The 57671-nt window shown below is 40.0% G+C and carries 43 protein-coding genes (1 of these 43 running past the window's edge); 28 read left to right on the top strand and 15 right to left on the bottom strand.

What is annotated here, in order from left to right; all coding sequences use genetic code 11:
• The 13 genes from ACYVHJ_RS14995 to ACYVHJ_RS14935 all read right to left on the bottom strand — a co-directional run.
• Nucleotides 1–378, bottom strand: partial view of a Crp/Fnr family transcriptional regulator gene (locus ACYVHJ_RS14995; protein ID WP_460516085.1) — the 5' portion only. The gene continues 207 nt to the left of window position 1, outside the view; the window shows 378 of its 585 coding nt (coding positions 1–378); its start codon is at nt 376–378; its stop codon lies off the left edge, out of view.
• 374 nt (nt 379–752) lie between these two features.
• On the bottom strand, nt 753–1706 hold the full coding sequence (locus ACYVHJ_RS14990; RefSeq protein ID WP_460516083.1) for a hypothetical protein: 954 nt from the start codon (nt 1704–1706) through the stop codon (nt 753–755).
• Nucleotides 1703–2500: a Rossmann-fold NAD(P)-binding domain-containing protein gene (locus tag ACYVHJ_RS14985; RefSeq protein ID WP_460516081.1), complete on the bottom strand. Its 798-nt coding sequence runs from the start codon at nt 2498–2500 to the stop codon at nt 1703–1705. Before ACYVHJ_RS14985 ends, ACYVHJ_RS14990 begins: the two co-directional genes overlap by 4 nt.
• Before the next feature lie 2 nt (nt 2501–2502).
• On the bottom strand, nt 2503–3366 hold the full coding sequence (locus ACYVHJ_RS14980; RefSeq protein WP_460516079.1) for a DUF4437 domain-containing protein: 864 nt from the start codon (nt 3364–3366) through the stop codon (nt 2503–2505).
• Between the two features lie 12 nt (nt 3367–3378).
• A complete protein-coding gene (locus tag ACYVHJ_RS14975) occupies nt 3379–4365 on the bottom strand; it encodes a zinc-dependent alcohol dehydrogenase family protein (protein ID WP_460516077.1) in 987 nt (328 codons plus the stop codon).
• Between the two features lie 229 nt (nt 4366–4594).
• On the bottom strand, nt 4595–5476 hold the full coding sequence (locus ACYVHJ_RS14970) for an AraC family transcriptional regulator (RefSeq protein WP_460516075.1): 882 nt from the start codon (nt 5474–5476) through the stop codon (nt 4595–4597).
• Between the two features lie 274 nt (nt 5477–5750).
• Nucleotides 5751–6458, bottom strand: coding sequence for a DUF4386 domain-containing protein (locus tag ACYVHJ_RS14965; protein ID WP_460516073.1), 708 nt, complete (start codon nt 6456–6458; stop codon nt 5751–5753).
• A gap of 10 nt (nt 6459–6468) precedes the next feature.
• A complete protein-coding gene (locus ACYVHJ_RS14960) occupies nt 6469–7101 on the bottom strand; it encodes an NAD(P)H-dependent oxidoreductase (protein ID WP_460516071.1) in 633 nt (210 codons plus the stop codon).
• Nucleotides 7098–7826, bottom strand: coding sequence for a GNAT family N-acetyltransferase (locus ACYVHJ_RS14955; protein ID WP_460516069.1), 729 nt, complete (start codon nt 7824–7826; stop codon nt 7098–7100). Before ACYVHJ_RS14955 ends, ACYVHJ_RS14960 begins: the two co-directional genes overlap by 4 nt.
• Nucleotides 7813–8274, bottom strand: a complete 462-nt coding sequence (locus tag ACYVHJ_RS14950) for a DMT family transporter (RefSeq protein ID WP_460516067.1) — start codon at nt 8272–8274, stop codon at nt 7813–7815. Before ACYVHJ_RS14950 ends, ACYVHJ_RS14955 begins: the two co-directional genes overlap by 14 nt.
• 7 nt (nt 8275–8281) lie before the next feature.
• Nucleotides 8282–9259 carry a cyclase family protein gene (locus ACYVHJ_RS14945; protein WP_460516065.1) on the bottom strand — a complete coding sequence of 326 codons (978 nt, stop codon included), beginning with the start codon at nt 9257–9259 and terminating at the stop codon, nt 8282–8284.
• Nucleotides 9260–9320: 61 nt separating this feature from the next.
• Nucleotides 9321–9905, bottom strand: coding sequence for a Crp/Fnr family transcriptional regulator (locus tag ACYVHJ_RS14940; RefSeq protein ID WP_460516063.1), 585 nt, complete (start codon nt 9903–9905; stop codon nt 9321–9323).
• 67 nt (nt 9906–9972) lie between these two features.
• Nucleotides 9973–10809: a sterol desaturase family protein gene (locus ACYVHJ_RS14935; protein WP_460516061.1), complete on the bottom strand. Its 837-nt coding sequence runs from the start codon at nt 10807–10809 to the stop codon at nt 9973–9975.
• 831 nt (nt 10810–11640) lie between these two features.
• On the opposite strand from ACYVHJ_RS14935, the gene ACYVHJ_RS14930 reads away from it, so the two are divergent.
• From ACYVHJ_RS14930 to ACYVHJ_RS14905, 6 genes are all read left to right on the top strand, one after another.
• Nucleotides 11641–11727, top strand: a complete 87-nt coding sequence (locus ACYVHJ_RS14930; protein WP_460516323.1) for a RagB/SusD family nutrient uptake outer membrane protein — start codon at nt 11641–11643, stop codon at nt 11725–11727.
• 92 nt (nt 11728–11819) lie between these two features.
• Complete coding sequence (locus tag ACYVHJ_RS14925; protein ID WP_460516059.1) at nt 11820–13250, top strand: Gfo/Idh/MocA family protein; 1431 nt, start codon at nt 11820–11822, stop codon at nt 13248–13250.
• A gap of 31 nt (nt 13251–13281) precedes the next feature.
• Nucleotides 13282–15354 (top strand): alpha/beta hydrolase family protein, encoded by a 2073-nt coding sequence (locus ACYVHJ_RS14920; protein WP_460516057.1) that lies wholly within the window; start codon nt 13282–13284, stop codon nt 15352–15354.
• Nucleotides 15355–15393: 39 nt separating this feature from the next.
• Entirely contained in the window at nt 15394–16737 is a 1344-nt protein-coding gene (locus ACYVHJ_RS14915) for a Gfo/Idh/MocA family protein (RefSeq protein ID WP_303613800.1), read from the top strand.
• 79 nt (nt 16738–16816) lie between these two features.
• On the top strand, nt 16817–18166 hold the full coding sequence (locus ACYVHJ_RS14910) for a dipeptidase (RefSeq protein ID WP_460516054.1): 1350 nt from the start codon (nt 16817–16819) through the stop codon (nt 18164–18166).
• 148 nt (nt 18167–18314) lie between these two features.
• The gene (locus tag ACYVHJ_RS14905; protein WP_339903180.1) at nt 18315–19061 is read left to right on the top strand and encodes a glucosamine-6-phosphate deaminase; all 747 of its coding nucleotides are present in this window, start codon (nt 18315–18317) and stop codon (nt 19059–19061) included.
• A gap of 145 nt (nt 19062–19206) precedes the next feature.
• On the opposite strand, the gene ACYVHJ_RS14900 is transcribed toward ACYVHJ_RS14905, so the two are convergent.
• The gene (locus ACYVHJ_RS14900; protein ID WP_460516051.1) at nt 19207–20226 is read right to left on the bottom strand and encodes a LacI family DNA-binding transcriptional regulator; all 1020 of its coding nucleotides are present in this window, start codon (nt 20224–20226) and stop codon (nt 19207–19209) included.
• A gap of 729 nt (nt 20227–20955) precedes the next feature.
• On the opposite strand from ACYVHJ_RS14900, the gene ACYVHJ_RS14895 reads away from it, so the two are divergent.
• The 22 genes from ACYVHJ_RS14895 (at nt 20956) to ACYVHJ_RS14790 (ending at nt 56318) form a co-directional block, all read left to right on the top strand.
• The gene (locus ACYVHJ_RS14895) at nt 20956–21651 is read left to right on the top strand and encodes an RNA polymerase sigma factor (protein WP_460516049.1); all 696 of its coding nucleotides are present in this window, start codon (nt 20956–20958) and stop codon (nt 21649–21651) included.
• Nucleotides 21652–21796: 145 nt separating this feature from the next.
• Nucleotides 21797–22831: a FecR family protein gene (locus ACYVHJ_RS14890; protein WP_460516047.1), complete on the top strand. Its 1035-nt coding sequence runs from the start codon at nt 21797–21799 to the stop codon at nt 22829–22831.
• A gap of 233 nt (nt 22832–23064) precedes the next feature.
• Nucleotides 23065–26499 carry a SusC/RagA family TonB-linked outer membrane protein gene (locus ACYVHJ_RS14885; protein ID WP_460516045.1) on the top strand — a complete coding sequence of 1145 codons (3435 nt, stop codon included), beginning with the start codon at nt 23065–23067 and terminating at the stop codon, nt 26497–26499.
• 50 nt (nt 26500–26549) lie between these two features.
• Complete coding sequence (locus ACYVHJ_RS14880) at nt 26550–28127, top strand: SusD/RagB family nutrient-binding outer membrane lipoprotein (protein ID WP_460516043.1); 1578 nt, start codon at nt 26550–26552, stop codon at nt 28125–28127.
• 110 nt (nt 28128–28237) lie between these two features.
• Nucleotides 28238–30085, top strand: a complete 1848-nt coding sequence (locus ACYVHJ_RS14875; RefSeq protein ID WP_460516041.1) for a CocE/NonD family hydrolase — start codon at nt 28238–28240, stop codon at nt 30083–30085.
• Nucleotides 30086–30331: 246 nt separating this feature from the next.
• Nucleotides 30332–30883 (top strand): RidA family protein, encoded by a 552-nt coding sequence (locus ACYVHJ_RS14870; protein WP_460516039.1) that lies wholly within the window; start codon nt 30332–30334, stop codon nt 30881–30883.
• 97 nt (nt 30884–30980) lie between these two features.
• Nucleotides 30981–32072 (top strand): bile acid:sodium symporter family protein, encoded by a 1092-nt coding sequence (locus tag ACYVHJ_RS14865; protein ID WP_460516037.1) that lies wholly within the window; start codon nt 30981–30983, stop codon nt 32070–32072.
• 108 nt (nt 32073–32180) lie between these two features.
• Nucleotides 32181–33980: a gamma-glutamyltransferase gene (gene ggt, locus ACYVHJ_RS14860; protein WP_339904223.1), complete on the top strand. Its 1800-nt coding sequence runs from the start codon at nt 32181–32183 to the stop codon at nt 33978–33980.
• Between the two features lie 154 nt (nt 33981–34134).
• A complete protein-coding gene (locus ACYVHJ_RS14855; protein WP_460516035.1) occupies nt 34135–35496 on the top strand; it encodes a hypothetical protein in 1362 nt (453 codons plus the stop codon).
• An 827-nt stretch (nt 35497–36323) separates the two neighbouring features.
• Nucleotides 36324–38021, top strand: a complete 1698-nt coding sequence (locus tag ACYVHJ_RS14850; protein WP_460516033.1) for a sulfatase family protein — start codon at nt 36324–36326, stop codon at nt 38019–38021.
• A 404-nt stretch (nt 38022–38425) separates the two neighbouring features.
• Nucleotides 38426–38941 (top strand): type II RES/Xre toxin-antitoxin system antitoxin, encoded by a 516-nt coding sequence (parS, locus tag ACYVHJ_RS14845; RefSeq protein WP_339905528.1) that lies wholly within the window; start codon nt 38426–38428, stop codon nt 38939–38941.
• A complete protein-coding gene (locus ACYVHJ_RS14840; protein WP_339905529.1) occupies nt 38941–39399 on the top strand; it encodes an RES family NAD+ phosphorylase in 459 nt (152 codons plus the stop codon). Before parS ends, ACYVHJ_RS14840 begins: the two co-directional genes overlap by 1 nt.
• Nucleotides 39400–39604: 205 nt before the next feature.
• Nucleotides 39605–39985, top strand: coding sequence for a PH domain-containing protein (locus tag ACYVHJ_RS14835; RefSeq protein WP_460516031.1), 381 nt, complete (start codon nt 39605–39607; stop codon nt 39983–39985).
• Between the two features lie 101 nt (nt 39986–40086).
• Nucleotides 40087–41538 carry a sulfatase gene (locus ACYVHJ_RS14830; protein ID WP_460516029.1) on the top strand — a complete coding sequence of 484 codons (1452 nt, stop codon included), beginning with the start codon at nt 40087–40089 and terminating at the stop codon, nt 41536–41538.
• Nucleotides 41539–42149: 611 nt separating this feature from the next.
• Nucleotides 42150–44249, top strand: coding sequence for an alpha/beta hydrolase-fold protein (locus ACYVHJ_RS14825; RefSeq protein ID WP_460516027.1), 2100 nt, complete (start codon nt 42150–42152; stop codon nt 44247–44249).
• A 263-nt stretch (nt 44250–44512) separates the two neighbouring features.
• Nucleotides 44513–47947, top strand: coding sequence for an RHS repeat domain-containing protein (locus tag ACYVHJ_RS14820; protein ID WP_460516025.1), 3435 nt, complete (start codon nt 44513–44515; stop codon nt 47945–47947).
• A gap of 12 nt (nt 47948–47959) precedes the next feature.
• Entirely contained in the window at nt 47960–48418 is a 459-nt protein-coding gene (locus tag ACYVHJ_RS14815; RefSeq protein ID WP_460516023.1) for a hypothetical protein, read from the top strand.
• Complete coding sequence (locus ACYVHJ_RS14810) at nt 48415–52980, top strand: DUF6443 domain-containing protein (protein WP_460516021.1); 4566 nt, start codon at nt 48415–48417, stop codon at nt 52978–52980. Before ACYVHJ_RS14815 ends, ACYVHJ_RS14810 begins: the two co-directional genes overlap by 4 nt.
• Nucleotides 52973–53677, top strand: coding sequence for a hypothetical protein (locus ACYVHJ_RS14805; protein ID WP_460516019.1), 705 nt, complete (start codon nt 52973–52975; stop codon nt 53675–53677). Before ACYVHJ_RS14810 ends, ACYVHJ_RS14805 begins: the two co-directional genes overlap by 8 nt.
• A 423-nt stretch (nt 53678–54100) precedes the next feature.
• Nucleotides 54101–54721: a hypothetical protein gene (locus ACYVHJ_RS14800; protein WP_460516017.1), complete on the top strand. Its 621-nt coding sequence runs from the start codon at nt 54101–54103 to the stop codon at nt 54719–54721.
• Nucleotides 54693–55436, top strand: coding sequence for a toxin-antitoxin system YwqK family antitoxin (locus ACYVHJ_RS14795; RefSeq protein WP_460516015.1), 744 nt, complete (start codon nt 54693–54695; stop codon nt 55434–55436). The genes ACYVHJ_RS14800 and ACYVHJ_RS14795 overlap by 29 nt, the downstream gene beginning before the upstream one ends.
• A 198-nt stretch (nt 55437–55634) precedes the next feature.
• Nucleotides 55635–56318, top strand: coding sequence for a hypothetical protein (locus ACYVHJ_RS14790; RefSeq protein ID WP_460516013.1), 684 nt, complete (start codon nt 55635–55637; stop codon nt 56316–56318).
• Between the two features lie 157 nt (nt 56319–56475).
• Here ACYVHJ_RS14790 and ACYVHJ_RS14785 read toward each other — a convergent pair whose 3' ends face one another.
• Nucleotides 56476–57081 (bottom strand): transposase family protein, encoded by a 606-nt coding sequence (locus ACYVHJ_RS14785; protein ID WP_460516011.1) that lies wholly within the window; start codon nt 57079–57081, stop codon nt 56476–56478.
• Nucleotides 57082–57671 lie beyond the last annotated feature (590 nt).

Raw genomic sequence — 57671 nt, 5'->3', positions numbered from 1 at the left:
GGTCCTTGAAATTGTTTCGAACCTTGGAAATTCTTTAAAAAGTTCTTGAGCTTGTTGTTCATTGCCCACCACAACTGTAGTATCTTCAATACAAACCCAATTGTGCGTCGCGGGTTTATTTGTAGATAAACTACTTAGCGAAATAGCCCATTGTTCTTCAAAAAAGAAATTCGTAGTCTTCTCCTCTCCATCAGATAAGATAAATTCTCTTATACAGCCTTCAAGTACAAAGTAGGTGTTTTCAGAAACTTGACCTTCTTTCAATAAATATTCTCCCTTTGCCATTGCTTTCGTTTGCATGCTTTTAGCTATTGCGGCTGATTCTTCCTTTGAAAGAGAGGATATTTTGGAGAAGTAATTGATGAATTTTTCGTGCATTATAGCCTGCTTAAAATATCCTATAACGTTATGCGCATATCCCGGAAGGTATGCTATAATCACCCGGAGGGTATCCTGAGAGGTGAATATAGGTTAAAAAGTTGACCGCTCCAAGTAAGAGGTTTGCCTTAAGCATACCGCCAAGTAAATCTCTTGGCGAAATTTTTGTCTATGAACGATAATCGTAAATTGAAGTCAATGGATCAAAAAATACTAGGACAAGGACAGCTCACCAAATAAAGCGCAAACTTCTGGCTTTATGAATTGAAGATAGGGGCGAATCCCATGTGGCTGTGACGACCCTGCTTGAAAAGTCAAGCAAGGCCGTCGAAAAACACACCAATTGGAAAACCTTGGTTTAGAACTCCTCTTTTTTAAAATGGAGCATAAGTATCTTTGGGCGCATTTGGTACAGTCCATCGCTGTAGCGGGCTGGTGTTTTCTATTGTCTCAATTTTAGTAGCGGAATGATTAAGATCACCATAGCTACTTGTCCCAGTTCTTGATATTTGCATGCGGTCTCCATATAGCCACACCACTAAATTGTTTCGTTGTCCACTAGTGATAGGATGGGTTGCGTGCGGAACACTGCCACTGTGAAGGATTGCTTTCCCCGGTTCAAAAACAGTTTGTATCGTTTTGCCTGTGGTCTTGTCATGGAAATCAACTTGCGAACCGGTGAATTTTTCTTCAGGTAAGTTAATATTGATATTCAAGGTAGCCGCTGAAGCATCCGTGTGTGCATGCAAATCCTTGTCTTTATCCGGGTTGTACTGAATAGAAAAACCAAATGTTTGATTATCGTAGCCATAGGTCCCCAATAGTAAACGGGCAATCGGACGCATATAGCGATCCATCATCGCATTGTAAAATGCTTGAAAATTTGGAGCGGCAAGATGTCCTTCTGAGCGTGGGTCAAGCATCATTCCGTACCGATTCAATTGGATGCCATAGGGAGCACGCCTGGGAATTTGTGAATTGGCTACAGCTTCCAAGTATTGACGAAAATCAGCTAAGCGGTCAACATCAAAAAATTGTGCGACATAAACTCCAGAAATAATTTCTTCCCACAAATCAGCAACGGCTTGTTCTTTTTTCGGATCTTCCCATGCTTCATTGACAGCTTTTCGCAAGCGAGGATCAAGTAGGGATTCATCAGGAATTAATAAATTGTTTTTATTTTCGATTTCCCATGCTGCCCATGCATCTTCAAGCATTTCCCGGTGGTTATCCCAAAAAAGAGAAACAGATGCTTCACGTTGTAGGGCTGCTTTACGAGGAGGTAAGCTAAGGGCACGGGCTTGTGCAAGTGCATTATTATTTGTCATTTTTTTAATATTTTGCTTGTTTCAGAAATCAATTGATCGATTTTTTCTTCATTGTAGGCGTCACTATGTGCATGAGAAAAAGATCCGATATCATTGTCAAAGTATTTGCCATTGCTATCAGCATATTGATCAGACATAGCCAACTCGCATAAAACATTTGCCCCTTTATCTGCTGAGGACCAATGCTGACCATACGCTTCCAGGGCCATTTTGGTATTCAATAAGGATCCGGGATTAACAGCTATGGTTACTATTTCGGGATTTGCTTTCGCTAGAGCAAAGCTCCACATGGTTAAGGCTAATTTACTTTGGGCATAAGCTGCATTACTTGAAATTTGTACCTTTCCTGCCAAAGCATCCATTGAAACTGTGGATTGTGCGGCCGAACTTAAATTGATAATTCTCGGGGAATTACTGTTTTTAAGTAGCGGCAATAATCCCTTGGTCAATAGATAAGGCGCTAAATAATTGACTGCAAATCGTATATCTAACTTGTCTTGATTCTGTTCGATCCGGCTTATTAAGACGCCTGCATTATTGATCAACACATCGATGGAAGTAAATTCACTTGATATAGCGACAACCATCTTCTCAATACTGGGAAAGTCAGATAAATCAGATACAAAACCGCTTATTTTAGCATTTCCTGTTTGGTCTTTAATTGCTAAAATGGTGTCTGCTAATTTTTCAGAATCTCTTCCGTGGAGGAGCATTTGATGACCTTGTTTAGCCAATTTTAATGCTGTCAACTTACCAATTCCATCTGTACTTCCCGTGATTAATATTGTTCTCATCTTTAATCCATTTTAATGCTTCCATTTGTCCTGATATAAAGCAGAACCTCATTATTTTCATTTGCAAGGGTATGAATGGCTTTGCTTGTAGCACTAAAAGAACTTCCGGCATCTAACACTTTTGTTTCGTGATTTTGAGGGAGCGTATAATTCAACTCCCCTTGAATGACAACCGCATGTAAAACTGTACCATCTGTTTTTATACTTCCATTATACCCTTTTGGAAGTTTTACAAACAGTCCTTTAGCCCCATTGGCCTCCCATAAAAAGCTTATTTTAGCTTTACTTTTGGCATTCATCCAATTGCTTTTTTTACTGTCTAACCAAACTATGTTGGAAACATCTATATTGATTGGTCGCTCTCCATTATCATAGGCTTCCTCAATGGGTTGAACCAGGTAAGGACCTTTGTCTATCTCTACCAGAGCTATATTTTCTTCCCCTTTGGCAGAAGTTATATGTGATTCTCCTTTGGGTTGGGTCCAGAAACTGCCGGGTTTCATCCACATATTTGCAGCATTCGGGTCATCATTGTGAATGCTTCCTTTGATCACCACAGCTCTATAGGTTGCATTGTGAATATGTGGTGGAGAGGAAAATCCATCAGTAAATTTTGCAAGAAATCCAGTAGGTACCTCTCCTTTCCTATCCCCCCAAATCGTACCTGCCTGAGGACTTTGGTCGCCTCTTGCTGGATTTAATTTTTCCCATTTAACTTCAGAGCTCAACAGCACTTTATTTGTTGGGTGTTCGATCTCTTCCGAACCAATGTTCTCTTTTTCGCTTTTGGTCTGACTTTCATTTTGACAAGAGACTAATGTCAATGTCGAAAGGATTAACCACAGGTATGCCTTTTTAAAATCCATGATGTTTTTTTTTTAATTTTCTACAACCACTTTCCCAATTGCTTTTCCGCTTTCCAATCTCGAATAAGCTTCTCCAACATTTTCTAAGGAAAACTCTTGCTCATCAAGTAGTGGTTTTAAATTTCCAGCTTCAACAATTTTGGTAATGTTACGTAAAATTTCTCCGTGTTTCTCCCTATTAAAGTTGTGAAGCATAGGGATTAACATAAATACAACGTGTAGGGATAGACCTTTAAAATGTACCGGATTTAAATCTAACTTTAACAGTGAAACGGTTGTGGAGACCTGACCATTTAAGGCTGCAGCTTCAAATGAGTTTAATAAATTTTTTCCACCTACCGTATCAAAAACTATGTCAAAACCTGATCCCCCAGTATGCTTTTTTGTATAGGTTTCAACATCTTCTTTCATAAAATCTATAAATGTTGCTCCAAAACTATTGACCACTTCGTTTTGAATTTCTCCTGTTCCGGTTGAAAAAACATTTGCTCCAAAATATTTAGCCAGTTGTACTGCCAAGTGTCCAACGCCTCCGGCCCCACCGTGTACCAATACATTGAGACCGCTTTTTATTCCGGCTCTGGTTAATCCCTCATAAGCTGTAATTCCCACTAAGGGTAGGGCAGCTGCTTCTCGCATGGTAAGATTTTTAGGTTTGTGTGCGATTAATTGGCTATCAGCAGCAATGTAATCTGCTAAAGTCCCTTGTAAATCTGCCAATCCACCAGCACATCCATAAACTTCATCTCCAATTGAAAATTCAGTAATTCCTTCACCGACTTTTTCAATTGTCCCTGCGAAATCCATTCCCAATATGGCCGGATTTTCAGGCGAGAAAGGTAAATCTTTTCCCATATTTCGAATCATCGTATCTACAGTATTTATACTTGATGCGGAAATTTTTACCAATACTTCCCCATTCTTTACTATTGGCATTTCTACTTCTTTAGGTGCAAACTTTGCGTTTTCACCATATTCATTGAGAACCATTGCTTTCATAACTTGTTGATATTTAAATACTATAATAATTATAGTTGCAAACTTAAGTATAGTAATGAGCAATTGCAATAACGGTCAAAAAGGATAGTCTAAAAATTATGGTAAAAAAAGCGTGATAATTCATAGTTTCAGAGGTGCGCGGGAAATTATATCAGGACAATTTAATGAACCAGCTATACAACTGGTAGAAAAGATGAAAACGGATATTGAAATGGTTAAAGTTAAACCATTAGTCCTTTTCTAGAGATTGAATAAATGATTTTGGGGTTAACCCTGTATTCTTCTTGAAGTACTTAGTAAAGTTGGTAGGGTCTTCAAAACCCAATTTGTAAGCCAGTTCAGAACTGTTTGTCGTTGAATTGATTAGGTTTCTTTTTGCTTGTAGTATGATAAAGTCGTCAATTACGTTTTTGGCGGTTTTATTTATCAATTCCTTGCAAACGGTGTTGAGGTGTTTGTAGCTTACTGCCAGTTCTTTGGCGTAAAAATTGGCACTTCTACTTTGGGTTAGGTTTTTCTCTAGAAGGGAAACAAAATTCTGGTAAAGAACAAGTTTAGCGGAATCAGAAATGTGAAAAGTTAAATTTTGTTTTAAGTTTTCTGCTTTTGAAATTAAGATTGTTAAAAGTGAATTGATAATGGTTTTGTGATTAAATGAATGAGGGTTTCCATATTCTTTAAGCAGTAAATTAAAATAGGTCAAAAAATCAGAGTTTTTAGCAATTTGAAGAATAGGCGAAAACAATTCCGGGTTAAAAAGTCTAAATACAAAGTCATTTGTCAAATTAGAGAAGCTATTTACGAAATACTCTTCGGTGAATATTATGCAATATCCTTTTAATTTTTCCGAAAACTCAAAAGCACTGATTTGGTCTTTGGTCAGGTAGACCAAACTGTTTTCTTGCACAGGAAACCATTTAAAATCGATAAAATGTCTCCCTGAACCTTGGGTGAAAAAAATTAGATTATAGAATTTTAGCTGATGGGGTAATTCAGGATCGTGGGTATGTCTATTCTTATTATTAGCGATATGTTCAATGGAAATAATTTCAAAACCATAGCTGTCAGTAGATACGGGATTAAAAGTTATATGAGGAATGTCTTTTTTCATCTTATCTACAACCAGCAGTATAGGTGTAAAGCCGAGGTAATTGGTACCGAAGATACCAAATTATTCCAACGGGTGAAAACCCTAGGTCGATTTCTACGGGTACCTTTTGGGTTTAAAGGGAAGTCGAAAGTGTTGAAAGCTGTACCATTTTTACACTTTGGGAACCGTCGTAAATTGGAGTTCTAATCCACTAGACTTCTTGGAAAAGGGTAAACCGGTAGTAGCCCAACCTAAGTTCTTTGGTTTAGGTTGGCCACTACTTGGGTACCGGTTTTTAATGTTCTATTATTGACTCCTTGGTTTTTCTACTGCCTTTGAACAACAAGTATAAAGTAAAAGATACTTCCCCAATTGCTGCAGAAAAGCCAACAATGGTGGCCAAGACAAGTTGATTGCCAGGAAAAATAAAATTTCCAAAGGTTTCTATCAAATAGCCTCCGGCTGCTATAACCATTAAAATGCCAAACACTTTCGGGAACAATGGAGAACGATAGAGCAATATTCCCAGCAACAAGCAATGAATACCAAAGAAGGCTCCTGCCAATAGGTATCCTGCATTGTGTGCATTCATAAATATTATTGCCCATACTTCCTGTTGTGCTGTGCCCAACGCGGACATAGGACCACTTGGATCGGCAGCAACTAAGGCCAAATAATGGTTCAAGAGATTTAAGCTTGCTATGGCCGGATGTGCCAAAAGACGGAAAACTGAAGCAATTGCAGCCAATGTTGAATTGACAGGCTTTAATAATTGATAGAGTAATATCGAAATAACAGCATCTATCATAAAAGCCAATAAATCGCTTACCAAGCCAAGGCGGAAAAGCCCTTCAGATGAATTTATATTCGTCAAGGTTGCCAGAGGGTCATCCGGAATAAAAATCATTCCACGAACATAACCTTGGCTAAATCCTGCCAAAATGATCACCAGCAAATAGAATATACCGGTTAGCCTTGCTTTTTTGTTTAAGTTGTAGTTCATTTTTTCTTATTTATGTGGATAGAAATAATTCATCTATTGGTTTACGCACCTTTTTTCTTCTCTGTGTCTCGTCACTACTTGATCTATACCCCACCGGTGCGATCACAGAAGCATTGAGCCCCATTTCATCGAGGCCGAGGAGTCGGTTATAGGCTTGTTTATCAAACCCCTCCATTGGGCAGGCATCTATCTGCCGGTCAGCACATGCTATTATCAGGCTGTTTAGCGCCAGATAAGTTTGTTTTTCTGCCCAGCTTTTTCGATCTCCGGCGGACATATGCGCAAGGCTTGATTTAATGGATTGGCCATACTTTTTCAGCCCTTGAATATCTCCGGTCTTCTGAATATCAATGACCTGCTGAATGTATTTGTCCACTTGTTGGTCTTGGTTTTCAGTGTAGTTGCAGAAAACAAACAGATGAGACGAGTCCGTGATTTGAGCTTGATCCCATGAGGCTTTACGCAGTTCCTTTCGGATTTCCTGATTTTCCACAATCAATACTTTATACATTTGCAAGCCATAGGAAGAGACCGAAAGCCTGATCGCTTCTTTTAGGAAGTTTAAATCTTCATTTGACACCTTCAAGGAAGAATCAAATACTTTGGTGGCGTATCGCCAATTGAGTTTATCTAGTAAATTCATTTTTTCTTTTTTATAAATGTTTTGATGACAAAGTCTTGTTGAAAGCCGGTTTTGAGATAGAGCCCTTTTCCCATTTCAGAAGCCTGAAGAGTGGCATATGTGGCTCCTTTTTTTTTGGCTATTTTCATTATTTGGATGAGTAATTCTTCCGCAAAACCTTTTCTACGTTGTGAAGGAATGATGCCCATTGAGTGTATCCCGGCGATCCCTTGCTGATCCATAAAGAGTACTGCAGTACCTACCGGATTTCCGTTGTTTTTGCCAATGTAGTACCCAATAGATCCCATGGTTTGGCTCACTGTTATGGCACTTATCTTATACCCAAAGGCTTGCTCAAATAGTTGCGACCAAATTTCAGCCAAGGGTTTATTGCTTACTTTCTGAATAAGGACTCGCTCTTTAGGGGCTGGAGCATGGCTCAAATCCATAAACATGGCTATTTGTTTGTGTTTTTCCTCAAATCCACAAGATTTAAGGATCAACTCTTGCCTATGAAGCGCATCACCCCATACAGGAAGAGATAGTTTGTCCAGCTTCCATTTGAGCTGTATATCCAGAATAGCCTGCCTTTCCATTGGTTGGGTAAACCAAAGTTTGTTTGGCCATTCACCATTTCCTGAAATGCTCATGCCGTAACCGGGTTCTTCCATGTATAGCCCCGTTAGCTGACCTCCAATCTTCCAGAGGGAGGTCAGGTTGTCTGTATTTGCCTTAATTAAGTTCATTTTGGGATTTGATTAGAATGACACCTGTGATCATCACTAATAGACCGGCGATTTTTTTTATTGTAATCGGTTCTAGAGGCATATTAAACCAGCCAAAATGTCCGGCAATGGCAGCGAAAATAAGCTGTCCGGCCAGGCCAAAGGTCACGGCTGTGGAGATACCTGTTTTTGGAATGATATAGTAGAAAAGCGTAACAGCAAAAAAGCTCAATACCCCTCCGGTGACCCACATATACAAGGGAATTTCCCTGACCTGATGCATGCTTGGAAACTGTCGAACAGTGATTAACACGGTGATAAGGGTAAGGCTTGCACCCATGGTCAATGCTGTGGAGGTGGCCAGCAATGAATTGTTTAGCAAAATGCCTAGGCGGGCATTGATCCCACCTTGGATCACCACCATAATTCCAACCAGAAAGGAAAGCAGAAACAATGTTAGGTTATTCATATTCGGCTTAATTGGAGTGGAAAGGAATAGCCATTGGTCGCATTGGTGCAGCACTTGCACCCTTCAGCTTTAGGGAGGCTGCGATAAAGGCAAATTGGTACACTTTGTCGCCGGCCAGCTCTTCCAGAAACATCTGCTCGATAAACATCACCCCTTTTTCTGCCAATAAGTAGGTGTGTACCGGCACCCAATTGTCTTCTCTCTCTGGAGGAAAGGCTTCAAAGCTGAGATTGTCTGCACCAAGCAGCATAATGTCTTGGTCTTCGATAAGCCATTTAACTGCATCTAGACTAATTCCCGGATAGTTGTCGAGGTAGTGATCGGCATCCTGATAGAATTCAGCCTGACCTGTTCGAATAAGGACAACATCTCCAGGCGCTAGACTTAGGTCTTGCTTATCTAGCGCATCTTGAAGATCATTGGCGGTAATCCTATAGTTTTTTGGAAGTGTTCCTTTTGATAATTTAACATCTATCAATACACCACGGGCAATAATAGGAGGAATGGTTTCAGCTCCGGTCTTTTTCCAGCCCTTGTCTCCCAAGTGCTCTTCAGGGGTAAAACCATTCCATATCTTCCCATTCAGACCAAAATGGTTGAGCGCATCGATATGTGTCCCCATATGGGTATACATAGATATGGCATCTCCGGTATAGCTCACCTTGTGATTCATCTTTTCGCCCAATCCATTGGGATTGTCTACCACGGTGCCTTCTGGGGTATGGGTCAGCCAGTATTGATAAGGGGGATCTCCCAGTGCATGGAAACTTGGCATGCCCACGAAATACTCAACGCTTAAATCATAGGTCTTACCGGATTTGATCTGAGACAATACCTCAAGACGAGAGGAATTTGACATAAGGTTCAGTGAGCCTATTTCGTCATCCGGTCCCCAGGGGCTTTTGCCCACGGTTTCATTTTGTTGGCCCAGTACGCTTAAGGGGCCTGCCAGCAGCAAGGCTACGATAAAATTTGTCTTTTTCATGATTTGAATAATTTGTTTGAGCAAATTTCTAAACCATGCAGTCCAAATTAATTAAGGTATCTTAAGAAAGCCTTTTGGTGAAGTTTTTCCGAAGGGCACTGAGGTGTTCCGGGGTTATCCCCAAAAAGGAGGCAATCATATATTGAGGAATCTGCTGCTCCATGTCCCTATATCTACTTATAAAGTCATTATAGCGTTCATCAGCAGTTTGGCTCATGGAGTTAATGGTTCGTTCTTGAAGGGCTACATATCCATTTTGCGTTTTAATTCTGAAAAACCGATCCATCATATGTATCCGGTCATAAAGTTTATTGAGTTGGTCTCTGTGAACCTGCAAAACCGTGCAATCGGTAATGGCTTGAATAAAAAATGTGGCCGGTTTTTGAGTGAGAAAGGCATATAGGTCATTTACCCACCATCCTTTAATCCCGAATTGAAGAATATGCTCTTTGCCGGTATCATCAATACGATATAGCTTCAGGCAACCATCGGCTACAAATCGCATATGATGAGACGATTGCCCTTTTTGGAGTAAAAACTGTTTTTTCTTTAGGTGGATGGGTTTGAATGCAGCATTGATAAGCAAAATTTCCTCTTCCTTTAGAGGGACAATTTCTTCAATATTATGAATTAAGGTGGTATGCATTTTTACTTCGGTTAATCCTCACTATTTGTGCACAATACAGCAGTTCCACAAGCTGTTTTTAGCGAGATTAGCTTTGATTATTCCTTTTTCCTTTATTAGTAGATTTGTTTCTTTTTATTTGAATAAAGGGGCTTTTAATTAGGTAAAGAAAGGACTGTTTTTCTTCGGTATCAAATTCTAGCAATCCGTATTTCATTTTTTCTAAAGGCATCATTTTGAAGGTGCCAAATAAGCGGTCCCAAATAATCAATATGTCCGCATAGTTTGAATCCGTATAGAACTGCTCTTGTTGATGATGCACTCGGTGATGGTCCGGCATTACAAATAATAAGCCTAAAGTCGAATTCAGCCATTTCGGATAATTTAGATTGGCATGTTCAAAAAAGAAGAATAAGTAAAGGAGGAAATAATACAAAGCCATAGAAAAGACATCTGTTCCAAAAAGAGCAGCTGTGATTATATTTCCCGTTCCAAATACTAGAATCAGCTCTATTGGGTGAAAGCGAAAAACCGTTGAAGCATCCATTGTGGTATCGCTATGATGAACCCTATGAAATCTCCAGAGAAGAGGGATTTTATGCGTTCCCCTATGGATCCAATAGGCAGTGAGGTCATATAGGGCCACCGAAATACAGAGCTTAACCCAAACAGGTAATGTTATCAGGTATAAAAGACCAATATTGTTTTCATTTAACCAATCAATGGAAAAAACTTGAAATGTGACAAAAAAGATATTCAAAATCACAAGAATTATTTGGAACAGTACATTCTGAAATAGATGATAAACCCTTTTATTGAAAGTAAAAGGGGTAAGCATAATTTGCTCCAAGGAAAAGAAAAGGGCAATTAATCCAATCACTATATAATTGGGATCGATTCCCAATAATTGGTTGAGTAAATCCATGGGCTATAATATTCGATGAATGGCCTTTCAAGTTTATTTAGCTTATAGCTAACAGGCTGTGTATCTGTTTTGTCACTCGGGCTTTGGCAAATACATAAAGAAGTTACTTAGCCGAGCCCTTTGATACCGAAGATACCAAATTATTCCAAAGGGTAAAACCCTGTGCCAACAATTCCCTTTCTTGCTCCAATTAAATGGGCAGGTCAGTACGAAATATTGATGCTTACATTCCTCTCCCTACGACCTACATTTGCATTTCTACTGCCTACATCTCTGTTCCTACTGCTTACAATTGCATTCCTTCAACCTACATTAGGATTCCTACGGCTTACAAATGCATTTATTTGCCTTACATCTCTACTCCTTCAGCTTACAATAGGATTTTTCCGATTTTATTATGGCTGAGAAATGGTGTAGGATGGATCAAAGGTTTATTTCAAACTCAAAATGCAACTAATACAAGGAGGAGTCCCCCTTTTTTTGTGCGTTTTCAAATAACCGAAGCTAAATAGTTCTATCTAATTTTTAAACATCCATTAAACTAAATATGTATGATAAAAAGTTTGTTCAAGCACTTATAACACATATACAGCCTGTCGGTACATAGCTAGCCCTTCAAGCAAACTTCTGTTGGTCAGATTGTTCCCTAAGAATTTTGGAATTGATTATGTTTTAACATTTAAGTTGTAGGTTTTTTCTATACGGTTTTTCCTTTCGTATTTCGATAACGTTATCGCAAATAAATTTTATGGTTTTAATTAATTTATATGCTTTATGGGGTAAATTGGATTACCTTAATAAAGTTTGATTTATGGTGACGTGCTAAAGTAAATACTTACTTTTCTCCCTATTCCACAGTCTGAAATAAATAAAAATGGCCTGTTGGAACAGAATCCGGGTTATAATGTGGCCCCTTAAATTGCTTTTTCGATGAAAAAAGTGATGTATGTATTTTATTTTAGGGTACGTACATCATTTTTTTATATATTGAGTGTTAAATATTTTGTTCTATGAAAAATAAGCGAAGAGATTTTCTAAAATTATCCGGTATTTCGAGTCTTGGTGTGGCGGGTTCGGCTCTATTTCCGGGGTCTAGCTTTGGGGCCGATGAAAGCAAAGGCTACGAACAAATTAAAAAACTGGCGCATAAACAGCACAAACAGGTTTTCAATATGTCCGGATATGCTGCTCCAAAAATTGAAACCGTAAGGATAGGTGTAATTGGATTGGGAAGCAGGGGGTCTGCAGCTGTTAGGAGATTGAGCAAAATTGATGGTGTGGACATCAAGGCCTTGTGTGACCTAAGACCAAAGCAAGCGGAGCAGGCCAAGGAAAAGCTTTCTGAAACCTCTCACAATCCGGAACTGTATTCCGGAGATGCAGAAATATGGCAAAAATTAGTCGAGCGAAAAGATCTTGACTTGATTTATATTACTACCCCCTGGGAATTGCATACCCCCATAGCTCTTTATGCCATGGAAACCGACAAACATGCGGCAGTGGAAGTTCCGGCAGCAATCACCATGGAGGAGTGTTGGGCCTTGGTGGAAACTTCTGAGCGAACCAGAAAGCATTGCATGATGCTAGAAAATACCTGTTATGATTTTTTCGAATTAATGACCTTAAATATGGTCCGCCAAGGGTTTTTTGGAGACATTGTGCATGCTGAAGGGGCTTATATACATGATTTTATCCCCAGTATATTCAGCAAGAAAAAATGGAACATGTGGAGATACCGGCACAATGCCAGTAGAAATGGGAATCTTTACCCTACTCATGGACTAGGCCCCATATGCCAAGCCATGAATGTCAATAGAGGAGATAGGCTTGATTATTTGGTTTCTGTATCAAGCAAAGATTTTGTCTTGGGCGAAATGACCGCAAAATTGGCAGAAGAAGACGATACCTACAAAGAGTTTGTAGGAAAGCCTTTCCGGGGAAACATGAATGTGACGACCATAAAAACAAAAAATGGAAGTACCATAATGCTTCAGCATGATGTTTCTTCACCAAGGGTATATTCCAGGATTCACTTGGTAAGTGGCACCAAGGGAGTGGCCATGAAGTATCCCTTGCCGGGAAGAATCGCCACCAGCCATGAGGGATGGCTTTCGGAAAAAGAAATGAAAGTGATTGAAGAAAAATACCAACCTGAAATTGTCAAAAGAATTGGTGAAATGGCCAAGGAGGTTGGAGGCCATGGGGGAATGGACTTTTTGATGGACTGGAGACTTATTGACTGCTTAAGAAATGGTTTACCACTAGAACAGGATGTTTATGACGCAGCGCTATGGAGTTCGATTTTCCCATTAAGTGAGTGGTCTGTAGCCAACCGATCTTCCGCCATAGATGTACCTGATTTCACCGGTGGTTCCTGGCAAAACAATGCACCTGTAGACATTAATTTAACCCATGGTGGCAACACCGGTATCAAACTTTAATCCGGCTAATCACATTTAATACTTTCCATTTATGAAAAAGATCCTTCTCTTAAGTCTGTTTGTGATTGCCCGGTCATTTCTTGCCAGTTCTGCAGAGCTAAAGCATGAAATGGGTTTTTCCATTGTTCCGCCGGATAGTTTGCCCCAAGTCTTGGCTCCCCACAGTGCCGATATCCTAAATAGCACAATGAAGCAAAAAGCCCAAATAAAATTTGCAAGCCATTTGTTGCCGGAGAGCCTGCCAGATTGGGAAAAGATGAAAGAAGAAATAAGAGAGGAGATTTTAGCCAATAGTGGATTGAAAGTGGATCATGAGCTGGATTTGGACATGAAAGAAACAGCTACCATTCAAATGGAGGGCTATGCGATCAAAAATATTTATTTTCAAACCCAGCCCGGTGTTTATGCCACAGCCAATCTTTTTATTCCTGATGGAGAAGGGCCTTTTCCTGCAGTGGTCAATATGCATGGCCATTGGAAGGAAGCAAAAGGTGCGGAGAGCATCCAATCAGTAGCCCATAGTCTGGCAAAAAATGGATATGTATGTTTGAGTATGGATGCTTTTGGAGCGGGAGAAAGGGGTACAACCCATATGGATTTTGAATACCATGGATCCAATTTGGGTGCCTCCCTGATGAACATAGGAGAAACGCTTCTTGGGGTCCAGGTTATAGACAATATGCGAGCGGTGGACCTTTTAAGTTCATTGCCTTATGTGGATGCAGAGAATATTGGTGCCACAGGAGCGAGCGGGGGAGGTAATCAGACCATGTGGTTTGCGGCCATGGATGAAAGGGTAAAAGCAGCAATGCCCGTGGTGAGCGTCGGCACCTTTGAATCTGCGGTAATGGGATCCAACTGCGTATGTGAACTGCTTCCCGGTGGATTATCTTTTACCGAGACTTCAGGAGTATTGGCTCTTTATGCACCTAGGGCTTTGAAAATGTGCAACCACAATAAAGACAGCAATGTTACTTTTTATCCCTCAGAAATGCTTCGTAGCTATCACAATGCCAAACCGATTTTTGAGCAGTATGAGGTTGAAGAGAAGATCGCCTATGAATTGTTTGATTTAGAACATGGCTATTGGCCTGAAGACAGAGAGGCCATGTTGGGTTGGTTTGACTTACACCTCAAGGGAATAGGGGATGGAAGTGCCCGAGAAGAAATCCCTTTTAAAGTGCTTCCTTTTGAAGAATTAATGGTTTTCCCTAAAGGGCAGCGAGACCCCAAGGTAGTAGGGGTGGCGGAATATGCCAGGAAAAAAGGCCAACAATTGAGAAAAAATTACTTAGAAAAAACCTCCTTGGATAAGGAACAAGTGGTTGAAGATTTAGCAAGCCTCTTAAAAATACAAGCTTCTCCAGTGGTTAAAAATGTTCATCGATTTTCGCCTGATGGGACTTGGCAAAGACTAGCTTTGGAAAGTTCTGAAAATTTATTGACTCCTCTATTGATCAAGAAGCCCAGCCATTCAGGACTTGGTTATGTTTTACTAGCAACAGCCGCCGGCAAACAGCAAATACCCCAAGCACGAGTAGATGCCTGGACACAAAAAGGATATGGGATAGTCATTGCCGAATTGAGCGGTACAGGTGAAGCGGCCTCAGCTGAGGATCAAAAGGTAGATTATTTAACTCCTTTCCATACCTTGGCCAGGGCAAGACTTTGGCTCGGAGAAACCATGCTTGGCCAATGGGTAGGTGAATTGGCTATGGTTTCCGAATTTATAAAAGCAGAATATGCTGCGGAGAATTTGATCTTCGATGGGGAAAAAGAAGCCGGTTTAGCCGGCCTGTTTCTCGCCGCACTAGAGGAAGATGTTTACGACTCCCTTACTTTAAGAAGTGCCCCAATTAGTTATCTTTTCGATAATCGTGAGGGTGTTGATTATTTTTCCTTGGCCATTCACCTACCAAAATTCCTCCAATGGGGAGATGTTTCCTTAGCTGCCGGCTTGACAGGATTGCCCATTACTTTTGCCCAGCCAGTGAGCATGTCCGGGGAGCCCATTTTATCCAATAAGGAGAAAGCATGGCAAACTGAGTTTGCGGCCGCCAGAAGCTTATTGAAAACAAATGGAAGCGTAAAATTTGAATTTTAATACCCACCAATAAATATAGAAGCATAAAACCAATAGATTATGAAAACAATAAACAGAAGGAAATTCATCCAAAATACAGGTTTGCTTACTGCCTCAGGCTTGTTGGCTCCTTCATTTGGTTATGGGCATAAAAAACAAAAAAGCCGTGTGGTGTTGGTAGGAACAGGGGGTAGAGGAATAGGAATGTGGGGAGCGCCTGTACAGGAAGAATACAATGATATACTGGAGTTTGTTGGCCTTTGTGATATCAATCCGGGAAGAGTCGCTTATGCCAAAAAGAAAATGAAAGTCGATTGTCCTGTGTATACAGACTTTGACAAGATGATGAAAGAGACCAAACCCGATACCTTGATTGTAACCACAACGGATGCCACACATCATGAATACATCGTCAAAGGGTTGGAAGCAGGTTTGAGGGTGATCTCAGAAAAGCCAATGACTACCGATGAATTTAAGTGTCAGGAGATTTTTGATGCTGAAAAAAGAACCGGCAATAAGGTGATCGTTACTTTTAATATGCGGTATTCCTCTTATGTACAACAAATCTGGGAGCTACTTAGGAATGGAGAAGTGGGAGACATTAAATCCGTAGACCTCAACTGGTATTTGGATACCAGTCATGGAGCAAGTTATTTCAGACGTTGGCATGGGGAGAAGGAGCATGGAGGGACTTTACTTGTACACAAAGCAACCCATCATTATGATGTGTTGAATTATTGGATGGATTCAGAACCTGAGGAAGTTTTTGCTTACGGTTCATTGGATTATTACGGGCAGAAAAACAGCAAGTTCAATAGTACCAACTGTAGGCCCTGCCCTCATAAATCCAAGTGCAACTTTTATTGGGACATTACCGAGAGCCAAAGTTCAATGGATTTATACGTGGCCAATGAGAAACATGATGGCTATCTCCGGGATGGATGTATCTATAGGAAAGAAATTGATATCTATGATACCATGGCTGTTCAATACAAATATGCCAATGGTGTAAAAGTAAATTATTCGCTGACAGCCTGTTCTCCTTATGAGGGCTATAGACTAGCCGTTAATGGGACAAAGGGCAGATTGGATGCCTGGATAAAATCTTCTATGCCGACCGGGGTGCCACCTTACCAAGAAATTACGATTAGAAATCTTTTCGGGAATGTAAAAAATATCAAGGTGATGCCGGAGTCTGGTGGACATGGCGGATCAGACCCCAGATTAAAGGATAAGATATTCAGGTATCCTGATGCGCCTGATCTTTACAAGCAATCTGCCGGTTCCAGAGATGGTGCCATGTCTGCATTGATTGGTATCGCAGCGAGGAATAGCATTGAAACCGGAAAAATTGTGCGGATTGAAGACCTTACTTCTTTGGTTCCGGTAGCAAAGAAATCATAAAAGAGTTTCTGGGGAAATACATTAGTAGGGTTTCTCGGCATTATGGAAAATATGAAAGCATTGCATTAACGGTATTTATATGGATCATCAGAGAAGGAAGTTTTTAAAAGTTTCCGGGTTGGCAGTGTCTGGTTTGGGAGTAATGGAAAGCTTTGCAGCAGGCCAATCCGGCGAGCAGGCGGCAGGTCCTCTACATGAGGATCCTACTCGCTTTCAAATCACCAAGGGGATGGAAGAGGCCTATCAGGTAGCACTTAATGTACTAAAACCAAGCAAAAGTCAATTGGAACATGGGCTTGAACTGCATCGGGACGCTGTGGTGGTGGATTGTTATGGTTTTATGCCTCGTGCGGCAGTAGATGGGGACAGGATGAAGAAAGCAGTGGAGGAAAATGCTTCTCCATTGGAGCTTCAGGACATGCGGGAAGACATGAGCATGACTCGGTTTGTGGAAATCCAACGGGAAACAGAAGAGTTTATCAATGCTTGGAAAGCTTCCGGAGTCACCTGTGTGATTCAAAATTCAGGAGAGGAAGGGAGTGCCATAGAAAAACTGCTGAAACGTTTGTCGCGTTTTACTTACGCCACAGATTGGATGAAGGATGTTTTAATAAAAGCGGTTACCCCTGAAGACATTTTGTTGGCCAAAGAACAAAATAAGCACTCACTTTATTTTACCGGAAACGGTGTGCCCCTTCCTCAGGGTTGGGTTTCTGTAGAAGAGGAGCTTCGCTATATCAGGGTGTTTTTTCAATTGGGAATTCGGATGATGCACCTCACCTATAACAGGAGGAACATGATAGGGGATGGTTGTGGAGAGCCCAATGATGCCGGGTTGAGTGATTTTGGAAGGGCAGTGGTTAAAGAAATGAATAGGGTTGGTGTCATTGTGGATATTTCACATTCCGGATGGCAAACCAGCTTGGATGCAGCCAAATTTTCTGACAAACCTATGGTGGCCAGCCACAGCACAGTTAATTCATTGTATCCACATTTTCGTGCCAAGCCGGACAATGTAATCAAGGCCATAGCAGATACTGATGGGTATATGGGGATTTGTTGTATTCCTTGGTATCTGGGAGGTTCAGGAGATATCGCCTCCTTGATGCAACACATAGATTATATGGTCAAGAAGTTTGGGCCTGACCGAGTGGCCATAGGTACGGATGTCGCCCATAATTCCCAGTATGCTTCAAAGGAAAATAAGAAAATACCTGCTTATCGAAAACCTAGAAACCGATGGGAAGCTTTATGGCCCGATCCCGAAAAAGAGTTTACTACCAGCAAAGCAATGACCCAAAGCTTGGCTTGGACAAATTGGCCTTTATTTACTGTAGGCATGGTTCAAATGGGCTATTCGGAGGAGACCATCCGGAAAATATTAAGTGGCAATGTATTGCGAGTGGCCAGGGCTGCTTTAAAACAATAGGTATTCTAAGACTGGGATTTCCCCGGTCTTATTTAATGGTTTCCGGCCTATGTATTGTAGGGTACGGTACCGAATATATTTAGATGATTAACCTTAGCCTAGGCTGACCAAATGTTAGTGTTTTTTTATTTACCTTAATTTAAATTATATGATAATATTTCAATCTGAGAATCCGAAAGCGCTTGGAAACTTAGCAGGAGAGGAAGCAGCTCCTCTGATCAGAGAAGCGATTGCAAAGAAAGGCAAAGCAAATTTAATATTAGCCACCGGTACCAGCCAATTTGAAACCATTTCCAGGCTTTTGGATGAAGAAATTGATTGGAGCAAAGTGACGGTTTTTCATTTGGATGAATACATAGGAATTCCGATTAGCCATCCGGCAAGCTTTAGGAAATACCTGAAGGAAAGATTTGTAGATAAGGTAGGAAACCTGGGAGCCATACACTATATCAATGGAGAAAATGATCCTGAAGAAGAATGCAAAAGGCTGGCGTCCTTAATCTCAGATAAGGACATAGATGTGGCCTTTGTAGGCATAGGTGAAAATGGCCACTTGGCTTTCAATGATCCCCCTGCAGACTTTGATACCCAAACACCCTATCTTGTGGTAGACCTGGATGAGCCATGCAGAAAACAACAAATGAATGAGGGATGGTTTGAAAAGATGGAGGATGTTCCGGCCCAAGCCATTAGCATGTCCATTCAACAGATCATGAAATCCAAACACATCATATGCTCAGTACCCGATGAGCGGAAAGCTAAAGCCGTTCAAGCTTGCCTGGAAGGTGAAGTGAGTAATTTAAACCCCTCAAGTATTTTGCAAGAGCATGCGTCCTGCAGCATTTTCTTGGATGATGCATCGGCCTCCTTATTATCCAAGCCAATACAGAAATAAACCACTAACCCCAAACCGTGTCCAAAGATCGATTAAAGATCTTGGGATGCGGTTTTGTTTAGGTGTCTCTAGCATTTCTTTATCAAGCTATTTTTTCTTTTGATGATTAAGCCCTATCGTTTTAGCTTCTAAGCAAATTACCTTTTTAAATTTTGGGGAATGAACGCATAGTGGATTCTCGAATAATTAATTTCCCCGGTAAAATAACCTCCTTGGGGGCTAAATTTTCTTTCTGTATATGTTTGAGGAGCAATTCACAAGCCATGCTTCCTATTTCAAAGGCAGATTCAGATACTGTGGTTAGGGTAGGGGTAATTAGGGTGCAGATGGGGTCGTTGGTAAAGCCAACCACACCAAAGCCCTTTCCTATTTGAATGTTTTGCTTTTTAAGTTCAACCATGGCCCCTATGGCTTTTCGGTCATTTACCGCAAAAATGGCATCCGGCTTTTTGGACTTGGCCATGAGCTTTTGAAGGTCCTTAGCACCACATTCTTGTGAAAACCCGTTGTGAATAATCCATTTTTTTTTGACCGGTAGGTTGTGGTGTTCCAGGGCATTTAGGTATCCATTGAGCCTGTTTTGGGTAAACATCTGGTCTTTTGGCCCGGTGATATGGGCTATTTTGCTAAACCCTTGAGAGATCAGATGAGATGTGGCCTCAAAAGCCCCATTATAATCGTCCTGCTTTACTTTCGAAGCATCAAGACTGTTGGTCCGGTCAAAGAATACCACTGGCACCCCTTTGTCCATAATTTTATGAATAGGATCGTAATTACTAGCGCAGGTAGAGATAAGTATTCCATCTAGTCCGGATAGGATAAGGTTGTTCAGGATCTGGTATTCCCTTTCCTCGGAGTCATTGGTTAGGTAGAGGACAATATTGTAATTGTAATCATAAGCAATTTTCTGTATACCGGTAATGACCGTTGAAAAATAATAGTTGGTGATGAAGGGAATGATAACCCCGATATTGTTGGTTTTTCCCTGAGAAAGCCCTCTGGCATTGTAGTTTGGTTTATAATTAAGCTCCCTGGCTTTTTCAAGGACCAACTGTTTGGTTTCTAGGCTCACATCATAAGCGTCCCGTAAAGCTCTGGATACTGTGGAAACTGAAATATTCAGTTCGCGTGCAATGTCTTTTATAGTTATCGTATGGCGTAACATTCACTTTTAATCAATAGGACCTATAATATGCTGTTTATTTTATAAATATAAAATACCATTTGTAGGGAATGGTAGTATAATGTAGAGGTAGTCCATTGAATTCATAAAGATTTGATATAAAATATTAACGAAATAAGCCGTTGTTTTAGTGGTGGAATTGTGATTTGGCCTCGCCATTCAACACCCGAATCAGCTATATTATACTTAGAAAAGGAAAAAATCAGGCGCAAAACTTTTATTTAACAGAATAACAACCTAAATTTTACTAAGCTTGAAAAATGGGATGATTTAAAGATAAAAAATCACCTTAACAATTGGGCGTTTAGTAAATCAATGCTTGAGATTTTTGGAGAATTAAGGATCCTCGGAAAATTTCTAAAGCATTCAATTTTGTCTTTTCAAAAAGAAATAGGTTGTGAAGGACAAGTCTTATTCATAGGGTAAGATTAATTTGTCGGTTCACCTTCAGCCTATTTCTGGTTCAGTTTACAATGCCCAAGTCCTAATTGATTTAAAACAACATTAAATTCGATAAATGTATGTGCACATGCATTGCCTGATAAGAAATATAGCCAACAGAAATCTTGAAACAGGGAGCCATCTTAATTCCTACGATCAATGTTAGTGGTTTATTAAAACTCTTGTCAATTTTGTATGCATCTGATACGTTTTTAGAGCTAAACTATAAATGTTATCCTGCTGCTTTATAGTGGTAGGGTTATTATTCATATGGAGTTATCCGGTGGGGAAAATAGAGACTTTCAATTGACACTTGCTCATGGAGAAAAGAACACAAAAGTAAAGGGTTCTTTTGCTAAAGATGCCGGGCAGTGCAAGGAAGATGCTATACTATGGGCTGAATTTAAGTCAGGGAATGAAATGGCCTTTTCTGCTCTTTATGAACGCTATATTGTGGCATTGTTTAATTATGGAGAGATCATAACAGCCGACAAAGAATTGATTGAAGACAGCATTCATGATTTATTTGTGGAGCTTTGGAAAAACAGAAAATCTATTGCGCAAGCGGAATCTGTTCGCTACTATTTATACAAATCCCTCAAAAGAAAAATTGTTAGAAACCTGGAGAAAAAACGTAAATCTCCATTAAAAGAAAGTTTCAAAGACCATGATTTTGAAATTGTTTTGCCTCATGATTTGGGAATTATATCCGGAGAAATTACCGCTATACAGAAAGAAAATATTCTAAAAGCCCTCAATCAACTATCTAGAAAACAGAAAGAAGTAATCATATTGCGATTTTATGATGGCCTTTCATTTGCTGAAATTTCCGGTTTACTCGGCATAAGCCAAAAGTCTACCTATACCTTGGTTTATAGGGCACTTGCTTCCATGAAAGGGAGTATGGATAATAAGCTCTTGTATTTGCTTGCATTGAAGGTATATTGTGCAAGTGATTGCCTATAAATCGACCTACTTTTTCTTCTTTAATATTTTTTTTAAAATTTTATCAATTTTTTTGAGGTAATTTCCGGAACAGCCTCCCCTTATATATATACACCGGAAAATGAGAAGAATTTTCTTAGTCTTATTTTTCCTTAAAGCAATCTAGATGAAGTCAGATATTCATTCTGTTTATGACCTATTGGTAGACATTTCCTTTCTTGACTGGGTCAAAAGCCCCACTGAAGAAACGAACAGGTATTGGGAGGAATGGCAAGGAAGTAGCCCTGAAAGGAAACTTATGCTGCGAGAAGCAAAGGTGATTGCCAATGGAATAGATTTCAAAAAAACCAGCCCTGAAAATATTCGTAAAGAATTGATTTTTAAAAAGATACAAGATTCTATTCATGAGGATAAAGAAGAGCCTGCTCCAGAAAACATAAAAATGAAAGCTAAGCCGAATCGGGTAATGGCTAACAACGGCTGGCTGAAATGGGCTGCGGTATTTATCGGTCTCTTGGTAATGAGTGGCATTTACTACTTTGCCTTAAACGAAAGTATGACCACGCATACGACTGCTTACGGGGAAACCAAAAGCATTGTCCTTCCTGACGGGTCTGAGATAAAACTCAATGGCAATTCTTCACTGAGCTATTCCAATAGCTGGGAGATGGGTGAGGCAAGGGATGTTTGGTTAGTAGGGGAAGCCTACTTTACCGTAAAGCATTTAGGCGTGCAAGAGAAGTTTGTTGTCCATGCCACCACCGACTTTAATGTGGAAGTTTTGGGAACGGAATTTAACGTGCTTAACCGAAAAGGAAAAACCAAGGTGGTCTTGTCTTCCGGAAAGGTCATGCTTAACCTCCAAAAAGATAGCAGCGAGGAGCGTTTGCAGATGGCTCCAGGAGAAATGGCTGAATACATTCACAATGACAAGGTTTTAACAAAAAAGGAAGTAGATCCTATGGTATATACCTCATGGAGAAACAACCGCTTGCTCTTTGAGGATACTTCTTTGAAAGAAATAAAAGCCATTCTTGAATCTACTTATGGCCTCAAGGTAATTGTAGCGGACAGCAATTTACTTGAAAAACGCTTGTATGGATCCGCGCCTAGCAATGATGTTACCTTATTGCTGGAAGGCCTGGAGAGGAGTCTGGGAAATGAGATATCGATAGAAGGAAAACTGGTCACAATCAAATAAAACAAATATAAAGGAATACCAAAGTCATTAGCTTAATTCAATACCATAGAATTTATCAAACCACTATATAGTACTGCCGAATAATTTTTTCATCGGAGCTTAATAACAAGGACATAAGCCTACCGAAGAAATTGTAAAATTACTTTAACCAAAATGATCATTATCAGGGCGTTATTCTATTTAACTCCAGGGTTTGGTCAGTCACTATAACTAACAACCTAACAATTTCGAATATGAAAAAACTTAACAAAATTAAATTTTCATTGCTCGTCTTTATGATCGGGGTAATGAGTATTCAAGCCCAGGAACTCGCGCTGGGAGACGGGAATCGGGTAGTTCACGTTGGAAAGAAAGCTTCAACAAATAACTTAAAGGCTTTAATTAAAAAGCTGGAACCGATGTATGAGGTTTCTATTGTCTGCAATAGTGAATTGATCCATACCAAAATTGCTTATGAGGTTACTGATCAATCAAAATCAGTAGAGGAACATCTGTCCAAATTAACGGCAATCAGCAACCTGAGTTACCACAAATTGGATGAAGGCTTCTACGTAATTGCCAACAAGGAAGAAAAAGGTGCTATCAAAAATGATGCTTTACCCGTGAATTTGCCCAATAGCGATGCCAAGCAAACTGCAAAAAAGGAGGCAGAGAGAAAAGCAAAAGCTGAGGAAGAAAATATCTCAGGTACTGTGTCTTCAGAAAATGGAGAAACCCTTCCCGGTGTTAACGTTCTTCTTAAAGGAACCAATATTGGTACCGTTACAGACATGGATGGTAAATATTCCATCACGGTCCCAAACAGTACAGGAACATTGATCTTCTCTTTCATTGGCTTTTCTTCTCAGGAAATCCCAATTTCCGGAAGAAGCATGATAGATGTGACCATGGTGGATGAATCACAAGCTCTTGGAGAAGTTGTGGTAACGGCCTTCGGTTTGGAGAGAAAAAAGGAATCATTGGTTTATTCCGTTACAGAAGTGAGAGGAGAGGAGTTTACCAAATCCAGAGAAACCAACTTAGCGAACTCCTTGACAGGAAAGATTGCCGGTGTGAATGCCACAAGTATGGCTAGTGGACCGGGTAGTTCTAGTCGGGTGGTCATCAGAGGAAACGGCTCCTTAAACGGTAATAACCAGCCCCTCTATGTGATCAATGGTATGCCCATATCCAACAGTCCTGCCACTGTAAGAGATCAAGCCAACGGAGCCACTACTGATTTGGGGGATGGGATTTCCAGTATCAACCCGGATGACATCGAATCCATAAGTGTGCTTAAGGGGGGGGCTGCAGCGGCCTTATATGGCAGTCAGGCAGCAAATGGCGTAATCCTAATAACCACCAAAAAAGGAACAAGGCAAGCAAAAGGGATTGGTATAGAGCTTAACTCCAATTTCACTTTGGGTACTATTAATATTTTCCCTGAGTATCAATATGAATATGGACAAGGAAGTCTGGGTGTTCGTCCACAAAGTCAGGGTGAAGCCATCAGTACAGGACGTTTGTCTTATGGTGAACCCATGGATGGCCAGCCATATGTGCAGTTTGATGGAGTAGAAAGGCCATATTCAGGTGTTTCTATCAAAGACAATATCAAAGCATTTTACAGAAATAGTACGAATATCGTAAATACGGTATCTTTTTCCGGAGGAAATGAATCGGTTCTTTATAGGGTGTCTGCTTCAGACCTTCAATCAGGAGCTATCGTAAAAGGGTCTACCTACGACAGGCAAACTGCCAATGTGAATTTAAAGGCTTTCTTGAGTGATAAATTGAGCTTTGATACCCAGGTGCAATACAATTATGAAGTAGGAACCAACCGTCCGGGGGTAGGCTATGTTGGAACCAACTCTGCATGGGGCGTTTATTTATTGGCCAATACGGTTGATATAACAGATTTAGCCCCGGGCTACAATCCAGAAACCGGTCAGGAAGTAGAGTGGCAACATGTAAACCAAGCCACAAACCCCTATTTCGCCAGAGACAGAATGGGGAATAAGGATGTGAAAGATAGGGTGATGGCCCAAGGAAGCATAACCTATGATCTGCTGCCCAATTTATTTATCAAAGCGGATTTTATGCGGGATTTTAGCAGCTGGAGAGAGGAAGATTATTACCCTGTAGGTACTGCCTTTAGACCTTTGGGTACTTACCGTTCACAAGAAGAACTTCGTACCCGGTCTAACGGCCGAGTGATTGCCAACTACAACACTACTTTTGCCAATGGCATCAACCTAGCTGCAATGGTTGGGGGCAATTTGGAAAGAGATATTTTGGATGTTTCCAACCTTGTAGGTTCTGAATACATCATTCCCGATTGGATCAGTCCTGTTAACCTGAATATTCTGGCTCCTTCCAAAGGTTTTTACCGAACAGGTACCAATTCGGTTTTCAGCTCCTTGGATTTTAACCTCAAAGAAACTTACTATTTAAGTATCACAGGTAGACAAGATCAGTTTTCTACCCTGAACCCCGGAAACAATAAAATCTTTTACCCTTCTGTAGGAGGTAGTGTGATTTTATCCAATGCTTTTGATCTTCCGGATGCGATTAGCTTTGCGAAGTTAAGAGGTTCTTGGGCTCAGGTAGGTTCTGCCACGGTGGATGCCTATGCCATCAATCAGTTGTACGGCTTCCGATTGGGAGGTCACTTGGGAGTACCAGTGCAGACTTCAAGCTCTGCCATTTCAAATCCTGAATTAAGACCTTTGACTTCCACTACTTCTGAAATAGGTTTTGATGCGCAGTTTTTCGACAATAGGTTTGGCATAGATTTCACCCTTTATAGCAAAATTAATCAGGATGACATCGTTTCCACCGCTATAGCCCCTTCTTCAGGAGCTACCTCTACCTTATTGAATGTAGGAGAAATTAGCAATAAAGGGATAGAGTTGCTTTTGACCGGTAATCCCATAAGAACATCTGTATTCTCTTGGAATGTAAGTTATAACCTTGCTTACAATAAAAACAGGGTGCTTACCCTCGCTCCGGGTCAGGCCACCGGTAACAGTAGCTTATTGGGCAAAGATTCTAGTACTCGTTTTGGAAGAAGTTACGAATATACAGAAGATGGAATTAGGGTATATAATAGCGTAAGTGGCTATGCCATGCGAGGACCAACAATGCCGTTGGGGATAGGTGTTCCTCCTTATACCATGGGTTTTGAAAACACCTTTACTTACAAAAACTTCTCTTTAAATGCGCTTATCGATGCCAAATTTGGAAATAAATTTTTCTCTCAGGCCAAACAATACATGTGGAGGTTTGGCTTGCTTAAGGAAACCTTACCCGGAAGAGACAATGGGCTGACCGTGGAGGGTGTTGATGAAAATGGAGATGCCTTTACCAAAACATGGCCTGCCAGCTTTATGTCTACTTATTATAACAATGATGGACAGTATGCTACCAACTTTATGATCGATGGGAGTTTTGTGAAATTAAGAAGCGTGGTATTGAATTATAACATACCGGTAGAGAAATTACAATTTGTGAATTTGACTACCGCCCAAATATCATTGGTGGCCAGAAACCTTGCCATTCTTTACAGAAATTCAGATCATTTTGATCCTGAACAAGGGTCTGATCCTAATAGCAACTCCCAAAATTTTTCCGGAGTAATGCTTCCAAGAACTAGAGAGATAGGTTTTAATTTAAGGATTGCTTTTTAATGAAGAGCAGTCTGCAGTTCACCAATTTATTTCTTAAACAATATGATATTATGAAAAAGTATTCAAATATATATTTAATTAGTCTTGCTATAGCTTTAATAGCCATGACTTCCTGTAATGACTTTACAGATAATTTGAGCGACTTGAATAAAAACCCCAATGCTTATCAGGAGGTCATTCCCGAGTTTCTCTTTACCAATTCAATGCTGGTTGGAGTGGCATATAACTTTACCAATGGGGCAGATGGACAGCACTTTATCTTTGCTCAGGCCATGCAGCATTTTGCTACCCATTCTGAGGTAAGAGGCACTGGGGATAAGTATTTCAATGAAAGTGCAGCCAGAAGTCATTGGCCGGTATACAATACGGCCCTTGCAGACAACGAGCGTGTAATCAATGCAGTGAAAGATGATCCAAATTCTATCAATTTGCTTTCTGCAGCAAGGATTTGGAAAGTGTATATGTTTCATTTGGTGACAGACCTTCATGGGGATGTACCCTATTTTGAAGCATTGAAAAGTGCAGAAGGCCTATTGCAACCCGTATATGATACCCAGGAAGTAATTTATGAAGACATGTTGGAAGAACTGGAACAAGCAGCTGCTGCTTTTAATCCTTCCCTGCCCACCTTTGGCCCTTCAGATTTATTTTATGGAGGAGATATAGACAAATGGAAAAAGTTAGCCAATTCCTTAATGCTTCGTTTAAGTATGCGATTAACTGAAGTTCGTCCCAATCTTGCAGAAACCTGGGCCAAGAAAGCCATTGCAGGAGGAGTGATCATTGAGGATGATGAAATTGCTATGGTTACTTATTTGGATGGACAAATAGAACACAGCAGAAATCCTAAAGCTGCCAACCTATTGGTGCAGGATTACCAAAACCCGCAGGCAGGGGTAAGCAATACTCAGGGAGGGAAGTTCGCAGAAACTTTTATAGAACATTTGAAAGCCACAGGTGATCCCAGACTGAATGTGATGTCTGTAGTATGGGTAGATAACCCGGATGGAGATGGTTATGTATACGATACAGCCACAAGCATACAGCGAGGAATGAAAAATGGAGCTTTATTTGGTGAGCCGGATGATTTCCATACCTATTCAGAACCGCATCCCAATACGGTTTTAAGTTATGCCAGTCCGGTATTGACCATGACCAATGCTGAAACCCACCTATTATTGGCTGAGGCAGGTATCAGAGGTTGGTATAACGGAAGTGTGAAAGCAGCCTATGAGGAGGCGGTGAGAGCCGGTATGAGGCATTGGGCACTTTTTGGTGAAGAGGGCATTATTTCATCTGAAAAAATTGAGGATTATATTGATAGAAACCCTTTCAAAGAGGATGGTTCATTTGAAGAAAAACTAGAGCAAATCAGTACGCAAAAATGGGTATCCTTATTTCTTGATAATTATGAAATCTTTTCTAATTGGAGAAGAACCGGCTATCCGGAGTTAATCCCTACCAATTACCCCGGAAATATTACCGGAGGAACCATTCCAAGAAGATTAATTATTCCGGATTCTGAATTGAATTTGAATGAAGATAATTTTATGAATGCCTATAACAGGCAGGGTGTCGGTAATTTACTTACAAGTACAGTTTGGTGGGATCCTAAATTTCCAAGGTGAAATGCTTATATTTAAATAGAATTTTAATTTTCCTGAGCTCGGTTGTTACTTAACCGGGCTCAGGTTTTCACTTTAATTATTATTGATAACCATCGTACTATTTATTACCAATGAAAAGAAAAGCACACTTAGGTGGTGAGAAGCCATTAAATGTTAATCAAGGTTTGGGCAGATCTTTCTGGCTATTGATTTGCCTGATGGTTTTTTCCATGAGTTTGGTTCAAGGAAACCCTGAACCTGACCATATTTTATATGAAGTCAAGATTGAAAGACACCAGCCGGTAGAAATGAGGGATGGTGTCATTCTTTATGCAGACATTTATAGGCCTGCAAAAGAAGGAAAATACCCGGTGATTTTGACAAGAACACCCTATGGAGTGCAACGTATAGGAGTGCACCATGAGCGGATGACTAAATTTGCCCAAAGAGGTTATGTGGCCATTGTGCAGGATGTTCGCGGAAGATACGAAAGCGAAGGCGTATGGGATCCTTTTAGAGATGAGGCAAAAGATGGTTTTGACACCATAGAGTGGGCTGCAAAATTAGATTGTTCCAATGGCAAAGTAGCCACCCAGGGTGGAAGTTATTTGGGACATAACCAATGGGCTGCTGCCAGTCAAGCACCCCCAAGCCTAGAAGCAATTTTCCCATCAGTGGCCTCTACCAATGTATATGCCAACTGGATTACCATGGGTGGAGCCTTCAGATTAAGCTTTAACTATGGTTGGGGTGTAGTTCGAATGCCCAATAAAATCATGCTTCCTCAGGATTGGCACACTGCAGCTTATACACCTGAAGAACTTAAATATGAGAATATTTTATACCACCTTCCATTGAAAGACGGTGACTTGGCAAGTGCAGGAAAAGCAGTTCCACATTACAGGGATTGGGTTGAACATGAGGCCTACGATGACTATTGGAAAGTGGTAAGTGATGAGGAAAGGTTCAATAAAATTACCGTTCCTGCTTACAATACCGGAGGTTGGTTTGATATCTTCGTGATGGGCACCATCAATGGCTATGTAGGTATGAAAAACCATGGTGGAACACCCGAAGCAAGAAAAGGAACGAAAATGCTTATCGGGCCTTGGGGACATGGACCATCTAAATCTAACTCATATGGGGATATGAAATTTTCAGAAGATGCTTATGTGGATCTATTTGAAGAAGAATTAAAGTATTATGATTATTATTTGAAAGGTATTCAAAACGGCCTAGACAAAGAAAAGCCGGTCCAAATTTACTATATGGGCGAAAACAAGTGGAGGCATGAAGACGACTGGCCAATTCCCGGAACTGTATACAAAGAACTTTACCTAGGAGGCGATGCTCCGGCAAATTCCGTAAGAGGAGGGGGAACTTTGAGTTTTGAGAAAGCAGATAAAGCGCTTACTGATACCTATACCTATGATCCACAAGTTCCAGTGCCTACCTATGGAGGCAATAATTGTTGCGGTACACCTACCCCTGCTGGGCCGAAAGACCAAAGGGTACTAGAAAGGAGAAATGATATTTTGGTTTACACTTCTGAATTCTTAACTGAGCCGGTATCCATTGCCGGGCCTGTATCCATGAAGCTCTTTGCTGCTACTGATGGACCTGATACAGATTGGATGATCAAATTGGTAGATGTTTACCCGGATGGAAGTGCCTACCCAATATCTGAAGGAATTTTGAGGGCCAAATTTAGAAATGGCACAGAAAAAGCAGAGCTATTGAAAGCCAACAAGGTTTATGAGTATGAAATAACACTTACAGGCACGGCCAATGTTTTCAAGCCGGGTCACCGAATTAGGGTAGATATTACTTCAAGTAATTTCCCCCAATTTGACAGAAACCCCAACACCGGAAAGCCACTGGGAAGTAGTGATGAAACGAGAGTTGCCCAACAAACAGTCCACCATGGAGGACCTAGGGCAAGTCATATCATCTTACCTATCGTAAAAGGATTTGAATAAATAGGCATACAATCATCAACCACTTATAACCACTAATGCAATAATCCATTCTCTGAAATTTATCGGGGAATGGATTATTTACTTATAATAATTAGACCTGAGGGTTTAAAATCAGCTTGATTTAAGTAAAATTGAACCATTCATCAAAAATAGACAACCAAAATTAACAATATTTACATATATTAAATTTAGGTTCACATGATTGGTGGTCTTATATTACCCATATATTTTAAATTCACTTCTGTTATGACAATTAAAATTCATCAAATCCTTTTGTTGGCGTTTTTCCTATTGGTAGGCCAGGTTCAATCTACTTTTGCACAAAGTTCAGGTAACGATCCCGAAGCCAAATTAAAAGAAATGGGGATCATTCTTAAAACACCCGGCGAGCCTACGGCTAACTTTGTTTTGGCAGTTCAGGTAGGAAATCTTGTATTCCTTTCAGGACATGGTCCTATGCAAGAAAACGGAGAATACATGAAAGGTAAATTGGGATCTGAATTGACCGTTGATGAGGGGGCATTAGCCGCTCGACTAACCGGAATATCACTATTAGCCTCACTCAAACACACCATAGGCTCTCTTGATCGAGTAAAAAGAATTGTAAAGGTTCTAGGTATGGTCAATGCTGCCCCTGATTTTGAACAACATCCACAAGTGATGCATGGCTTTTCCGATTTTATGGTGGAAGTATTTGGCGAAAGTGGTAAGCATGCACGCTCCGCGGTAGGAATGGGATCTTTACCTTTTGGCATTCCGGTGGAGATAGAAATGATCGTAGAGTTGAAAGAAGAATAATCAAGATTTAATAAATTGGCTAACCTTAATAATACCATTTGCTTTGAAAATTCATGGGATTTATAAATTAATAATAGCATGTTCCCTATTGCTTTTCATGGTAGCAGTGGCAATGCTTTTAACGCAAAACACGGAATTTATTGGACCGGTTCTGATGGCGTTTTTTTTGACGGCAGCCATTGGAGTTAGGGCCTTTCAAGCTACAAAGGGCCTTTCCTTTACTTTAATAATACTGACCGTTGTTGCTACAGCCTTAAATTTCCCGGATTATTTTCTTGAATTCAAAGGTTATGAACTGGCAGGTTTAATCACGCCATTGATCCAAGTGATCATGTTTGGTATGGGGACTTCCATGGGAATCAAGGATTTTATTGCCTTAGGGAAGTCTCCTAAATCGGTGATTGTGGGAGTATTTGCTCAATTTTTATTGATGCCGCTGATTGCTTTTGCCCTGGCTTCGGCAAGTGGCTTTTCTCCGGAAATTTCTGCCGGCCTTATATTATTGGGATGTGCACCTGTATCTGTGGCTTCACCCGTTTTTGCTTATTTGGCCAAGGCAAACGTAGCCCTTTGCATCACCATAGTTTCGGTAACCACTCTTTTAGCTCCCTTGTTTATCCCTGTTTTAATGAAATTTTATGCAGGAGGATTTATTCCTATTGATGTGTTGGGAATGATGTGGAGTATCGTCAAAATGGTACTTTTCCCAATCGGTGCAGGCTTGATTTTCAATAAGTTTCTTCATGGAAAAGCCAAATGGCTGGATGCATCCATGCCATTTGTTTCAATGGGAGGGATTGCATTAATTGTGGCCATTATTATGGCTGCGGGAAGAGAAAGCTTATTGAATATGGGTTTGATGTTGGTTTTGATGGTCTTGTTACTTAATCTATTGGGATACTTGTCGGCCTATTGGATGGCTCGACTATTCAAGCTGGAGGAACAGGATTGTAGAACGATATCCATAACCACCGGTATGCAGAATGCCGGTTTAGTATCCGGAATAGCCAAAGAAATGGGGAAGATCGCAACGGTTGGATTGGCTTCTGCGGTATGTGGTCCATTAATGGGTTTTACCTCTTCTGTAATGGCCTCCTATTGGAATGGAAAACCACCCTTGAAACCTATTAAAGAAGAGTTGATTGAGGATTTAGAACAGCAGCCCAAAATAGATGAAAACCTCCAATAAATCTAACCATAATCAAGACCAAGGTCGCTATAAGCAGACCAATGGAGGAAGATTATTTTTGTTAAGTATTGGAAAAACAAAGACGTTAAAAATTAAAATGAAAAAAGTATGAAAACCAACTACAAAAAACACTTGGCTTTTAAAGGAATGCTGTCGGGAGTGATTTTGCTGATGAGCATCTTTAGCTTTAATACCTTTGCACAAGTGGCTAAAGAAAATCTTCGGCCGGCAGCTATAGGTAAAAAGGGAATGGTCGCGACAGCCAACCCTTTGGCGAGTCTTGCCGGGCAACAGGTTTTGGCCAAAGGGGGAAATGCAATTGATGCCATAGTAGCAGCTGCAGCTTCCCTAAATGCTGTAGAACCCTATATGTCCGGAACTGCAGGTGTGGGTTATATGCTTTTTTATTCCGCAGAAGAAGACCGGGTAAGGTCCCTGGTTTTTGGAGGTTGGGTGCCCAAGTCATTTAAAGCTATGTCTTTGAAAGATGAGGCAAAGGCTGCTGATGGCGCAGGTCATGGAGCCATTGAGACGGTAGGCCCTAGGATTGTTGCCATTCCGGGTAATTTGGCCGGATGGAACAGAGCATTGGAAGATTACGGGACCATGTCTCTCAAAGAGGTCTTTGAACCGACCATAGCCTATTTGGAAGATGGCGTTCCGATTACTGAGTTTGATCAGGCCATGTGGAGAGGGACTGTGGAGAGGGTAAGACCTCACAAAGAGTCCAGAGCCATTCTATTCAAAGATGGAGAAAATCCTTACGAAATAGGAGATATTTTCACCAATAAACCTTTGGCAAAAACCATGAGGAGAATAGCGGACGAAGGTATTGAAGTATTTTATCAAGGAGATATTGCAGAGCAAATTGCGGCGGCATTCAAAAAAGATGGTGGCTTTATCACAGTGGAGGACTTGGCAATGGTACCGGGTCGTGTGCAATGGACAGATCCCATTTCAATTGACTATAGAGGATATAAAGTGTACAATAACCCTCCTCCGGGAATGGGTATTCAGCAATTACAAACCCTTAAAATAATGGAGGGTTTTGACTTACAAGCCATGGGGCACAATAGTACAGAATACCTTGCCCATTTGATGGAAGCCATTTATTTGAGTAGGATTGATACAGATAAGTATGTTGGAGATCCGGATTATGTTGATGTGCCGGTAGACAGATTGCTTTCTGACAGTTACCTTGACGAACAGCGTAAGAAAGTGGTTGAAAGGGTGAAAAATCGTAAAATAGCCGACAGGAGTGATTTTACTGAGTCCGAGCTCGAGTTGTTGGGCAGTTTAAAAGACAAAATGGATCCCAAATACCAGTATGCAACCACCAGCCTTTCTGCCATGGATCAATGGGGTAACGCAGTGGTAATTATCCAAACCCATGGTGGAGGATTTGGTTCTGGATATGTGGCCGGAAAAACAGGGTTGATTTTCAATAGCGCCATTGACTGGATGGAAAAAACACCGGGATTAGCGAATAGTGTAGAGCCTTGGAAAGCTGTAGGTTGGTGTGTTGGAGGAATGATGCAGTTCCACAAAGATGGTAAACCTGAATTGGTCGTGGGTTCTCCCGGCAGCTTTGGTATTTTACAGTCGGTACCCCAAGTAGCCATGAATTATATCGATTTTGGGATGAATATTCAGGATGCCATAAGTGCTCCTAGGTTTCGTTGGAAAGACGAACTGGGATCCGTGCCTGCCAAAGAAATCATCATTGAAACCCGTGTAGACAATCAGGTGCTTAAAAGTTTAAGACAAATGGGCTATCTTTTGGATACAAGTTTGGGCGATTGGTCCATGACAGTAGGAGGAGCTCAGGGTGTTTCTATCGATAGAAAATCCGGCTGGATAATGGGAGGAGCAGATCCTAGAAGAAACGGATATGCCGTGGGCTGGTAGCCGATAATTACCGGAAAAGTCTTTTTAGTAATTAGAAATGATTAAAATGACAATCTGGATATTTTAATGGAGCGATTTGACATGATTGATTACAAAAAGCAATTGATCGGACCCTCAAAAGAATCATAATACTTAAACCGCTATCAATACATAAATGAATAAGGAAATAGAAAATCCAAGAAGAAATTTCATAAAGAAATCAGCTTTGGCAGCCACGGCCATCAATTTATCCGGCATGTTCTGGGAGAAAGAGGCTAAAGCCATGGCCAAAGTCATTGAGCTAAGCAGTGACAAGCCTGCTTCTGAGCAAAAAACAGTCGCATTGATTGCCAATATCTATCGGAACAGTGCCCATGCTGATGTAATTGCCACCAAGCTTTTTGCAGGTATTCCAACTGATGATGGCATGGTAGCCCCACAGGTGAAAATTATATCGATATGGATCGACCAGATCGGAGACAATGATACCGGAGTGCGAATTGCCGGAATGAATGGTGCCAAAATGTACGATACCATCGCCGGAGCACTCACATTGGGAGGTGATAAGCTTGCTGTGGATGCGGTGATTTATGTAGGGGAACATGGGGATTATGATAATAGTCGCTATGGCATAAAAATGTACCCGAGAATGAATTATCTGGAGCAAATTTTCAGGGTTTTTGATGCTTCTAACAAATCGGTTCCATTATTTAATGACAAGCACCTTTCTTACAGTTGGTTGGACAGTAAGTGGGTGTATGACAGGGCAAAGGAACTGAATGTGCCTATGATGGCCGGGTCATCCTTGCCCTTTTGTTGGAGGGACCAGCCATTGGAGCATCCTTTAGGGGTTAAGATTACCGAAGCAGTCGCTATAGGTTATGCTTCTCTGGATGCCTATGGGTTCCATGTAGCAGAGATTTTGCAATGCATGGTGGAAAGAAGAGAGGGAGGAGAAACGGGAGTAAGGAGCGTACTTGGTCTTGGAGGAGATGATGTTTGGAAAGCCATGGATGATGGAGAGATCAACCTGGATTTGGTAAATGCAGCATGTAATAAAATACAAGGAAGAAAAGAAGGGAACATGCGGGATTTGGTAAAAGATCCAAATGCCATTATTGTAGAATATACAGATGGTACCAAAGGCGCGATTGTGATGCTCACGGGATATGTCAACCAGAGTTGGGCTTATGCAGCCAACACTGCTCAGGGCCAGGTGGCTACCGAATTTGTGCTGGACCATAGCATGAGCTATTCTCATTTCAGTTACCTGACATTAAATATTCAGAAGTTCATTGTCACCGGAAATCCTACAGCTCCGGTGGAGCGGACATTACTTACCAGTGGTATTTCAGACATGGGTATCCGGTCTCTGGTAGATGGTAAAAAAATTGAAACACCTTTCTTAAATATTAAATATTCAGCAGCAGGTTTTGAGCCAATCAGGCCGACCGCTCCAAGACCTGAAGGACAGAGTATAGGCCCATGGCCCCCTAAAGGTTATGAATTTATTATACCTGAAAGATTTAAAAAATAGTAATTGGGAGCAGTCTAAAGGCTTTTCCAAAAGAGTGCTGGCGTCATCTACGAGGGATTCTATTCCCCGGTAGATGACGCTTTTTAATTTTATTTGTTCAGAAATTGAAAGGTAGAATTAATCTGAACACTTGCTGATCCGGATAAATTATAATAAGGCGTGTAAATGCGGGATAAGTAGGATTACGAATTTTATGCTGATTAGATGTTTATGAAATGGGCAAACAAAATGCAAAATCAGGTTCGGAATCGTTAATCTTGCAATTACGAACTCCCCCTTTCTCTTAAAGGGGGACCAAGGGGGATTTCTTTCGTAAACTGTAAATCTATAGCAGGATTTAAATATTAATCTGTAAACTTTTTTTAGGACGAGGCACATTGTAAAACATCAACTAGAGATAGGAGGACTTTCCCGTAATAATCCCCCTGCGCCCCCTTTCTAAGGGGGATTTTGTGCTTTCAGGACTGACAAGTTCGTAGCTGATTTTGAATTTTCTCAGCCAGTTTCAATGTCACAAAATCAGCATTAATTTCCCAATTCAGCAAATCCCCCTTGACAAGGGGGTAATGGGATTTTTCCATAATCGTATTTGAATACCGCTTCGAAATAGCAGGTTATTCCTATTAAACCCAAATTCTAACCCATCGGCATAAAGTAAGGCTTTTAAACCCTCTTGGGTTTTCGGACATTTCTATTTTATCGGCCTTACGGAAATCAATAAAATGGACTACCCAAAATGACATAATCCGCCTATATTTGGAAAAACATTTTTAATTATTAAGCCAAAGCCCTAATTTTCCCAATCATAACAATAAATTATATACTTAATGGGAAAATATACGCCAATAATAGCCGGCTTTCTTGCGGTTCTTGGCCTTTCGGCCTGTGAACAAACAGCTGAAAAGGAAGAGACTGCCGAACGACCTAATATCATATTTATCATGTCTGATGATCATGCCTATCAGGCCATATCTGCCTATGACAATAAGCTGATTGAGACGCCAAATATCGATAGGATTGCCGAAATGGGTATGCTTTTCACCAACGCCTCAGTGACCAATTCCATTTGTGCTCCTTCCAGGGCCACCATATTGACAGGAAAGCACAGCCATATCAATGGTAAGGTAGACAACCACTTTCCTTTTGATACCACCAATGTAACATTCCCTCAAATTTTTCAGGAGGAAGGCTACCAGACCGCCATGTTTGGTAAATTACATTTTGGCAATAACCCTAAGGGCTTTGATCAATTCAAAATCTTGCCCGGCCAAGGAAAGTATTACAACCCGGTCTTTATCACCAAGGATGAAGGTAAAATTGAAGTGGAGGGTTATGTTACAGATATCATTACTGACATGACGCTAAATTGGTTGGAAAAAGAGCGTACCAAAGAAGACCCTTTCCTACTATTTTACTTGCACAAAGCACCTCATAGGGAGTGGCTCCCGGCAGGAAGGCATGTAGCGGAGTTTACCCAAAAGTCCTTCCCTGAGCCTACCACCTTGTTTGATGATTATTCAGGAAGAGGTCGAGCGGCGCACGAAGCTGAGATGAATTTGCTTACCGATATGCACTGGGCGGGAGATTCTAAAATTCCGCCGGCAGTGATGGATGAATTGGGCATAGCTCCTAATTCCAGCTGGGACAAGGCGGCCTTTGATGGAGAAGTAGGACGCATGAATCCGGAGCAGCGCGCTGTTTGGGATGCTTCTTACAATCCCATGATCGAAGATTTTAAGAAAGCCTATCCAAATATGACAGATGAGGATAAGATGAAGTGGAGGTATCAGCGTTATATGCAAGATTATTTGGGTACCATCAAAGCAGTAGATGAAAACGTGGGACGGGTGCTGGACTATTTGGAAGCCAACGAGATGATGGATAACACCATTATTGTTTATACTTCTGACCAGGGTTTCTACTTGGGTGAGCACGGCTGGTTTGACAAGCGCTTTATTTATGATGAGTCTTTCAAAACACCTCTATTGGTGGCTTGGCCCGGGAAAGTAGCTCCCGGAACTCAATCCAATGAGATGGTTCAAAACCTTGATTTTGCCCAAACTTTCTTGGCTGCAGCAGGGATAGAAGCTCCCAAAGATATGCAGGGTGAAAGCCTTTTGCCACTATTGACAGGAGAAGGAGAATGGACACGTGATGCCGTATATTACCACTATTATGAATATCCCTCTGTACATATGGTAAAGCGCCATTACGGTATTGTGACCAAAGAATACAAACTTGTACATTACTATTTTGATGCAGATGAATGGGAGCTGATCGACAGAATCAATGATCCAATGGAACTGAAAAATGTCTATGATGATCCTGCCTATGCCGACATCCAAGCCGAACTGCATGAAAAACTGGATGGCCTAAGAGAAAAATATGGGGACAATTCAGAAATCTCCCAAAAATACCTGAATGAGTATTTGGATTTCCTTCAGGAAAGAGAATCCTACGCAGGAGGAAAAAATACCGAGTTATTGGACAAAATATTTGAAGGTAGAGAGCTTTCAGATAAATAAAACCCACGACCCAACCGGTTTTAAGTTTTAATGCGTATATCCCTCCGTTACCGCGGAGGGATATTTTTTCGTAAACCGTAAACCCAGGATCAATTAAAAGCGCAATTGATGTAGTTGAAATGGTCTAAGGAAATTCAAAATCAGCGACGAAATCGTCAATCTGAAAAGCACAAAATCCCCCTTTCTTTGTAAAGGGGGCAAGGGGATTTCTGACGCAAACATTCTAATATATCAGCTTGAGATAGTATAAATTCTCGTAAAAGAAACCGAAGGCCATCAGGCAGTCTTACAAAGTTAAGTGCTAATGCAGGTGACTATTTACAGCCGGGCCCCATAGAAAAATACGCCGTCAAGTTTTGAAGTTTTAGACAATTGTCTTATATTGAAGTACAAATGTCTGTGCTATGATTGCTCAAGAACAAAAAAAACATGCTGCCGTTTTAAAGGCTATAAATAAGGCGATTAAGGTTTATGTTAAGGAAATAGGGGATTCTTCTACATTCGAAATTCAATCCAAAGACTTTACCTATACTGACTTTTTTGAAAATAAAATGCTTATTATCAAAGCTATTAGGGAAGGGTTTCCATACAATTTATTCCGTGTAATCAAAGAAGTAACCCCTTTCTCAGAAGATGACTGGGCGGAATACTTAAACTTGTCAAAGAAAACTTTACAAAGGCATCAAAATGAAGCCAATTATGTATTTAAACCAATACATACAGAAAAAATAATAGAGTTGGCCGAAGTGACAAATTTTGGTAATGAAGTGTTTGATTCCACTGAACAATTTTACCTATGGCTTAACACGCCGTCATATGCCTTAGGTAGTTTAAAACCTGCCGAATTATTGAAAGATTCTTATGGCAAAGAATTGGTAATGGCTGAATTGAATAGAATAGATCAAGGGATTTTTGCTTAATGATCGTTTATAGATTATCAAAGAAGAAATACTCAAATTCGTTAAGCGGAAAAGGAGCAGCTAAATCTGGAAACAGATGGAATTCAAAGGGTACAGAAATAATCTATTCAGCGGAAAGTAGGGCCTTGGCAATGGCTGAAGTGGCTGTACATTTGACTTTAGCGACTTTACCCAGTGATTATGTAATGGTTGAGATTGATATTCCTGATGATATCCAAATTAAAGTATTGGAACAAAAAGATATTCCTGAATACTGGAACAATCATCCACCAAATGCCAGTACCCAGAAAATTGGAGATGAATTTATAGAAGCATTAGATTTTTGTGTTTTGAAGGTGCCTTCAGCGGTTGTATCGGGAGATTTTAATTTTTTAATAAACCCCTATCACAAGCATTTTAAGAAAATAACAATAGCTGCTGTTAGCGATTTTTTGTTTGATAGAAGGATATTGAAATAAAACTGCCATATAACTAAGCTGTCTGAAGCGATAAAAGGCCATGGTTTATGATAATACCTGTAAAAAGTACTTCTTTCCGCCAACCCTGTAACTTAATTCAGAACCGTTCAGAGATAATCCTTTCGATAAAACCTTATTCTGCACAATATTTACTAAATTTAATTCACTAATAACAAGCAAACCAAATACTCAATTAACCAATTGTATGGGATTATTCAATTCATTATTAGGCAATGCCGGAACAGTCAATAAAGAAACGCTGCAAAAGGACTTTGGAAAAATTTTAATCCCTGATGAGCAAATCGAAACAGGCTTTAAATTGATCAGGGATACTTTTATTTTTACCAGTAAGCGACTGATATTGGTGGACAAACAAGGGCTTACCGGAAGGAAATCTGAATACCTTTCCTTGCCCTATAAGAGCATTTCCAGGTTCAGTATAGAGACCGCAGGGACTTTTGACCTGGATGCGGAATTAAAGATTTGGATCTCAAGTGACCATCAACCCGCCGTAAGTAAGAAATTCAATAAATCTGTGGATGTTTATGAGGTTCAAAAATTGCTGGCAAGCTTTGTATTGGGTTAATGCTTTTTATTGATTCAGACAGATTTCCTTTGCTTTAATTTACAAGCGAAAGCCTACCCTCAAAAACGAAATCAATCACTGCCCAAATAACCATTTACCCGATGATTAAATTATTGAATACTATTATCCTGCTGATTTTTGTTTTCAGCGCCTTTATTGCGACTGCTCAGGACCGACCCAATATTGTGTTGATTATGGCCGATGACCTGGGGGGTAGAGACCTGCCTGCTTATGGCAATCGATTCAATGAAACACCTAATATCGATAAATTGGCCAGCCAGGGAATGTTGTTTCACAATGCTTATGCAGCACCTGTTTGTTCGCCTACCCGGGCCAGTATACAGGCAGGTCAGTATCCTGCGAGGGTAGGTATTTTCGATTTTATACCGGGGCACTGGCGACCCAATGAGGAAGTAACCGTTCCCCATCATCCGGTGCAACACCTTCCTGATAAAATCTCAACCATCGGCAATGCCATGCAAGCTGCAGGTTACAATACCGGTTATTTTGGAAAATGGCATCTGGGAAACAATCCCGAGCACTTGCCCAATAGCCGAGGCTATGATGAAGCCTATATGTATGCGGGTGGTGGTTTTTATCATCCAAAGTTTGTACCCGAATACCAAACCAAAGAAAATGAGCGATTGAGCCAAACGCTCACACGCATGGGCGTTGACTTTATTGAGGAGAATAAAAAGGAGCCTTTCTTTCTTTTTATTTCGCATTATGATGTGCATGTACAGTTGGATGCAGATAGGGACCTGATCGATAAATACCTCAACAAGCCCAAAGATCCGGACTACCCAAGCAATGCGGTGTATGCAGCCATGATTACCCATATTGACGAAAGTGTGGGGGCCATAATGGAGGCAGTTGAGGAAAAAGGCTTGATGGACAATACCGTATTTATCTTCTATTCTGACAATGGAGGAGTGGACAACCGTTTTGACAATATTCCATTGTTGGGAGGAGAGAGCAAAGAGGTCTATCCCGAAGAGCATCCCTTGCGTTATATTGCCACTTCCAATGCGCCCTTTAGAGCGGGAAAAGGAACGCTTTATGAAGGAGGAATTCGCGTACCTTTAATTGTGCGCTGGCCGGAAAAGGTAAAGGCAGGGAGTAATTCCGAAGCCATCGTCTCCAGCGTGGATTTTTATCCTACCTTTTTGGAATTGGGCCAAGGCAAGGAGCCGCAAGGTCAAGTCTTGGATGGGGTTTCAATGGTTTCGCCTTTAACAGCAAATAAATTTGATCCGGAGAGGGAAGTGTTTACCCATTACCCTGTTTACCACCATGAGGTGCCCATGTCTGCACTGAGAAAGGGAGATTGGAAAATAATAGAAAATCTGGTTACCGGCGAATTTGACTTGTACAACCTGAAGTACGATATCATAGAAATGACAGATCTGAAATTCAGTTATCCTGATAAGTTGGCCGAAATGAAGAAGGCCTTAAAGAAATGGCAAGTCGCCACCAATGCCCAAAACCCCGTACCCAATCCGGATTTCGATCCGGAAAAAAGATACGAATGGGGCACCAATCCTTTCAGGTAGGAGGAAGTAGTATAGTAAATAATTAACCAATAAGAGGGCAGCTAGACTCAAAGCATTAAAGGATGATGTGGAATATTGGACAGTTCATTTTTGAATAATTTTCGCAATTTAAGTTCAAAGAACAATGCCACCCTTTCCTTGGAAATTAAATTTTGCACTTAACGCAGTGACCAAGGGTAAATAACATTGAATCTAGACAAAGCCCTGGAGGGGCGAAATACCAAAGCCAGGGGTGTAAGCCCCTGGTAAATCAATAGGAATGCCACGATTTTGGCGGTATTGTTGCCTTTTTTTCCGCAACAATGCTGACAAAATCACAACGATACTGCTATATTAGGTAGTGGGATTAATGTCTATCGATTTTGGTTTGGATTATTGTAATGATTCATTATAGAGAGAGTAACGTTCACGATTTTATCAAGATTATAAAGCCCAATTTACAGAACCCGAAGAAGCCTGAAGGGCTTCAATAATAATAACCGTGTGGTGTCAACCCACGGAAATCGAAATTAAACATCAATCGATTTTGTCGGTATTGTTGCCTTTTTTTCGCAACAATACTGACAAAATCAACCTAACATACAGGTTCAAACAAAAATCAAAACGCCACTATGCCCTTCACCCAGCCACTCAGCCACCTACTCTCCTGCAAAGGATTCACTCAACTCCTAATCTTGCTAAGCTTCCTGGCTTGCGAAACCCCAAAAACCGAACCTTTCCAAGACATTGCTTTCTACAGTGATGCTTTTGCCACGGAGCGAAATTACAGGATTTACCTGCCGGGAGATTATGCCGAGCAACCGGAGAAGCAATACCCGGTGGTGTATTATTTTCATGGCTATGGAGGCAGGTACAAATGGGATGCTTATGACTTGGAAGACGATGTGCATTATCCGGAAAACGGTAGGTTAGAACCTCCCTTTGTGATGGAATGGGAAAAATATGCCAGGGAAAAAGGCCTGATCATCGTCACCTGGGATGGCTATGAACCCAACCTTTCTCCCGGCAAAAAAGAACGGGAAGGCATACCCTATGGCAATGCCCTGCCTTATGATTATGTACGTGCCCATGAAACCGAACGGGAACATTGGGGATGGGATTTTAGTGCCCATTTCCGGGAGCTGGTACAGCATGTAGACCAAAATTTCCGAAGCATACCCGACCGCAGCAAAAGAGGCATTACAGGCTTAAGTATGGGCGGCTTGACGGCCTACTATGTGGCTGGGCAAAACAAGGATCTGGTGGCCTCCGTCAGTGCTTTCGACCCTGCCAATAACCATCCTTACTATGGTCCCAAGGGCAAACAGGTGGTTTTTCCCATCCTGGAAATGCACCGCTCACTCAAAGGTTTGGCCGTGCGTCTGACCAAGACCGATGGGGACTGGCTCAAGTACAACAATTGGCACATGACCCAGCTTTTTGGAAGTGCTGACCTTAGCCATTTTGAAACCCATACCGCAGACTATCCCAACCACTGGGCGGCAGATACCGAGCAACAACTGGATTTTCACCGCAATGAATTTGCCAAGTCTCCTGCTATCCCTGCCAAATGGAGCCATGTAAACCCCGGTTTTGATCGTTTCGACCAGTATGGCAATACCTTTGAGATCAAGCGGGAAAGTCCGGCCCTAAGCCTAATAACCCATGCCAATGCCAATAAAATAAAGCTGCTGTCCCGTACCTTTATTCCTGATGGACCCATTGTCCAGGAAGAAAGCATTGCTGTAAGTACGGCAGGAGGCTATGCACCCGGGGAAAATTACCTTCTCCGACAGTTTAACCTTTCCACCCGCGCTTTTGAAGCCGACAGCCTGATAAAGGCAGACCAAGAAGGTAAGCTGGCCTTTCCCTTGTCCGGAGGAGGCCATTGGCTGGGGATCAACAGGGAAGCTGAGCCAGAAGCCCAACTAGGAATGGTGTTCCCCAACAACCAGGAGCATTTTTACTTTGAAGAGGGGAAAGCAGAAAGCCTGCCTTTCTCCCTGGTCAATATAGGCAATGCCCTCGCAAAAGAAATCGAGATCATCCCGATCAGCCGGCATTCGGATTTACAAATAAGCCCGGATAAAATCACCATCTCAGCCCTGGCAGGCAAGGAAGCGATCGATAGCAAGCAGGCCTTTCAGTTTACCTTTGGGCGCTATTCCGATTCCAGCTTTGTGGCCGGGGTGGACTTTGTGATCAGGGCTGACCAGCAAGTGGCCGATACCCTTAGGATCATGGCTTTTGCTGCCCCCAAAGCCATCTACAGCCCCAAAAAAGACCTGATCCTTCTGGATGGAAGGACGGTGCCCGAGGTGCCGATGTACCAGCAGGGAATGGATAGCATTGTTTTCAAAGCTTTGACGGGCGGAGAAGGCAATGGCAATGGCATCTGGGAAGCAGGAGAGGAGGTACTGCTCTACCTTCGCCTGCCACAGGGCCTGGCCCCCAAAGACACCAATACCTTTCACCCCACTTACCTGCTCAACCATCCTGCACAGCCTTATACAAGCGTAAACAACATGCACTACCTGGAGCGACAAAATCAGGCCAGCGCTACTACTGAGCTTACACCAATGACCCTCTCAAAAGACAGGCTCCAAAACCAAACACTGGACCTTTGGCTAAGGGCAGAAAGCCTTTACAATAACAAAAATGACAGCACCTCCAATGCCACCATCTATGCCAATCAATTTCATTTTAGGAGGGTGAAGCTGGGGATTTACTAAGCTTGCCCCAAATGTTTTTTTTGAAGAGATGGAGATGTCTTTTTTGTAAGTAGCGTATATGTTTTTACATAATTTGAATTCATAATTAGCAGATAAATAGCCTAATTATTGGTGTTTTTATAGAGTTAATTTAATTGAATAAAATGATTTATATATTTTAATTTATTTTATCTAAATTGTTTTTTTTGTTTTTATTTATTATTTTAATTTATAATTGAATATTTCAATCTAATTATTTGCAAATTTTTTATAGTTTGAGGAATATGGAAAGAGATAATTTAACTAGTGTTTTTATACGGTCTTTTTGTATTTTTATTTTCTGTTTAACAGTAAGTAATTTTGGTTTTTCTCAAGACCAACATGTAACTTTCCCATCACCTAATGCCTATTCATTAGTAAATTATACTCCTTCCACTGTTAATCATTATACCGGTATTCCTGATATTAGAATTCCATTGTATACTGTTGATTCAAAGGAGCTTCATGCCAATGTTGATTTGTCCTATTTTACAGGAGGGGTTAAAGTCAATGAATTCCCCAACTGGGTGGGCTCCGGTTGGTCTTTAAATGTAGGAGGTGTTATCACGAGAGCAATTGGAGGAATAAATGATGATGAAGAATCTATTGGTTTTTACTATACAGGACATTTATTAAAAGATAATTGGCCTAATCCATCAGATAATTATTTAGAAAGTCAAAGAGTAGGGCTTGTAGATGGAATGCCCGATATGTTTTATTATAATTTTAATGGAAAATCAGGAAAGTTCTTTTTTGATAACGATGGAGGAATAAGAACTCTTCCCTATGCCAATATCAAAATTGAATTGGTGGATAAAGGTTCTATCTTCAAAAACTTCGGTTCTGTTATCTTCCGTTTTAGTGGTTTTAAAAAGTGGAAAATTACAGATGAAAATGGGGTGATTTATTATTTTGAAGAATTAGAATTATCAAAATCAGAATCTGCCACTTTTACCCAGGAAGGTGGTTCCGGGGATGTAAAAGATATAGTCACAAGCTGGTATCTGACAAAAATAGTCTCTCCGAATTTAAATGATGAAATTCTTTTTGAGTATGATTATTCAAACTTTGATACCTCATCATCTCTCTATGAATACCAGTCCACAGCAATAGGTTATTATACCCATCATGGAAGCAATATTTTTCTTGGCAATGGGAGTTTAACTAATATGGGAGGCTTTCCTGAGAATAGAGGTCAAACGATAAGTAGAAACTACAGGCATAATTTAAAAAGAATATTGTTTGAGAATGGAAGACTTGAGTTTTTTACTTCGGTTCGTAAGGATATGCCCCATCCTGCCATGGAGTATTTATTTTCTTCATTCAAATTAGATTCAATACTCTTAAAGAACAATCAAAATGAGATTAAAAGAAGGTTTGCTCTTGAATTTATCGACAAGCCCAGCCAAAGGTTAACATTGAAAAAATTAATTGTAGACAAGGATCAAGTTTATTCTTTTGAATATAACAACATGCACTTGCTACCCGGGTATAGTAGTAGAGATACAGACCATTGGGGATATTTTAATGGGGCAGGTAATATTGGTACAGGATTGATTCCTACTTTTTCATTTAGTTCGCAAACTTTTCAAGATAAGACCTATCCGGGAATTAATAAAGATCCTGATAGGGGAAAAATGAAATACGGTGTTTTAAACAAAATTACTTGGCCCACAGGGGGGAGCAGGCAGTTTTTTTATGAGCCCAATGACTATAGTTTTATTAATGAGACTCCTTTGGAAGAGGATGGATGGTCCGCATGGAATTATATTGATTCATCTATAGCGTCTTCAGTAACTTTAAATCCTTTAGCACAAGTTCAGCTGTGGTATGAATGCAGTACAGGTGGGGTTGCCTATGGCGACAATATCGAACCCTGCGCTTCTGTGCTAACTCCTTGGAACTTCAATTTTACAGGAATCTTTGATCTAACCAAATATATTCCTCAATATACCGGTGAAATAGATGTCAAAGTCAAGTTAAAATACAGGTTATTGGAAGAAGGCTCAATAACAAAAAAAATTGGAGGTGGTATACGTGTTGCTGAAATTCATGATGTTGACCAATTTAATCTTCCCATCATAAGGAAATTCGAATATACCCAAGAAGGTAATGTTGATCTTTCATCCGGCGTAGCTGGAAGTGATTTAAAATATCATGCTCCTTTTACATCAGGAAGTCAAGGCTCCGATATTTTTGCTACAGGTGTTAAAGCTTTTTCCCACTCAGCTTTTCCCCTATCCATGACGCAAAGCCGACCCATAGGTTATCAAAGGGTTGTTGAAAAAATTGATGGTAATGGTGAAACAATCCATAAATTTACTTCTTTTTATGATTATCCGGATCAAATCGGTTTGCAGAATAATCCCTATGAAATGCCGCTTGTTATTAAAAAGAGTTATGATTATAAAAGAGGTAAATTAATAGCAAAGACTCAGGCAGATAATTTTGGAAATGTGGTTGAGAGTAAAAGGGTGCTTGGGTATAAAACCCTCAAATCGGGATCGCCGGTAAAAGTGTGGCAATCTTTCCCTTTTATAAAATTTATATTACAATTTCAAAACAATGGATCAATGCCTCCATTTCTGCCTGTAACGCTAAGAGAAACTACAGCATTTTCTATAGAATCTGAGTCTTTTAAACCAGCCTATGAAATGGATAAATTATTTTCAGATGATTCTGAATTAACGGTTGAACGCTCTTATCAATACAATGCATTTCATCAACTTCGAAGACGAACGGTAGTCAATTCTAATTGGGGATTTGAAAGTGAAGAGTATAAGTACCCTTTGGAGTATGAAAAGCCTTCTCAAGAGATTAATGCATTGTTAAACAAAAATATGATTAGTGATCCAATAGAATCGGTTAAATCTGTGAAAAATGGGGTAATTAGTGGGCAGGCAAGAAAATGGAAAATTAAATCAGGAGAGGTTTTATTGGATGAAATTCTACATCTAGAAACAGATGCTCCAATAAAAAATTTTCCCCACTCAGTAGACGGAATTTCATTTCATGAGTCTTTTGTAAAAAAGACCAAACTTGGCTACGATCAAGCATTTAATATTAACCAAATAGAAGAGTTAGGTCAAAATAATAGGGCAATTCTATGGGATTCTACTGAAAAATTACCGGTATGTGAGGTGCTTAACTCCCGTCCTGATCAAATTTCTTACACATCATTTGAAACGCAAGAGAAAGGAGGGTGGACTTTTATGGGTAATTCCGTTTCTTCTATAGGCTCCAGAACAGGTGGTAGGTATTATGATTTGGGAACAGGAAGTATCTCAAAGTCGGGAATAGAGGCTAGTTCAAGTGAAAAATATTTGCTTACATTTTGGGTGAAAAGGGCCAATGGTTCAGCCAATTGGGAGTTTATGGGACAGACAGAGGAATTAGACAATAAATGGAAGTTAATCCAAAGGATAGTTACTGAAAATAAGCTTAGCATTGAAGGAAACGGTTTGCATTTGGATGAATTGCGGCTACACCCAATTGATGCCGGAATGACCACCTATACCTATGATCCTTTGGTTGGGCTGACATCTAAGACAGATGCTAGAAATTACACCTTGCATTACCAATACGACTACCAGGGGCGTTTGAAAGCAATCAGAGATGATCAAGGTCAGTTAAAGGAACTTTATGAGTACAACTATCAAACAAGTGGATTGAATCCTTAAAGTGTAGGTGCGATGAAAAAATTAATCTTATTTATTCTAGTAGTTTTTCTTATCGCTGTAAGTCCTGTAGCTGCACAAAAGATAGAGGCAATTGATGCCCAAAACCTAATTGGATATTGGCAAACGGATTCTGTAAATCAGCTGTCAGCAATAAATTACGGCATTTCGGCAAAAGATTCAATGACCAAAACGGCTGAATCAGAAGCAATGAAACAAGCCATTAAGTCCAGGTCATTTATTTTTTCAGAGGACGGGATTTTTACTGCCCAATGGGTAATGGGTAAAAGACAGAATATTGTCAACGGTAAATGGGAAATTGAAGGTACATCGCAGTTAGCTATTGAGATCAATGGAATAAAGACCAGTTATTCCATTCGAGTTAACGGAAAAGATGGGATTTTATTGATACCAATGAAGGCGCGTCGTGGACAAATCCATGAGTTGTATTTTACTAAGAAGGATGCAAAATGAAGCCTTATGTCTTTTCACTTTTAATCTGTGTATACGGGCAATATGTATTTGGCCAAGAGGTCACTCAGGTTCAAATAATTGGCCCGACTACTGTTAGTATAGGTGAAACAGCCCTATTTGAAGTTAATTTCTGGAATGGTTCCACTATGGTATATCCAAACAATGGGATTGGAAGTATGTGGTCTGTTCCTGATGCAACGATCAATTATGAGACCTATAATTCCATAAGCATAACCTTCAACTCAGCCGGTTCTTTTATTTTGACCTATCAGTTCATGACCTTTGATGGGAATTTTAATGACAACCTACCAATACGGGTACCCAACATAAACCCTTGTGAGGAAATAGAAGCTTCAGCAGTAAATGTCTCACGCTTTGAGAGCGGTTCAGTAGAACTTACAGCGTCTCCTGCACCTGCAGGTTTTGAATACCGATGGTTTGCTTCCGACCAAAATACTCAACTAGGGACATCCAAAAGTTTCACCACACCTACGATCTCCGCAACGACTACTTACTACTTGGCATATGTTCATACCTCTTCCGGGTGTATGACACCTAAGGTACCGGTAAAAGCGATAGTTGCCAACCATAATTATGTGAAGAAATATACGGCAAAAAAAGCCGGGCTGGATGAAATGACTATTGTGTCGGTTAATTCAAGCCAATCTCAAAAGCAATTCGTTTATCATGATGGACTTGGTCGGACAATGCAGACAGTGGGAAAAGAAAGCACTGTTTCGGGCAAGGATTTGATTGTACCTGTCGTTTATGATGAATTTGGTATGCAGCCCAAGGAATGGCTCCCTTTCTCTATTACCAACGGACAAAAACCCGGAGATTTTCGCCCTGCCGCTATTAATGAACAAAATGCTTATTATTCGTCCCTATATGGAGCAAATCCCTCAGGCTATGTAGAAAAAGATTTTGAAGCTTCACCTTTAAATAGAGTCAGCAAACAAGCAGCGCAAGGAAATGCTTGGAAAATGGGGTCCGGTAAAGAGCTGAAATTTTATAGAAGGCCCAATACTACGGAAGAAGCTATTCGTGTATTTACCGTAAATCAGACTGGACTTCCCGAAAGCAGTTTAACTTTTCGTGCCAATGATCTGTGGGTAGAGATCACTGTGGATGAAGACGACAAAAGTACCCTCACCTACACGGATAAACTAGATAGAGTAGTGTTAAAAAAAGTGCAGGATACTGCGGCACCAACAGATGAAGGCCATTCGGGTTGGCTTTGTACCTACTATGTTTACGATGTTTTCTCAAGGTTAAGCGTGGTCATTCCTCCCAGGGCCACCCAAATTCTTGCCGATGCAAACTGGAGTACTGATATCAGTACCAATACAAGCCTGGCTAAGGAACAATATTTTCATTATACCTACGATAAAAGGGGGCGAATGGTAGAAAAATACATACCCGGAAAAGGTTTGGAATCCATGGTATATGACAATCAAGACCGGTTGGTAGGTATTCAGGATGCCAATATGGCGAATGAAAGCCCAAAACAGTGGCTCTTTACAAAATATGATGGACTAGGAAGGGTAGTGATGACCGGAATGACCAGCTCAAATGATGACAGGGCTACAATCCAAAACAATCTCAATGAGATGCCTTCAAATGAAGCCTCAGTAAAGGCCAATACAGCTAAGGTAAAAACAGGATCTAGGATAACTTCCGGTAAATACGATGGGTATCAAGAATATGTGGCTGAAAAATCCATCAGCCTAAAACCCGGATTTGCTATGAAAGCCAAAAGAAACCAAAAATTCACTGCTCAGATTGGAACGGGAAGTTCAGGCAAGGTTGGGGCTTGGCCGGAAGATGAAGGCGATATCTTGACTGTCAACTATTACGATTCCTATGAATTCTTAAGTGAATTTTCCTATGTTGACCATGGTTTACCTTTTACCCCTCAGCCTACTACAAGAATTCACGGTTTACAGACAGGTAAAAAGGTGAAAAACTTGGAAACCGGGGAATTTTATACCACCGCTATATATTACGATGAGGAAGGGCGAGTGATTCAAACAATCGCTGAAGACCAGCTTGGGGGAACAGTGTTGAATTCGACTGCTTATAATTTTGAGGGTCAACCTACTCATACTTTGCTTTCAAGCAGTAGGGTTGAAATCCCCGATATCCTCCGAACATTTACCTACAATGTTACCGGTCAAATTGCCTCGATAACACATAAAATTGGATCCGATCCTGCTGTTACCCTGGCTGCTTATGCTTATAATGACCTCGGGCAACTTGTTTCCAAATCATTTCCGGGCCAATCAGCTATCAGTCAAACCTATGACTATAATATTAGAGGCTGGCTAAATAGCCAAGGTAGCAATGAAATGGGGATATTCAAACAAAAACTCTATTACCATACCGGTAGTGAGAAGAGTTATTATAATGGCAATATTGCCGGCATAGAATGGGTGGGGCAGAATGGTAAAGCTAGGAGTTTTGCTTACCAATATGACAATGCCAATCGACTGTTAGCTGCAAAATTTAATGCAGCAGGGGAAAATAACCATTATTCCCTCCAAGGAATCAGCTATGATGCCAATGGTAATATATTGACTATGGCTAGGTTTAACGAAAAGTCAAATAATACCTATGGAAAAGTGGATGATTTGACCTACAAGTACGATAGCAATGAGGATTTAGGAGGTAGCTATTCCAATAAATTGTTACGCGTCACAGACGGGTTGGTTTCCAATACCCATACCGCGAAAGATTTTAAACCCAATACCGGGTCTCAAGAAGATTACAGCTATGATGCCAATGGTAACCAAACCACCAATCCCGACAAGAGGATTACTAAAATTAGTTACAACCACCTGAATTTGCCCGAAGAGATCACTTTTTCTACTGGAGGAAAAATTAACTTTGCCTATGATGCAGAAGGGAAAAAGCTAAGCCAGACGGTTCAGGAGAACCAAGACAATTCGGCTAAAACAAGAGACTATATTGGAGAGCTGGTGTTTCTAAACGGATACTTGGATTATATGATCCATGAAGAAGGCCGGGTAACTTATGAATCCAGAGTATATCAATATGAGTATTTTGTTAAAGACCATCTAGGCAATGTTCGACAGGTGCTTAGGCAGCCTAAAACCGAGACAAAGTTGGCGACCATGGAAAGCCAACATGTACTGAAAGAGCAGGAAGATTTCTCTGGGCTAAGTGCTTCCAGGCAAACTGATCAGGAACACAATGTAACCCCGGGTGGAGATAAAGTTGCATGGCTAAATGCAGCAAGAGGAAGGATATTAGGCCCATCAAGTAGGCAAGAGGTATTTACAGGAGATCGCCTTAACCTAAGTGTATATGGCAAGTACGAGGAACAGCTATTTCAAAAAACAAACCCGGCAGGGTTTGTAAGCAGTGGAGGAAAAAGTAAAATCCTCAATGACCTCAATGAATTGTCCAAAAGTACCCAGCAAGCAGGAGCTGCCAACCCGATAACGATATTAAATATGATTGGTATAGTGGCGACAGACCTACAGCAAAAGCAAACCCCGGAAGCTTACTTACTTTATGCCCTCTATGACAGTGATGGCAACCGCTACGAAGTAGGCAAGCAGCCCCTAAGCAGAAAAGCCGCCAATCAACATGAGGTTTTAGAAGAAAATTTGTATATTTCACAAGATGGATACATGGAAACCGTCTTGATAAATGAAACAGCCGACGACGTCTGGTTCGATGATTTTAGTATTTCCCGTACCCCCTCGATAGTGATCCAAGAGACCCACTATGATCCATGGGGATTGGAGTTGGCTGGGCTGGGATATCAAAATGGAGGAGTTAAGGAGAATAAGTATTTGTACAATGGGAAGGAGCTGATCGAGGACAACGGGCTGGAGTATTATGACTACGGGGCGAGGATGTATGATCCTGTGCTGGGTAGGTGGGGAGTGGTGGATCCTTTGTCGGATAAAATGACAAGACATTCGCCCTACAATTATGCGTTTGATAACCCTATAAGGTTTATTGATCCGGATGGGATGATGCCGGGTAATTGTTGTCCACCTTCTTCAGAATTTATTTTCGTTTCGGAGATGCATAAAAACTTTGATTTCATTAAATCGAATTTGCAAAGTTTATTAGGAGCTGAAAGAACTAAGAATGTAAATAGTCAAACCGCAGGAATAATTACTGAAACAGAATTTAGTAGTGGTCCTGTAGATTCTGGGACAAATAGTGATAAAATAGCTGGTTTTGTAAATATGGATGGTTTAGGTGAAGTTGGGAAAGGTGCACCTTCTGGTGGATTTATGGAGAGGGTTGCTAATGCTTTAAGTGCTATACTTGGTTTAACCAATGAATTAGAAATTTCAGGAAAGATTAAGGATAGACATTCGGGTGAAACGATTATTAAAAATTCTAATATAAAAGAGGACACGATCTTTCTTGATGTTAAAACTTATAGTAATGGAGTTGGAAGGAGTATAAGGTATAAAAGAGTTATTGGTAATGATACAATTCAAGTTACAGGAACGGGAAATGGAGTTAATGAAGGTAAAAAAGCCTTGGATAGTATTAAAGAAAAGAGAGATGAATAATTTATATGTCATTTTAATTGTTAGTGTTATTTTTGCTGGATGCAATAATAATTATTTCAATATAGAAGGAAATTCTCCAATAATTTTAAGTGGTGAGTTAGGAGAAATAAGGATCTTATTAAAGCATGATGATATTTTGATCGATAAACTTGAAATTTTCAATAAAGAGAACAAGTTTATTTTAAGGCAGGAGTTTGATGATAATGGTTTAATTTTTACAAAATTAAATCATTATGAAAAAGATTCAGCTTCTAATTTAGCATATACTTCATTTTTATCGGGAATTATAAGTGAAAAAGTTAATGATACCTTAACTAAGGAAACGTATCATAATTTAGTGACTACGAGAGAGTTCAAAGTTAAGGATGATATTTTATATTTGGATATGTATGAACATGATGAAAAGAGGTACAATGCTTTAAATATGAAATTATTAGATTCGGAATGGGTGAGTGATAATAAGGTGAACTTGTTACTAAAAAATTATTTTCCGTATGAAGGTGAATTCGAATTCTATTATTTGAACTCAAGGGAAAAATTAATTTCTAAGAAGATTGAAAAAAACTATTATTTGGTTGAATTTCAAAAGGATTCTATAGAAAAAAATAGTATAAAAATAGATGTAGAAATTATTCCCTCTGATAAAGACTCTTTGATTAATTCAGTTTTTACACAGGAAATATTTCTTAAATATTAAAATCAATATGTAATTCAGATTCCTGCGCCAACCAACATGAGGTTTTAGAAGAAAATTTGTATATTTCATAAGCCAGATACATGGAAACTGTCTTGGAAATTAAACTGCTGATGCCGTCAGGCCTGCCTGTCTAACAGATTGGTTTGATGATTTTAGTCCCTCAAGAACAACATCTTGGTCCATTCAAGAGACCCATGGAGCCTGTCCTGAGAAACTCAGGAATCCATGGGGATTGGAGTTGGCTGGGCTGGGGTTTGAATATGGTGGTGTTAAGGAGAATAAGTATTTGTACAATGGGAAGGAACTGATCGAGGACAACGGGCTGGAGTATTAGGATTACGGAGCAAGGATGTATAGCCTGTCCCGAACATCGGGAATCCGGTATTGGGTAGGTGGGGAGTGGTGGATCCTATGGCGGACAAGATGACAAGACATTCGCCCTACAATTATGTGTTTGATAACCCTATAAGGTTTATTGATCCGGATGGGATGATGCCATGTGAAAATTGTGACCCATCTAAGTATTTTAAGAGAGAAGTAGAAAGTGAATTCGCTTTTGTAAGAGATGGGATTGAAAATAGTTTTAAAGCTTTTGACAAAACCATAAAAAATATTGAAAGATCTTTAACTGATTTATTGGTATCAGTAGACAATAAACTTAGCAACGGTGGATCAGGAAATACCCATTCCTCAAATCTATATAGTGGCGATGATTCAAAGGTTCGAAAAGGAAAGGTAGAGAATGATATAAATGTTGATTCTTTTATTCTTCCTTATTTGAGAGTTGACCCTTCTAAGAATGCGAACGAGGATTTTGTACAGGGAGTTGAAATTGGGGTAGCAGTGTTTGACTTTGGGAGTAAATTATTAGAGAAAAATACCAATAAGGATACAATTTTCATTAGTGGTACTGGTAAAAACCATTCTGATGGGACGGTATCAGTTAAAATGGATGTCGGTGGAGATACATTAGATTATAGAACAAATAATGAAGAAGAGTCATTTAATTTAAGAGATGATAAAAATAAAAAGTGGAGTAAGTAAGTTGTGTTTCAGTATATTGATTCTATTTACATTTAGCTGTGAGGATAAAAGAAATTTAGTTTCTATAGAAGGTAATATTGTATCCATTTTGAAAAATGATTCTCTAAATTTAATTATTGAACTTCATGATAATGGAAATGTTAAGAAGATGATTTCCAAACGAAAAGATAGTATATTAGTAATCAGTTATTTTGATACTGGGTTAATTAATGAGTATATCCCAACACTTGCGGGGAAGAAGCATGGGGAGTACTTGCTTTACGATGAATCAGGAAGAATTAAAAAAAAGGTGAAGTATAAAGAAGGAAGTAGGCATGGAGATACCTTTGAGTTTTTTTATGATACCTACTCTTTATCTCAAAGGTTGTATGAAAATGATGATGCGATATATTCTAGTGTTTATATGGAAGGCGAAAAGATTTTTAATTCACCTATTCCTGTGTTTGAGGATGAGATCTTTGATTCAAGTTCATATGAAGCATTGATTACCTTTCCCTTTAAATTTAAAGGGGAAATTGAAATTTACTTTAGAGATTCTCTCGATTTTGATAAAACACTCATCGATAAATACAATATGAGGTTAAGAATTAATAATTTTAAAAATGATTGGCCACAATATGAAATAAGATTGGTTTATGAACCTTCTGAGGATGATACTTTAATAGAAACTGATTTTGTATACAATAGGAGTATTGATTCTGATAGGGTTAAATAAAAATATTTCCAATCAAGTGGTATTTATAACCTAATTTTTTCATTAGTCAACTGGGTCAACTTATTTTACTTCATTTTTTATTGAATTTTTATTATAGTGTATAGTGACATTTCTTAATATGTTAATCCTTTTAAGGAGTTAATATATTCCTTCTTTTCATTTAGGAGTGTAATAAAAGAGATAATCATTGAGAAATATATGAAAGGTATATATAAAAAATCAGATTTTAGTTTTGTCGTTTGTTCTCTTATTATTGGGTGCAATTTTAATTCCTTTAATATTGAAGTTGGGTCACCAGTAGAAATAAATAGTAAGTTTGGAAAAATAAAGCTTGTTTTTAAAGAAAATGATATTACTATCGATAAAATTGAATACTTTGATAAGGAAAATAAGTTGTTTTTAAGTCAGGAGTTTGATGAAAAGGGTATAATTGTTACAAAATTGAACCATTATGATAAAGATTCAACTTCTTATTCAGCGTATACATCATTTTTATCTGGAGTTTTCAGTGAAGAAGTAAATGACACCTTAATTAAGGAAACATACCATAATTTAGTAACGACAACAGAATTTAAATATAATAATGATATTTTGTACTTAGATATGTTTGAATATGGTAAAAAGAGGTGCACTGCCTTAAATATGAAATTGATAGATTCTGAATGGTTAGGTGAAAATAAGGTGAAGTTATTATTGAAAAATTATTTTCCATTTAACGGTGAATTTGAGTTTTACTATTTAAATTTGAGAGATAAAATAAAATCTAAGAAGTTGGAAGAGAATTATTATATGGTTGAATTTCAGAAAAGTTCGGAGAAAGTTAATAGTATTCAGGGCTTCTTGGAAAATTCGATAAAACTTGACCACGGAAGGGTAAACTAATTCATTCGTGGTTATTTTGTGTGTTTATCTTCTGATCAGCAGTACAATTCGACTACGGTAAAGTGCAATTTGGTGAGGCATTGGGTAGGTTTTCTTTGACCTTTTATCCATTGGGCATAGGTATCCCACGATAAAGATTTTTTGATCTTTTTTCTCTTTAGGCTGCCTTCTCTCTGGGTGCAGGCTCCTCCCGGTTTCTTTTCTTTGCGATTTTTACAGCATTGGCCGCCATGGTTGCAAAAGGCACCATCAACATCTCCCGCTTTTCTCCCCGGACTTTAATTTTTCTTAGCCCGTAATGATCTTTGTGGGTTCCGAAAATACCTTCCATTACCGTTGCCCTTTGCTTTGATATTTCGCTGCTGAGTATCTTCTCTGCTTTTGAGTATTTTTTTGGGCCCTTCTTCGGGAAGCAGGTGAATATGCTGTTTCCGGTACAGTATCTTCTGTTTTCGTTGGTGGCATATATTCGGTCTGCGCCAAGCTGTGATGTTCCCTTGAAAACTTTTTTGTGTTTCACCACGCAGGTTTTCAGCCTTTTACATTCATTGAAGTTTCTGAAACTCATCTTGTCTATAAAAGAGAGCCCATCGACCTGCAGCATGTGTACATTCATTCCGAACTCCACAGGTTTGTTTTCTTTTCCCCTTACTATAGGCCTGACATAGGGTTTGTGAAGGGAAACGATCCTGTCTTTGGGCTCAGATGGTTTGTGGGTCAACAAAAATGTCTGCTGTACCAGAATTTTCTTGATGGTTCTCAAACATGCAAAATCCCCCGACCTGGGTGTAGAATCCTCTACACCCTCATATTCCTAAACTCCTTTGAAATCGTCATCCTTTAAAAGCCATTTGCAATGGCTTACTTAAGCACTTCATGGCAAATAAAAATTTAGTATTTTGATCCCTGTCTGATTAAGGTTGGAATATACAGCCTAGATCTTTTATTTATTACCAGCATTATTTATTTGTATATCCTTTGGATAAAAACTACTTTTAGTTGTGGGAGAATTCTGCCGAATTAGCGAATCGGAAATACTTCCCCTTGCCACTATGGTTCCGGGCTTAAACCCTTATTCATTTTGGGTTTAACAATCCGGTACGCTACAGTGACCCGCTGGGACTGATGGGGCAGGATCCGGGGATATGGGGTACGGGAGATACCTACGCCTCAAACAATTCCCAAAATCCCTTTGACTTTATGCCCAAATTTACCCGAACCAATCCGGGATCGGGGAATCATTGGTCGGATGGTCGTGTACTGAAATAGGTTGACACAATTTAATTAAAAATTGTAAACCTATAATCGGACAAAATGAGTGAATTACAAAAGTTCTCCGAAGATGCAAGGAGA

Source organism: Cyclobacterium sediminis, from assembly GCF_054781075.1.
This window is presented reverse-complemented; position numbering and strand designations above follow the sequence as displayed.

Excerpts from the sequence above, each read along its gene's own strand:
- ACYVHJ_RS14805 (WP_460516019.1), top strand. The coding sequence starts at position 52,973 with ATGAATAATTTATATGTCATTTTAATTGTTAGTGTTATTTTTGCTGGA.
- ACYVHJ_RS14890 (WP_460516047.1), top strand. The coding sequence starts at position 21,797 with ATGAAGTCAGATATTCATTCTGTTTATGACCTATTGGTAGACATTTCC.
- ACYVHJ_RS14940 (WP_460516063.1), bottom strand. The coding sequence starts at position 9,905 with ATGCATACCACCTTAATTCATAATATTGAAGAAATTGTCCCTCTAAAG.
- ACYVHJ_RS14970 (WP_460516075.1), bottom strand. The coding sequence starts at position 5,476 with ATGAAAAAAGACATTCCTCATATAACTTTTAATCCCGTATCTACTGAC.
- ACYVHJ_RS14955 (WP_460516069.1), bottom strand. The coding sequence starts at position 7,826 with ATGAACTTAATTAAGGCAAATACAGACAACCTGACCTCCCTCTGGAAG.
- ACYVHJ_RS14975 (WP_460516077.1), bottom strand. The coding sequence starts at position 4,365 with ATGAAAGCAATGGTTCTCAATGAATATGGTGAAAACGCAAAGTTTGCA.
- ACYVHJ_RS14980 (WP_460516079.1), bottom strand. The coding sequence starts at position 3,366 with ATGGATTTTAAAAAGGCATACCTGTGGTTAATCCTTTCGACATTGACA.
- ACYVHJ_RS14810 (WP_460516021.1), top strand. The coding sequence starts at position 48,415 with ATGAAGCCTTATGTCTTTTCACTTTTAATCTGTGTATACGGGCAATAT.
- ACYVHJ_RS14895 (WP_460516049.1), top strand. The coding sequence starts at position 20,956 with ATGGAGTTATCCGGTGGGGAAAATAGAGACTTTCAATTGACACTTGCT.
- ACYVHJ_RS14875 (WP_460516041.1), top strand. The coding sequence starts at position 28,238 with ATGAAAAGAAAAGCACACTTAGGTGGTGAGAAGCCATTAAATGTTAAT.
- ACYVHJ_RS14835 (WP_460516031.1), top strand. The coding sequence starts at position 39,605 with ATGGGATTATTCAATTCATTATTAGGCAATGCCGGAACAGTCAATAAA.
- parS (WP_339905528.1), top strand. The coding sequence starts at position 38,426 with ATGATTGCTCAAGAACAAAAAAAACATGCTGCCGTTTTAAAGGCTATA.
- ACYVHJ_RS14795 (WP_460516015.1), top strand. The coding sequence starts at position 54,693 with ATGATAAAAATAAAAAGTGGAGTAAGTAAGTTGTGTTTCAGTATATTG.
- ACYVHJ_RS14830 (WP_460516029.1), top strand. The coding sequence starts at position 40,087 with ATGATTAAATTATTGAATACTATTATCCTGCTGATTTTTGTTTTCAGC.
- ACYVHJ_RS14935 (WP_460516061.1), bottom strand. The coding sequence starts at position 10,809 with ATGGATTTACTCAACCAATTATTGGGAATCGATCCCAATTATATAGTG.
- ACYVHJ_RS14815 (WP_460516023.1), top strand. The coding sequence starts at position 47,960 with ATGAAAAAATTAATCTTATTTATTCTAGTAGTTTTTCTTATCGCTGTA.
- ACYVHJ_RS14960 (WP_460516071.1), bottom strand. The coding sequence starts at position 7,101 with ATGAATTTACTAGATAAACTCAATTGGCGATACGCCACCAAAGTATTT.
- ACYVHJ_RS14820 (WP_460516025.1), top strand. The coding sequence starts at position 44,513 with ATGGAAAGAGATAATTTAACTAGTGTTTTTATACGGTCTTTTTGTATT.
- ACYVHJ_RS14870 (WP_460516039.1), top strand. The coding sequence starts at position 30,332 with ATGACAATTAAAATTCATCAAATCCTTTTGTTGGCGTTTTTCCTATTG.
- ACYVHJ_RS14880 (WP_460516043.1), top strand. The coding sequence starts at position 26,550 with ATGAAAAAGTATTCAAATATATATTTAATTAGTCTTGCTATAGCTTTA.
- ACYVHJ_RS14965 (WP_460516073.1), bottom strand. The coding sequence starts at position 6,458 with ATGAACTACAACTTAAACAAAAAAGCAAGGCTAACCGGTATATTCTAT.
- ACYVHJ_RS14905 (WP_339903180.1), top strand. The coding sequence starts at position 18,315 with ATGATAATATTTCAATCTGAGAATCCGAAAGCGCTTGGAAACTTAGCA.
- ggt (WP_339904223.1), top strand. The coding sequence starts at position 32,181 with ATGAAAACCAACTACAAAAAACACTTGGCTTTTAAAGGAATGCTGTCG.
- ACYVHJ_RS14925 (WP_460516059.1), top strand. The coding sequence starts at position 11,820 with ATGAAAAATAAGCGAAGAGATTTTCTAAAATTATCCGGTATTTCGAGT.
- ACYVHJ_RS14885 (WP_460516045.1), top strand. The coding sequence starts at position 23,065 with ATGAAAAAACTTAACAAAATTAAATTTTCATTGCTCGTCTTTATGATC.
- ACYVHJ_RS14910 (WP_460516054.1), top strand. The coding sequence starts at position 16,817 with ATGGATCATCAGAGAAGGAAGTTTTTAAAAGTTTCCGGGTTGGCAGTG.
- ACYVHJ_RS14945 (WP_460516065.1), bottom strand. The coding sequence starts at position 9,259 with ATGAAAAAGACAAATTTTATCGTAGCCTTGCTGCTGGCAGGCCCCTTA.
- ACYVHJ_RS14840 (WP_339905529.1), top strand. The coding sequence starts at position 38,941 with ATGATCGTTTATAGATTATCAAAGAAGAAATACTCAAATTCGTTAAGC.
- ACYVHJ_RS14865 (WP_460516037.1), top strand. The coding sequence starts at position 30,981 with ATGGTAGCAGTGGCAATGCTTTTAACGCAAAACACGGAATTTATTGGA.
- ACYVHJ_RS14990 (WP_460516083.1), bottom strand. The coding sequence starts at position 1,706 with ATGACAAATAATAATGCACTTGCACAAGCCCGTGCCCTTAGCTTACCT.
- ACYVHJ_RS14800 (WP_460516017.1), top strand. The coding sequence starts at position 54,101 with ATGACAAGACATTCGCCCTACAATTATGTGTTTGATAACCCTATAAGG.
- ACYVHJ_RS14900 (WP_460516051.1), bottom strand. The coding sequence starts at position 20,226 with ATGTTACGCCATACGATAACTATAAAAGACATTGCACGCGAACTGAAT.
- ACYVHJ_RS14915 (WP_303613800.1), top strand. The coding sequence starts at position 15,394 with ATGAAAACAATAAACAGAAGGAAATTCATCCAAAATACAGGTTTGCTT.
- ACYVHJ_RS14850 (WP_460516033.1), top strand. The coding sequence starts at position 36,324 with ATGGGAAAATATACGCCAATAATAGCCGGCTTTCTTGCGGTTCTTGGC.
- ACYVHJ_RS14950 (WP_460516067.1), bottom strand. The coding sequence starts at position 8,274 with ATGAATAACCTAACATTGTTTCTGCTTTCCTTTCTGGTTGGAATTATG.
- ACYVHJ_RS14985 (WP_460516081.1), bottom strand. The coding sequence starts at position 2,500 with ATGAGAACAATATTAATCACGGGAAGTACAGATGGAATTGGTAAGTTG.
- ACYVHJ_RS14825 (WP_460516027.1), top strand. The coding sequence starts at position 42,150 with ATGCCCTTCACCCAGCCACTCAGCCACCTACTCTCCTGCAAAGGATTC.
- ACYVHJ_RS14790 (WP_460516013.1), top strand. The coding sequence starts at position 55,635 with ATGAAAGGTATATATAAAAAATCAGATTTTAGTTTTGTCGTTTGTTCT.
- ACYVHJ_RS14855 (WP_460516035.1), top strand. The coding sequence starts at position 34,135 with ATGAATAAGGAAATAGAAAATCCAAGAAGAAATTTCATAAAGAAATCA.
- ACYVHJ_RS14920 (WP_460516057.1), top strand. The coding sequence starts at position 13,282 with ATGAAAAAGATCCTTCTCTTAAGTCTGTTTGTGATTGCCCGGTCATTT.